38 protein-coding genes and 1 pseudogene are annotated in these 44,779 nt (G+C 58.8%); 25 read left to right on the forward strand and 14 right to left on the reverse strand.

Features of this window, described 5'->3' with window-relative positions:
* Nucleotides 1–167 precede the first annotated feature (167 nt).
* From CKW19_RS26210 to mfd, 3 genes are read right to left on the reverse strand one after another with little or no spacing between them, the layout of a single operon-like run.
* Complete coding sequence (locus CKW19_RS26210) at nucleotides 168–2,861, reverse strand: DEAD/DEAH box helicase (protein WP_095061155.1); 2,694 nt, start codon at nucleotides 2,859–2,861, stop codon at nucleotides 168–170.
* 11 nt (nucleotides 2,862–2,872) lie between these two features.
* A complete protein-coding gene (locus tag CKW19_RS26215) occupies nucleotides 2,873–3,439 on the reverse strand; it encodes a CsiV family protein (RefSeq protein WP_095061157.1) in 567 nt (188 codons plus the stop codon).
* A 10-nt stretch (nucleotides 3,440–3,449) separates the two neighbouring features.
* The gene (gene mfd / locus CKW19_RS26220) at nucleotides 3,450–6,899 is read right to left on the reverse strand and encodes a transcription-repair coupling factor (protein ID WP_095061159.1); all 3,450 of its coding nucleotides are present in this window, start codon (nucleotides 6,897–6,899) and stop codon (nucleotides 3,450–3,452) included.
* Between the two features lie 363 nt (nucleotides 6,900–7,262).
* On the opposite strand from mfd, the gene CKW19_RS26225 reads away from it, so the two are divergent.
* The 3 genes from CKW19_RS26225 (at nucleotide 7,263) to sthA (ending at nucleotide 11,535) form a co-directional block, all read left to right on the forward strand.
* Nucleotides 7,263–8,726 (forward strand): glyceraldehyde-3-phosphate dehydrogenase, encoded by a 1,464-nt coding sequence (locus tag CKW19_RS26225; RefSeq protein ID WP_095061161.1) that lies wholly within the window; start codon nucleotides 7,263–7,265, stop codon nucleotides 8,724–8,726.
* A gap of 262 nt (nucleotides 8,727–8,988) precedes the next feature.
* Nucleotides 8,989–9,933 carry an FAD:protein FMN transferase gene (locus tag CKW19_RS26230; protein WP_256580387.1) on the forward strand — a complete coding sequence of 315 codons (945 nt, stop codon included), beginning with the start codon at nucleotides 8,989–8,991 and terminating at the stop codon, nucleotides 9,931–9,933.
* Nucleotides 9,934–10,140: 207 nt separating this feature from the next.
* Nucleotides 10,141–11,535, forward strand: coding sequence for a Si-specific NAD(P)(+) transhydrogenase (gene sthA / locus CKW19_RS26235; protein ID WP_095061165.1), 1,395 nt, complete (start codon nucleotides 10,141–10,143; stop codon nucleotides 11,533–11,535).
* Between the two features lie 42 nt (nucleotides 11,536–11,577).
* On the opposite strand, the gene CKW19_RS26240 is transcribed toward sthA, so the two are convergent.
* Both CKW19_RS26240 and CKW19_RS26245 read right to left on the reverse strand, forming a co-directional pair.
* On the reverse strand, nucleotides 11,578–12,300 hold the full coding sequence (locus CKW19_RS26240) for a glycerophosphodiester phosphodiesterase (protein WP_095061167.1): 723 nt from the start codon (nucleotides 12,298–12,300) through the stop codon (nucleotides 11,578–11,580).
* Nucleotides 12,301–12,314: 14 nt separating this feature from the next.
* Nucleotides 12,315–12,896 (reverse strand): PilZ domain-containing protein, encoded by a 582-nt coding sequence (locus tag CKW19_RS26245; RefSeq protein ID WP_095061169.1) that lies wholly within the window; start codon nucleotides 12,894–12,896, stop codon nucleotides 12,315–12,317.
* 94 nt (nucleotides 12,897–12,990) lie between these two features.
* On the opposite strand from CKW19_RS26245, the gene CKW19_RS26250 reads away from it, so the two are divergent.
* From CKW19_RS26250 to CKW19_RS26260, 3 genes are all read left to right on the forward strand, one after another.
* Nucleotides 12,991–14,241 (forward strand): lipoprotein-releasing ABC transporter permease subunit, encoded by a 1,251-nt coding sequence (locus CKW19_RS26250; protein ID WP_095061171.1) that lies wholly within the window; start codon nucleotides 12,991–12,993, stop codon nucleotides 14,239–14,241.
* A gap of 7 nt (nucleotides 14,242–14,248) precedes the next feature.
* On the forward strand, nucleotides 14,249–14,932 hold the full coding sequence (lolD, locus tag CKW19_RS26255) for a lipoprotein-releasing ABC transporter ATP-binding protein LolD (RefSeq protein WP_177408854.1): 684 nt from the start codon (nucleotides 14,249–14,251) through the stop codon (nucleotides 14,930–14,932).
* Between the two features lie 66 nt (nucleotides 14,933–14,998).
* Complete coding sequence (locus CKW19_RS26260; protein WP_095061175.1) at nucleotides 14,999–16,243, forward strand: lipoprotein-releasing ABC transporter permease subunit; 1,245 nt, start codon at nucleotides 14,999–15,001, stop codon at nucleotides 16,241–16,243.
* Between the two features lie 93 nt (nucleotides 16,244–16,336).
* On the opposite strand, the pseudogene CKW19_RS26265 reads toward CKW19_RS26260, so the two are convergent.
* Together CKW19_RS26265 and CKW19_RS26270 are read right to left on the reverse strand one after the other, a co-directional pair.
* Nucleotides 16,337–17,687, reverse strand: a pseudogene (locus tag CKW19_RS26265) (heavy metal sensor histidine kinase).
* Nucleotides 17,687–18,367, reverse strand: a complete 681-nt coding sequence (locus tag CKW19_RS26270) for a heavy metal response regulator transcription factor (protein WP_095061177.1) — start codon at nucleotides 18,365–18,367, stop codon at nucleotides 17,687–17,689. The pseudogene CKW19_RS26265 and the gene CKW19_RS26270 overlap by 1 nt, the downstream one beginning before the upstream one ends.
* 155 nt (nucleotides 18,368–18,522) lie before the next feature.
* Between CKW19_RS26270 and CKW19_RS26275 the strand changes: the two genes are divergently transcribed.
* Nucleotides 18,523–19,059 carry a plastocyanin/azurin family copper-binding protein gene (locus CKW19_RS26275; protein ID WP_095061179.1) on the forward strand — a complete coding sequence of 179 codons (537 nt, stop codon included), beginning with the start codon at nucleotides 18,523–18,525 and terminating at the stop codon, nucleotides 19,057–19,059.
* Between the two features lie 61 nt (nucleotides 19,060–19,120).
* The gene (queF, locus tag CKW19_RS26280; RefSeq protein WP_095061181.1) at nucleotides 19,121–19,951 is read left to right on the forward strand and encodes an NADPH-dependent 7-cyano-7-deazaguanine reductase QueF; all 831 of its coding nucleotides are present in this window, start codon (nucleotides 19,121–19,123) and stop codon (nucleotides 19,949–19,951) included.
* 109 nt (nucleotides 19,952–20,060) lie between these two features.
* Here the strand turns inward: queF and CKW19_RS26285 are convergent, their stop codons facing one another.
* Together CKW19_RS26285 and CKW19_RS26290 are read right to left on the reverse strand one after the other, a co-directional pair.
* A complete protein-coding gene (locus tag CKW19_RS26285) occupies nucleotides 20,061–20,324 on the reverse strand; it encodes a DUF4404 family protein (RefSeq protein ID WP_008053327.1) in 264 nt (87 codons plus the stop codon).
* 109 nt (nucleotides 20,325–20,433) lie between these two features.
* Nucleotides 20,434–21,054, reverse strand: a complete 621-nt coding sequence (locus CKW19_RS26290) for a phosphatase (protein WP_095061183.1) — start codon at nucleotides 21,052–21,054, stop codon at nucleotides 20,434–20,436.
* 199 nt (nucleotides 21,055–21,253) lie between these two features.
* On the opposite strand from CKW19_RS26290, the gene CKW19_RS26295 reads away from it, so the two are divergent.
* Nucleotides 21,254–21,943, forward strand: coding sequence for a VacJ family lipoprotein (locus tag CKW19_RS26295; protein WP_095061185.1), 690 nt, complete (start codon nucleotides 21,254–21,256; stop codon nucleotides 21,941–21,943).
* A 61-nt stretch (nucleotides 21,944–22,004) separates the two neighbouring features.
* On the opposite strand, the gene CKW19_RS26300 is transcribed toward CKW19_RS26295, so the two are convergent.
* On the reverse strand, nucleotides 22,005–22,304 hold the full coding sequence (locus CKW19_RS26300) for a PilZ domain-containing protein (RefSeq protein WP_095061187.1): 300 nt from the start codon (nucleotides 22,302–22,304) through the stop codon (nucleotides 22,005–22,007).
* 276 nt (nucleotides 22,305–22,580) lie between these two features.
* On the opposite strand from CKW19_RS26300, the gene rssB reads away from it, so the two are divergent.
* Both rssB and rssC read left to right on the forward strand, forming a co-directional pair.
* Nucleotides 22,581–23,762, forward strand: coding sequence for a two-component system response regulator RssB (gene rssB / locus CKW19_RS26305; RefSeq protein WP_095061189.1), 1,182 nt, complete (start codon nucleotides 22,581–22,583; stop codon nucleotides 23,760–23,762).
* Complete coding sequence (rssC, locus tag CKW19_RS26310; protein WP_095061191.1) at nucleotides 23,762–24,244, forward strand: anti-sigma factor antagonist RssC; 483 nt, start codon at nucleotides 23,762–23,764, stop codon at nucleotides 24,242–24,244. Before rssB ends, rssC begins: the two co-directional genes overlap by 1 nt.
* A 209-nt stretch (nucleotides 24,245–24,453) precedes the next feature.
* Here rssC and tal read toward each other — a convergent pair whose 3' ends face one another.
* Together tal and CKW19_RS26320 are read right to left on the reverse strand one after the other, a co-directional pair.
* Complete coding sequence (gene tal, locus CKW19_RS26315; protein WP_095061193.1) at nucleotides 24,454–25,380, reverse strand: transaldolase; 927 nt, start codon at nucleotides 25,378–25,380, stop codon at nucleotides 24,454–24,456.
* Between the two features lie 186 nt (nucleotides 25,381–25,566).
* A complete protein-coding gene (locus CKW19_RS26320) occupies nucleotides 25,567–26,532 on the reverse strand; it encodes a glycosyl hydrolase family 5 (protein WP_095061195.1) in 966 nt (321 codons plus the stop codon).
* 288 nt (nucleotides 26,533–26,820) lie between these two features.
* On the opposite strand from CKW19_RS26320, the gene CKW19_RS26325 reads away from it, so the two are divergent.
* From CKW19_RS26325 to CKW19_RS26360, 8 genes are read left to right on the forward strand one after another with little or no spacing between them, the layout of a single operon-like run.
* Nucleotides 26,821–27,261 (forward strand): low molecular weight protein-tyrosine-phosphatase, encoded by a 441-nt coding sequence (locus tag CKW19_RS26325; protein ID WP_095061197.1) that lies wholly within the window; start codon nucleotides 26,821–26,823, stop codon nucleotides 27,259–27,261.
* Nucleotides 27,262–27,300: 39 nt separating this feature from the next.
* The gene (locus CKW19_RS26330; protein ID WP_095061199.1) at nucleotides 27,301–29,523 is read left to right on the forward strand and encodes a polysaccharide biosynthesis tyrosine autokinase; all 2,223 of its coding nucleotides are present in this window, start codon (nucleotides 27,301–27,303) and stop codon (nucleotides 29,521–29,523) included.
* A gap of 40 nt (nucleotides 29,524–29,563) precedes the next feature.
* Nucleotides 29,564–30,646 carry a glycosyltransferase family 4 protein gene (locus tag CKW19_RS26335; protein ID WP_095061201.1) on the forward strand — a complete coding sequence of 361 codons (1,083 nt, stop codon included), beginning with the start codon at nucleotides 29,564–29,566 and terminating at the stop codon, nucleotides 30,644–30,646.
* A 15-nt stretch (nucleotides 30,647–30,661) separates the two neighbouring features.
* Nucleotides 30,662–31,774 (forward strand): polysaccharide pyruvyl transferase family protein, encoded by a 1,113-nt coding sequence (locus tag CKW19_RS26340; protein WP_095061203.1) that lies wholly within the window; start codon nucleotides 30,662–30,664, stop codon nucleotides 31,772–31,774.
* Complete coding sequence (locus CKW19_RS26345; protein ID WP_095061205.1) at nucleotides 31,771–33,000, forward strand: polysaccharide biosynthesis C-terminal domain-containing protein; 1,230 nt, start codon at nucleotides 31,771–31,773, stop codon at nucleotides 32,998–33,000. Before CKW19_RS26340 ends, CKW19_RS26345 begins: the two co-directional genes overlap by 4 nt.
* Nucleotides 32,991–34,094 carry a hypothetical protein gene (locus tag CKW19_RS26350; protein ID WP_095061207.1) on the forward strand — a complete coding sequence of 368 codons (1,104 nt, stop codon included), beginning with the start codon at nucleotides 32,991–32,993 and terminating at the stop codon, nucleotides 34,092–34,094. Before CKW19_RS26345 ends, CKW19_RS26350 begins: the two co-directional genes overlap by 10 nt.
* Nucleotides 34,095–34,106: 12 nt before the next feature.
* Nucleotides 34,107–35,144 (forward strand): acyltransferase family protein, encoded by a 1,038-nt coding sequence (locus tag CKW19_RS26355; protein WP_095061209.1) that lies wholly within the window; start codon nucleotides 34,107–34,109, stop codon nucleotides 35,142–35,144.
* 27 nt (nucleotides 35,145–35,171) lie between these two features.
* Entirely contained in the window at nucleotides 35,172–36,338 is a 1,167-nt protein-coding gene (locus tag CKW19_RS26360) for an SGNH/GDSL hydrolase family protein (protein ID WP_095061212.1), read from the forward strand.
* Nucleotides 36,339–36,408: 70 nt separating this feature from the next.
* Here the strand turns inward: CKW19_RS26360 and CKW19_RS26365 are convergent, their stop codons facing one another.
* Both CKW19_RS26365 and galU read right to left on the reverse strand, forming a co-directional pair.
* Nucleotides 36,409–36,825 carry a mannose-1-phosphate guanylyltransferase gene (locus CKW19_RS26365; RefSeq protein ID WP_095061214.1) on the reverse strand — a complete coding sequence of 139 codons (417 nt, stop codon included), beginning with the start codon at nucleotides 36,823–36,825 and terminating at the stop codon, nucleotides 36,409–36,411.
* Nucleotides 36,826–36,872: 47 nt separating this feature from the next.
* Complete coding sequence (galU, locus tag CKW19_RS26370) at nucleotides 36,873–37,706, reverse strand: UTP--glucose-1-phosphate uridylyltransferase GalU (RefSeq protein WP_095061217.1); 834 nt, start codon at nucleotides 37,704–37,706, stop codon at nucleotides 36,873–36,875.
* Nucleotides 37,707–38,092: 386 nt separating this feature from the next.
* Here galU and galE point away from each other — a divergent pair, with 386 nt between their 5' ends.
* The 6 genes from galE to CKW19_RS26400 all read left to right on the forward strand — a co-directional run bounded on the left by galE (nucleotide 38,093) and on the right by CKW19_RS26400 (nucleotide 44,297).
* Nucleotides 38,093–39,109: a UDP-glucose 4-epimerase GalE gene (galE, locus tag CKW19_RS26375; RefSeq protein ID WP_095061219.1), complete on the forward strand. Its 1,017-nt coding sequence runs from the start codon at nucleotides 38,093–38,095 to the stop codon at nucleotides 39,107–39,109.
* A 232-nt stretch (nucleotides 39,110–39,341) separates the two neighbouring features.
* Complete coding sequence (locus CKW19_RS26380) at nucleotides 39,342–39,578, forward strand: hypothetical protein (RefSeq protein ID WP_095061221.1); 237 nt, start codon at nucleotides 39,342–39,344, stop codon at nucleotides 39,576–39,578.
* 144 nt (nucleotides 39,579–39,722) lie between these two features.
* On the forward strand, nucleotides 39,723–40,784 hold the full coding sequence (locus CKW19_RS26385) for a polysaccharide biosynthesis/export family protein (RefSeq protein ID WP_095061230.1): 1,062 nt from the start codon (nucleotides 39,723–39,725) through the stop codon (nucleotides 40,782–40,784).
* Nucleotides 40,785–40,798: 14 nt separating this feature from the next.
* On the forward strand, nucleotides 40,799–41,464 hold the full coding sequence (locus CKW19_RS26390) for a YjbF family lipoprotein (RefSeq protein WP_095061223.1): 666 nt from the start codon (nucleotides 40,799–40,801) through the stop codon (nucleotides 41,462–41,464).
* Nucleotides 41,461–42,222, forward strand: a complete 762-nt coding sequence (locus tag CKW19_RS26395) for a capsule biosynthesis GfcC family protein (RefSeq protein WP_095061225.1) — start codon at nucleotides 41,461–41,463, stop codon at nucleotides 42,220–42,222. Before CKW19_RS26390 ends, CKW19_RS26395 begins: the two co-directional genes overlap by 4 nt.
* Entirely contained in the window at nucleotides 42,219–44,297 is a 2,079-nt protein-coding gene (locus tag CKW19_RS26400) for a YjbH domain-containing protein (RefSeq protein ID WP_095061227.1), read from the forward strand. Before CKW19_RS26395 ends, CKW19_RS26400 begins: the two co-directional genes overlap by 4 nt.
* Nucleotides 44,298–44,779: the final 482 nt, after the last annotated feature.

Genomic DNA, 44,779 nt, shown 5'->3' on the forward strand with positions numbered 1-44,779 from the left:
GTGAGCTCAACCAATGTTGGCCAGAAGCCAAAGATGGCTTCCTCGAATAGGCCTTATACATAGATGCAACCGGGTAGCAGTGTTTAAAAAGCAGGTAGACAGTGGGGGCGAGTCCATACATAGGAGCAAGCTTGCTCGCGATGACGGACTAAACGTCGCCGAAATTCTCAGCGCTTTTCCAGCTTGTCCGGCAACGGCGCAAACAACGCCTCGATATCATCGTTCTGCAGTTTCCAGTCTCCGGCCTGACGTCCATCCAGCACGCCCGCCGCGAGGTCGGACTTTTCCTTCTGCAGATGCTGAATCTTCTCTTCCACCGTGCCGCGTGCAATCAGTTTGTACACAAACACCGGTTTCTCCTGGCCGATGCGATAGGCCCGGTCAGTGGCCTGGTTTTCGGTTGCCGGGTTCCACCACGGATCGTAATGAATCACCGTGTCTGCTTCGGTGAGGTTAAGACCGACACCGCCGGCCTTCAGGCTGATCAGAAAAATCTGACGCATGCCGCTCTGGAATTCCTTCACTGGCGTGCGCCGGTCGCGGGTCTGCCCGGTCAATAACGCATAGGCGACGCCGCGTTTGTTCAACTCATCCTCGATCAGCGACAGCATCGACGTGAACTGCGAGAACAGCAGGATCCGCCGGCCTTCCTCGAACAGCTCTTCGAGCATTTCCATCAGGCTATCAAGCTTGCCCGATGTGCTGCCGCGCGTTGGCAGTGTCGCATCGTTGACCAGGCGCAAATCGCAGCACACCTGACGCAGTTTCAACAGCGCTTCAAGAATGATGATCTGACTGCGGGCCACACCCTTGCGGGTGATCTCATCGCGGACTTTCTTGTCCATGGCCAGGCGCATGGTTTCGTAAACGTCACGCTGGGCTTCGTTGAGTTCGACCCAGTGGATGATTTCGGTTTTCGGCGGCAGCTCGGTGGCGACCTGTTCCTTGGTGCGGCGCAGGAGGAAAGGTTTGATCCGACCGTTGAGGTGCTGAAGTCGTACTTCGCTGGTGCGCTTTTCAATCGGCACGCGGTAATCGCGGTTGAAGCTTTTTACATCGCCGAGCCAGCCGGGCAACAGGAAGTGAAACAGCGACCACAACTCGCCCAGGTGGTTTTCCAAAGGCGTGCCACTCAGGCACAGGCGCTGGCGGGCGTTCAGCTCACGGGCGGCCTGCGCAGCCTTGCTGTTCGGGTTCTTGATGTATTGCGCTTCATCCAGCACCAGTATGTGCAACGGCTGCGCCGCGAGGCGTTCGACATCCTTGGGCAGCAACGCGTAGGTGGTGAGAATCAGATCGTAATCGGCCAGCTGATCGAAATGCTTTTTACGGCTGGCACCGTACAACGCCAGCACTTTCAACTGCGGTGTGAAATGCGCTGCTTCGTCGAGCCAGTTCGGAATCAGGCTGGTGGGCATGACAACCATGCACGGACGATCAAGACGACCGGCGATTTTCTCGGTCAGAACATGCGCCAGCGTTTGTAGGGTTTTGCCCAAACCCATGTCATCCGCGAGGATCCCGCCCACTTCCAATTGTCGCAGCGATTGCATCCAGCTCAGACCTTCGAGCTGATAGGGGCGCAGTGTTGCGTTCAGGCCTTCCGGCGCGGTGGCGGTGTGGTCCTTGATGTCGCGCAGGCGTTGGGCAAAGGTGCGAATCTGTTCGCCGCCTTCCCAAAGCAGTGGCAAGCCTTCCAGTGGATTGAGTCGTGTGGCATCGGCCTTGCTCAGGCGCAGCGTGGTTTCGCCGGGTTCTTGCAGGTAGAACTCGCCGAGGGTCGCCAGCACCGGTTTCAGGCGGCCGAAGGGCAGGGCGACTTGCAGCGGACCGTACTCGGAGTTTGGTCGATTGGGGATGTTCACCAGAATCAACTCGTCGTCGCGACGCCGGGCCAGGCGTTCCGGGTTGAGGATTTCGGTGTGGGAACGCATCAGGTTGAGCAGGATCGGCAATAGACTCAGGCGTTCGCCGTTGACGATGATCCCCAGCTCCAGATCGAACCAGTCGCGCTCCGGAACCTGTTCAACCGTGGCGTACCAGTCGTCTACGGCGGTCAGGTCGAAACCGAATTCTTCGTCGATCAGCAACTCCCAGCCCTGGGTGCGAAGCTTCGGCAGTTCATTGAGGGTGAAAGTCAGCCAGGCGCTGTCGTTCACCATCTCGAACAGTTCGCCGGCACTTTCCGGCAAGGCCTTGCTTTGCCGGGTGGCGATCTTGAATCCGAGGATTCGTAGCTGTTCGCGGTAGGACTGTTCCACTTCCGGATGACGTTTTATCCGCAGCGTCTGTGTCTCCTGACGAATCAGGATGTCGGTATTTTTCTGGCCGGAAACGTACTCGTCCAGATAACTGAATGACAGCGCCGCGCGGTGCTGGATATAGCGCTGCATCCGACCATTGCGTGGTTCGAAGGCGCTGAACTCGATACTGGCCAGCCACAGGCGCGGCACCGGCTGCACGTTGTCCACCAACACCTGCGGCGGGGCTTTCGGGCTTCGGTTTTCCAGCACCGCCTGAAGCTTTTCCAGCAGCTCGGCGTCTTTCGCGGCGGCGGGATAGTTGAGTGTTTCCTGCACTTGCAGCAGCACCGCTGCACAATGTTTGCAGTTGTTGTGGACCGGGCAGGAGCATGTCGCATCGATCATCAGCAAGGTGCCTTTGGCCGACTCGCGCAGGCGAATGGTCTGACGGTAAACGTTACCGCCAGAGCCTTCGCATGCGGCGATGATCGTAGCGTCGCCAGCCTCGACGATCCTGACGCGGTTTTCCAGTGCGTAGCGGCGGCCACGCTCCAGGCTCTGTTCCTTGAATCGACTGACCCAGGAAGGTGCCAGGGGTTTGCTCAGGGTCGCGGACATGGGGAGTTCAATCAGTCAGGGACGACTGCAGGGGCTTCCCGGGGAGCGGGCGCCGTCAATGACGTGATCTTGATCAGCAGGCCGAGGTGGCCGTTGTCGAGGAAGTTCAACTGGCCGTTCTTGGTGTGGCTTTCCTGTTTCAGGCGTTCGCTGGTGGTGACCAGGCCTTCATTGTTGAACTGGTTGACCCAGAAGTCTGCGTCTACATCGGTGAAGCGCCCGAGCGTCAGGTTCAGGGTGCCTTCGATCGGATACTGGCCGAACTGCTCCTTGCCGTCACTGATCGCCACCTTGACTGCGGTTTCGCCGAGCGTTTGCTGCCATGCTTTGTGCAGCAGGACGCTGTATTCGTTGCTGGCGGTGAGCTTTTCCACCTCAGAATTCAGGTTCGGCGTGCGTAGGCTGTTGAGACTGACGGGCTGGGCACCGGCGGCCCAGTCTTCCGGCGCTGCGCGAACGACAATCGCCGGCACGGCGTTCTGCCGCACCAGAATCATTTCTACCTGATACAGATCATCGGCAAATACCGATGGTGCGACCAACGTCATCAACAGGGTCAGTGAGCGAAACAGGCGCATACGGCGTCCTTCAAGCAGTTTTCGGGATGAGGCGCTCAAAAAGCGCCTCTACAGTATTAAAGCGCTCTTCCGGGCGCTCCATCGGAACCATGAACTTGAACATCGTGGCGCCTTCGAATTTGTAGCGTTTTGGCTGGCTCTGGATCAGCTTGATCAGCGTCAGCGGGTCGACCGGGGTCTGCGCCGCGAACTCGACGCGTCCACCTTGCGGGCCGCCATCGACTTTTTTAATGCCCAGCAACTCGGCCTGCAATTTCAGGGCAGTAATGCGTATCAGGTTCTTGGTCGGCTCCGGCAACAGGCCAAAGCGGTCGATCATTTCCACCTGCAGATCCTTGAGGCCATCCTCATCGGTGGCCGAGGCGATGCGTTTGTAGAGAATCAGGCGGGCGTGAACGTCCGGCAGATAGTCTTCGGGAATCAGTGCCGGCACGCGCAAGTTGACTTCCGGACCGCCGCCCAACGGTTGATCGAGGTTCGGTTGTTCGCCCTTGCGGATCGACTTCACGGCGCGCTCAAGCATTTCCATGTACAGCGTGAAACCGACGGCCTGGATCTGCCCGCTCTGACCGTCGCCCAGCAGTTCGCCGGCGCCACGGATTTCCAGGTCGTTGGTGGCAAGCACGAAGCCCGCCCCAAGGTCCTGGGTGTTGGCGATCGCTTCCAGACGCTTTTCCGCGTCCGGGGTGATTTGCTGGCGCGGCGGTGTCAGCAGGTAGGCATACGCCTGGTGGTGGCTGCGTCCGACGCGGCCGCGCAACTGGTGCAACTGCGCCAGACCGAATTTGTCGGCACGCTCGATGATGATGGTGTTGGCGCTCGGCACGTCGATGCCGGTCTCGATGATGGTCGAGGCGATCAGCACGTTGAAGCGCTTGTGGTAGAAGTCGCTCATCACTTGTTCGAGTTCGCGTTCGCGCATCTGCCCATGACCGATGCCGATCCGTGCTTCCGGCACCAGTTCGGCGAGGTCGGCAGCGCACTTCTCGATGGTCTTCACGTCGTTGTGCAGGTAGTAGACCTGACCACCACGCAGCAGCTCACGTAGCAAGGCCTCTTTGACCGTGCTTTTGTTCTGCTCCATGACGAAGGTGCGGACCGACAGGCGTCGGGCCGGTGGCGTGGCGATAATCGATAGGTCGCGCATGCCCGACACCGCCATGTTCAGCGTGCGCGGAATCGGCGTGGCGGTCAGGGTGAGGATGTCGACTTCGCTGCGCAGGGCTTTTAACTGTTCTTTCTGACGGACACCGAAGCGGTGTTCTTCGTCGATGATGACCAGTCCGAGGTTTTTGATTTTCACGTCGTCCTGCAGCAACTTGTGCGTGCCGATGACGATGTCGATCTTGCCTTCGGCGAGGTCCGCGACGGCGGCATTCACTTCCTTGGTCGACTTGAAGCGGCTCATCACTTCCACGGTTACCGGCCAGTCGGCGAAGCGGTCGCGGAAGCTGTTGTAGTGCTGCTGGGCGAGCAGGGTGGTGGGCACCAGAATCGCCACCTGACGACCGCCATGCACGGCGATAAATGCGGCGCGCATGGCCACTTCGGTCTTGCCGAAACCTACGTCGCCGCACACCAGACGATCCATCGGTTTTGGCGCAAGCATGTCTTCGCGCACGGCGTCGATGGTGGTTTGCTGATCGGGCGTTTCTTCGAACGGGAAGCCCGCGCTGAAGGTGGCGTAGTCGGCTTTGGGGTCGGCGAAGGCATAGCCTTCACGGGCTGCGCGGCGGGCATAGATGTCGAGCAGCTCGGCTGCCACGTCGCGCACTTGTTCGGCAGCCTTGCGCTTGGCTTTCTGCCAGGTCTCGGAGCCGAGGCGGTGCAGCGGGGCCAGGGCGTCGTCGCTGCCGGTGTAGCGGGCGATCAGATGCAGGTTGGCCACCGGCACGTAAAGCTTGGCGTTTTCTGCGTATTCCAGGGCGAGGAATTCAGCCGTCTGGTTGTCGATTTCCAGTGTCGCGAGGCCGAGGTAGCGGCCGACACCGTGGTCGATGTGCACCACCGGTGCGCCTTCGCGCAACTCGGTGAGGTTCTTGATGACGGCATCGTTGTTGGCGTCGGCACGTTTTTCGCGACGGCGACGCTGCATCACGCGCTGGCCGAACAACGGGCTTTCGGCAACCAGCGCCAGGGCTGGATCGTCCAGCAACAAACCTTCATCCAATGGCGCGATGGTGATCGCCAGGCGCTCCTTGCCTGCGACAAAGTCCGGCCAGCTGTCGACGGTTTTCGGTCGCAGCTTCAGGCGCTCCAGCAGCTCCAGCAACACTTCGCGTCGGCCCGCGGACTCGGCGGTAAACAGCACGCGTCCAGGGAACTCGTCGAGGAAGTTCGCCAGTGCTGCCAGCGGCTGGGTGGCTTTGGCTTCGATCGCCAGGTTCGGCAACTCTTGAGCGGGGAAGCGTTCGCGACCGCCGCCGCTTTCGATATCCTGCTGGCTGGCGACCACGCGCGGCCAGTTCTTCAGGCGCGCAAAGCAGTCTTCCACCGGCAGGAACAACTCGGCGGGTGGCAATAAAGGACGGGACGGGTCGACGCGGCGCTCTTCGTAACGATTGCGCACATCGTTCCAGAAGTTTTCCGCCGCCTGCTCGATGCCCGGCAGCGAGAACACCTGGGTGTCCTGGGGCAGGTAATCGAACAGTGTCGAGGTTTCGTCGAAAAACAGCGGCAGGTAGTACTCGATCCCGGCAGGGGTAATCCCGCTGCTCAGATCCTGAAAGATCGGGCAGCGGCGGAAATCGACGTCAAAGCGCTCACGGAACCGCGCCTTGAAGCGGGTGACCGCATCCTTTTGCAGTGGAAATTCCCTGGCCGGCAGCAGCTTGATCGAATCGACCTTGTCGATGGAGCGCTGGTTTTCCGGATCGAAGGTGCGCAGGGTTTCGATTTCGTCGTCGAACAGGTCAACGCGATAGGGCAGTTTGCTGCCCATCGGGAACAGATCGATCAGCGAGCCGCGTACGGTGAATTCGCCATGCTCGTAAACGGTGTCGACGTAGCGGTAGCCGGTGGCTTCGAGGCGCGTGCGCATTTGCTCGACGTCGAGCTTCTGGCCGACGTCCAGCACCAGGCTGCTGCCGAGCAGGAATTTGGTTGGCGCCAGACGATGCAGGGCCGTGGTGATCGGTACGACCAGCACGCCATGTTCCAGCTCCGGCAGCCTGTACAAACTGGCGATACGCTGGGAAATGATGTCCTGGTGCGGCGAAAACAGGTCGTAGGGCAGCGTTTCCCAGTCGGGGAAATGCAGCACAGGCAAATCCGGGGCGAAGAAGCCCAGCTCCTGTTCCAGCCGTTCGGCACTTTGGCTGTCGGCGGTCAGCAGCAGGGTAAAGCGCTTGGCAGCGCTTGCGGCCTCGGCGATGGCCAGGCTCAGGGCGGCACCGGGCAGGTTGCCCCAGTGCTGTTTACCTGCCGCGGCAGGGAGAAGCGGTAGACGCAGAACGGGCACGGAAGGTTGAGCTCCAAGCGTTGCGACAAAGTCGGTAATTGTAGCGGCCTAGGGTGCCGCCTGTCAGTTGCAGACTGTGTCTATTACGAAGGTTTGGCGAAATGTAGTGGTAAAGACAAAAAAGCCCGGTTTTTTACTGAAAAAACCCGGATATGTAGTGGTAAAACGAACGGGTGTTACGGAGGGTTACGGATACGGTGACGCCGCCTCCAAAAAATTGACTGTGCTGAAAGCCCCGGTTTTATTGGGCTTTAGCGCGGCGTAACTTTTTTGAACGGGGATTTGTTACGGATTGCACGACAGGCGCGCATTGCTACACGGGTCACAGGGCGGCATAATGTAGCCCCTTTTTTCTGCCCCTACATGTGGAAGGTTCCCGTGACTCAGAAGCCCGACCAGTGTCTTGGTGAATGGATCGACCGTGAAGCACTCGCAGAAGCGATGATTCCGCTTATCGGTCAGCTCTACCGCAATAACAACGTGGTGAGCTCGATCTATGGCCGCAGCCTGATCAATCGTTCAGTCATTGCGATTCTCAAAGCTCACCGCTTTGCTCGTCACCGTCAGTCCGACGAAAGCGAGCTGTCCGTCCACGAAACATTCCCGCTGATCAAAGCGATGAGCGAACTCAAGCTCGGCGCCGCTTCGGTGGACCTGGGCAAGCTGGCGGCCAAATTCAAGGCCGAAGGCAATGGCCGTACTGCCGAGCAGTTCGTCCGTGAAGAACTGGCTGACGTGGTTGGCCAGCAGAACGCTTCCGCCCGCAAAGGCACCGACGTTGTCCTCTACGGCTTCGGTCGTATCGGCCGTCTGCTGGCGCGCATCCTGATCGAGAAAACCGGTGGTGGCGACGGCCTGCGTCTGCGCGCCATCGTCGTCCGCAAGGGCGCCGACAACGACCTGGTCAAGCGCGCCAGCCTGTTGCGTCGTGACTCGGTTCATGGTCCGTTCGATGGCACCATCACCATTGATGAAGCCAACAACACCATCACCGCCAACGGCAACCTGATCCAGGTTATCTACGCCAAGAGCCCGGCCGAAGTTGACTACACCCAGTACGGCATCGAAAACGCGCTGATCGTCGACAACACCGGTGTATGGCGTGACGCCGACGGCCTGGGCCAGCACCTGGCCTGCCCGGGCGCTGCCCGCGTGATCCTCACCGCACCTGGCAAGGGCGCGCTGAAGAACATCGTGCACGGCATCAACCATGGCGACATCACGCCTGATGACAAGATCATCTCGGCGGCTTCCTGTACCACCAACGCCATTGTGCCGGTGCTCAAGGCAGTCAACGACAAGTTCGGCATCATCAACGGCCACGTCGAAACCGTTCACTCGTTCACCAACGACCAGAACCTGATCGACAACTTCCACAAGGGCAGCCGTCGTGGCCGCGCCGCGCCGCTGAACATGGTCATCACCGAGACCGGTGCCGCCACTGCCGCCGCCAAGGCACTGCCAGTGCTCAAGGGCAAGCTGACCGGCAACGCGATTCGCGTTCCTACGCCAAACGTGTCGATGGCCATCCTGAACCTGAACCTGGAAAAGGCCACCACTCGCGAAGAGATCAACGAGTACCTGCGCCAGATGGCCATGCACTCGGATCTGCACAAGCAGATCGACTACGTGAGCTCCCAGGAAGTGGTTTCCACCGACTTCGTTGGCTCGCGCCACGCAGGCGTTGTGGACGCAGAAGCGACCATCACCCAGGATAACCGCGTTGTACTGTACGTTTGGTACGACAACGAGTTCGGTTACAGCTGCCAGGTGGTTCGCGTGATGGAAGACATGGCCGGTGTAAACCCGCCAGCTTTCCCGCGCTAAGCCTTAGCACAAACAAAAACGCCCCGACTTTGGTCGGGGCGTTTTTGTTTGTGTGATGCTAAAACGATCAAGATCAAAAGATCGTCCGAACGCGGCCCGAACCTTCGGCAGCTCCTACAAAGGTATGCAATCCTGTAGGAGCTGCCGAAGGCTGCGATCTTTTATCAGGGCATCAGAAAAGGTGAGATTGTTTTTGAGCGGATGGAAGTTTTTATTTCTGGCGCTGATAGGAGGGGTGTCCGGCTGCGGCAACAGCGGCGCCATGGAAAGCTTCGGCGGCCCGACCATGGGCAGCACGTACTCGATCAAGTACGTCCGTCACGCCGATCTTCCCGCTCCGGTCGAAGTTCGGGAGGCAGTGGAGAAAATCCTCGCGGATGTCGACCGGCAAATGTCGACCTACCGCAGCGACTCGGACATCGAGCGCTTCAACGCCATGCCCGCCAACCAGTGTCAGATCATGCCCGCGTCAATCCTTGAATTGGTTCGCGTGGGCGAGCAGTTGTCTGTGCAAAGCGAAGGCTCTTTCGATTTGACGGTCGAGCCGCTGCTCAATCTCTGGGGCTTCGGTCCGCAGGCACGCGAGGAAAAAGTGCCGTCTGCCGAAGCGCTCACCGAGGCGCGCCAACGTGTCGGCTACACCCACCTGCGCATCCAGGGTGATCAGCTGTGCAAGGACGCCGCCGTCGAGGTCGACTTCAACAGCATTGCCGCCGGTTACACCGTTGATACGATTGCCGCACGGCTAGAGGAAAAGGGCATCCACGACTACCTCGTCGAAGTCACTGGAGAACTCAAGGCCGCGGGCAGCAAACCCGACGGCTCGTCGTGGCGCATTGCCCTGGAAGAACCTCGGGATGACCGCCAGGTGGCTGAGCGAATCATTGCGGTCGACGGCTACGGCGTTTCCACTTCGGGTGACTACCGCAATTATTTCGAGCAAGGAGGGCGGCGTTTTTCCCACACCTTCGATGCCCGGACCGGTTCACCGGTCTCACACACTCTGGCGTCGGTCACGGTGATTCATCCTTCAGCGCTGATGGCCGATGGCTTGTCGACGCTGTTGCTGATTCTCGGCCCGGAGCGCGGTTGGGACTACGCAGAGAAGCACGATGTCGGCGCGTTTTTTGTGATTCGTGCCGATACAGGTTTCGTCACACGCGGCAGTCACGCTTTCGAGCGCCTCAGTGGCGAAAAAACCGAATGAATTCGGCAATTTGAGCATTGAAAACTGGCGTTGTAGTGCAGGCAAAAGTAGCCTACGACGCGACCAAGGGTTAATGTGCGCGGCGTTGACGCTTCTATAGACTGTGTCCGGGTTCTGCACTGACCCCAAATTGTTCCTTCACGCCACAGATTGGTGTGATTTAGCCGCAGGTGCCGAGAGTGCCGCGGCCTGTTCTGAGGAGTACGCATGGCTGTCTACAACTACGACGTGGTGGTGTTGGGTTCCGGCCCGGCGGGGGAAGGCGCGGCAATGAACGCCGCCAAGGCAGGGCGCAAGGTGGCGATGGTCGATAGCCGTCGCCAGGTCGGCGGCAACTGCACTCACTTGGGCACCATCCCGTCCAAGGCACTGCGTCACTCGGTGCGGCAGATCATGCAGTTCAACACCAATCCGATGTTCCGGGCCATTGGTGAGCCGCGTTGGTTCTCGTTCCCGGACGTGTTGAAAAGCGCCGAGAAAGTCATCGCCAAACAAGTCGCTTCGCGTACCGGCTACTACGCCCGTAACCGCGTCGACGTGTTCTTCGGCACCGGCAGCTTCGCCGACGAGCAAACCATCGAAGTGGTCTGCGCCAACGGCGTGGTCGAAAAGCTTGTCGCCAAGCACATCATCATCGCCACCGGTTCGCGCCCGTATCGCCCGGCGGACATCGATTTCCACCACCCGCGTATCTACGATAGCGACACCATCCTCAGCCTAGGCCACACCCCGCGCAAACTCATCGTTTACGGCGCCGGCGTGATCGGTTGCGAATACGCTTCGATTTTCAGTGGTCTGGGCGTGCTGGTTGAACTGGTGGATAACCGCGGTCAGTTGCTGAGCTTCCTCGACTCGGAAATCTCCCAGGCGTTGAGCTACCACTTCAGCAACAACAACATCACCGTTCGCCACAACGAAGACTACGACCGCGTCGAAGGCGTAGACAACGGCGTGATCCTGCACCTCAAGTCCGGCAAGAAGATCAAGGCCGACGCCTTGCTCTGGTGCAACGGCCGTACCGGTAACACCGATCAACTGGGCCTGGAAAACATCGGCGTGAAGGTCAATGGTCGTGGCCAGATCGAAGTTGATGAAAACTACCGCACCGGCATCCAGAACATCTATGGCGCTGGCGACGTAATCGGCTGGCCAAGCCTGGCCAGTGCTGCTCACGACCAGGGTCGTTCGGCCGCTGGCAGCATCGTCGATAACGGCAGCTGGCGCTTCGTGAATGACGTGCCGACCGGCATCTACACCATTCCGGAGATCAGCTCGATCGGCAAGAACGAGCAGGAGCTGACCCAGGCCAAAGTGCCATACGAAGTGGGCAAGGCCTTCTTCAAGAGCATGGCGCGTGCGCAGATCGCCGGCGAGCCGCAAGGCATGCTGAAGATCCTGTTCCACCGTGAAACCCTGGAAGTGCTGGGCGTTCACTGCTTCGGTTATCAGGCGTCGGAGATCGTGCACATCGGTCAGGCGATCATGAACCAGCCGGGCGAACTGAACACGCTGAAGTACTTCGTCAACACCACGTTCAACTACCCGACCATGGCCGAAGCCTACCGGGTAGCGGCATACGACGGCCTCAACCGGCTTTTTTGAGTGGCTCCGGCCGGTGGCCTGAGCCGGCCGGGGAGACCGATTTCAGCAATTCTCGAGCGTGGCAGTGGCCAAACCGGGAAAGTCTGTAATCAGGCTGTCAACGCCGAAGTCGGCGAGCCTGCGCATCAGCGCAGGCTCGTTGACTGTCCACACCGACACATGCAGCCCCTGACGCTGCGCCTTCTGCAGGCGTTCCGGCGTGCACAGGGTCCAGTTCAGCGCCAGAATTTCACAGCCATAGCTTTGCGCGACTTTCAGCGGGTCGAGCCAGGCATATTCGGCCACCAGTCCGCGGGATACGTCCGGCACCAACTCCAGCGCAGCCTTCAGCACTTCACGGGAACTTGAGGTGATGGTCACCTTGTCCATCAGGCCATGACGCTGCGCCATTTCACGAATCGCCAGCACGGTGGTCGCGGCACGCATCCTTGATGCGCTTTTGACTTCCAGTTGCCAGTGATCGAAATCGCATTTCTCGAACAGTTCTTCCAGCGTCGGAATCGGGCATGGCTTGATCCAGCCAGGTCCCCCTTTGCGCGCATCGTAAGTCACAAGATCGGCCGCCGCGTGCTCGACGACCTTGCCGCGACGGTCGGTGGTGCGCTTGAGCGTCGGGTCATGGATGACCATCAGCTCGCCGTCCATGGACAGGTGCAGGTCCAGCTCGCAGCGGCGCACGCCGTGCTTCAGGCATTCCTGAAAACTGGTCAGGGTGTTTTCCGGTGCTTCGCCCTTGGCGCCGCGATGGCCGTAGATGAGGGTCACGGTTCTTCCTTAAATTAAATGCCTGAGTCGATTTGTTCGCGGGCCAGACGTCGTTCCTGTGCCTGCTTCTGCAAGATGTAGCGGGCCAACAGCTGCCGTTGCGCATCGGTTGGGTGTTCGAACTCGGTGCCGATGTCATAACCATCGCCCTTGCGGTCGCAATGGGTGACCCGTGCGCGCAGCAACAGGCCCAGGGCTTGCGGCATCAGCACCAGCTTGACCGATAGACGTGATTCGGCGGCAATGGGGGTGGGGTGCTGAAAGTCGAGACCGCCTTCGGAGATGATCACCGGTTGCGGTTGGCCAATCTGCCCGAGCGCGGTGATCGCGACCACCTGGCTCAACAAATCGATGCGTTTGTTCTGGGATTTCAGGAACGCCGCGAGGTTTCGGTCGCGTTCGCTGATCTGGCGCAACAGGTGCTGCGACTCGAATTCGCTCAGGTGCAGTTCGCTGAGCAAGTTGAAGAGCGGGGAAGCATCCTGCAACACTTCCTGGCCTGTGGCTTCGGTAGCGGACAGGGGCCGAATTTCCAGTGCGATCGTGTCCTCGATACGGTAGTATTCGCGGCGATCTTCTTCATCTAATGTCGACATGGCGAACCCATGGTAGCGGCGGTGGTCTGAGTGTAAAGCTGGTTATCGACCCCCGCCACAAGGACGTTCCTTTTCCCTCCGAACAAGCCCCGACATGTTCAGACCTCTCTTCGTATTTATCGGCACGCGTTACACCCGTGCAAAGCGTCGCAATCATTTTGTGTCATTCATTTCCCTGACTTCGATGATCGGGCTCGCCCTTGGCGTGGTCGTGATGATTGTCGTGCTGTCGGTGATGAACGGCTTCGATCATGAGATGCGTACCCGCGTGCTGGGCATGGTGCCCCACGCGACCATCGAGTCAAGCGAGGCCATCAGCGATTGGCAACGCCTGGCCACGAAGGTCAAGCAAAACCCGCAGGTGACGGCCGTTGCGCCGTTTACGCAAATGCAGGGTTTGCTGACCAACAACGGCAAAGTCTCGAAAGTCCTGCTCAATGCCATCGACCCGGCGCTCGAACGCCAGGTGTCGATCATTGATAACTTCATGACGCAGGGCAAACTCGACGACCTGGTGCCGGGTGAATTCGGCATCGTCATCGGCGACAAGGCCGCGGCGAAACTCGGTGCGGCGGTTGGCGACAAGCTGACTTTCGTGGCGCCGGAAGTCACCGTGACCCCGGCCGGGATGTTCCCGCGCATGAAGCGCTTTACTGTGGTCGGCATCTTCCACGTCGGCGCTGGCGAGCTGGATGGCTACCTGGGCATTACCAACCTGCAGGATCTGGCGCGTTTGCATCGCTGGAAGCCGGATCAGGTCCAGGGCCTGCGCCTGAAGTTCGACGACCTGTTCCAGGCGCCACGCACCGCGTGGACCATCGCCCGCGACCTCGGCGAAGACCGCTACTACGCTCGTGACTGGACCCGCACCCACGGCAACCTGTACCAGGCCATCCGCATGGAAAAAGCCATGATCGGCCTGTTGCTGCTGCTGATTGTTGCCGTCGCAGCGTTCAACATCATCTCCACGCTGGTGATGGTGGTGAACGACAAGAAGGGCGACATCGCGATCCTGCGCACACTGGGCGCGACGCCGGGCACGATCATGCGCACGTTCATGGTGCAGGGGACGGTCATTGGCGTGGTCGGCACGGCGATCGGTGCCGTGGTCGGGATCTTCGCCGCGTTGAACGTCAGCGCCGCGATCGCAGCGCTGGAAGGCCTGATCGGGCACAAATTCCTCAACGCCGACGTGTACTTTATCGATTACCTGCCGTCGCAGGTGCAGAGCCAGGATGTGGTGATGGTCTGCTGTGCGGCGTTGGTCCTGAGTTTCCTCGCCACCCTGTATCCAGCCTGGCGTGCTGCGCGCACCCAGCCTGCGGAGGCGCTACGTTATGAGTGAGTCGGGCATGAGTGATAAAGCAATCTTGAGCTGCCGCAGCCTGGGCAAATCCTACGAGGAAGGCCCTGAATCGGTGGAAGTGTTGGCCGGCCTGCAGTTGGAGCTGCATCCGGGTGAGCGGGTGGCGATTGTCGGCAAGTCCGGTTCTGGCAAAAGTACCTTGCTCAACCTGTTGGGCGGCCTCGATACGCCGACCACGGGCAGCGTCTGGCTCGACGGTGAAGAGCTGTCGGCACTGAGCGAGAAAAAGCGCGGTCTTCTGCGTAACCGTGCACTTGGCTTCGTGTACCAGTTTCACCATCTGCTCCCCGAGTTCACCGCGCTGGAAAACGTCTGCATGCCGCTGTTGATCGGCAAGACCGCAATCCCGGAAGCGCGTCAGCGTGCGACCGCATTGCTGGAACGGGTAGGGCTGGGCCATCGCCTGGAGCACAAACCGGCCGAGCTGTCCGGTGGTGAACGTCAGCGCGTGGCCATTGCCCGTGCGCTGGTGAACAACCCGGGCCTGGTGATGCTCGATGAGCCCACCGGCAACCTCGACTCCCACACCGCCCAAGGGATCCAGGACTTGATGCTGGAACTCAGCACCTCGATGCGCACGGCGTTCCTGGTGGTGACCCACGACATGAACCTGGCCCGCCAGATGGACCACGTCCTGCATTTGCAGGACGGTTGCCTCACGCCTATCTGATGGGTTGAAACCCGACGAAGCTGAAAAGCACGTCGGGTCTTTTATTTTTATACGGTGCCCCAGCGAATGTTCAGACCGTTATCGATCTTTATCGGCACGCGCTATACCCGCGCCAAGCGCCGCAATCGCTTTGTTTCCTTCATCTCGATGACCTCGATGATCGGCCTCGCCCTGGGCGTGCTGGCGATGATCGTGGTGCTGTCGGTGATGAACGGATTCCAGCGCGAAATGAGTTCGCGCATTCTCGGCATGGTGCCGCACGCCACCATCGTCGGCGTCAATCCGATTGACGACTGGAAGCCCGTAGCAGCGGCTGCGATGAAAAACCCGGAAGTGACGGCGGCGGTGCCGTTCACCGAGATGGAAGGCATGCTGTCCTACAAGGGCACGATGCAGCCGATTCAGGTCAGCGGTGTCGATCCGGCGCTGGAAGGCCAGGTGTCGATCGTCGCCAAGCACATTGTTCAGGGGAGCCTCGAAGCCCTGAAGCCGGGTGAATTCGGCGTGGTGGTCGGTGAGATCACGGCGCGGCGCTTTCGCTTGAATGTCGGCGACAAGATCACCCTGATCGTTCCGGAAATCAGCACCGCACCGGGCGGGATTACCCCGCGCATGCAGCGCTTGAACGTGGTCGGTGTGTTCAAGGTTGGCGCCGAGCTGGACGGTTCGATGGCGCTGATCCACGTCGCCGACGCCGCGCAGATGCAGCATTGGGAGCCGAATCAGGTGCAGAGCGTGCGCCTGGCGGTGAAGGATTTGTACGCGGCTCCGCAAGTGTCGAGCGACATCGCCACCGGCCTGGGCGCTGCGTACAAGGCTGACGACTGGACCCACACCCAGGGCAGTCTGTTCAGTGCGATGAAGATGGAAAAAACCATGATCGGCCTGCTGTTGCTGATGATCGTCGCCGTGGCGGCGTTCAATATCATCGCGACCCTGATCATGGTGGTGAACGACAAGGGCGCGGACATCGCGATCCTGCGCACCATCGGCGCCACACCGCGGCAGATCATGGCGATCTTCATGGTGCAGGGCACTGTGATCGGCATCGTCGGCACTTTGATTGGTGGTGTATTGGGCGTGATTGCCGCGCTGAATGTCAGTCAGATCGTCGGCTGGATCGAGCGGGTCAGCGGGCAGCACATCTTCAGTTCCGACGTGTACTTCGTCAGTAACCTACCGTCGGAGTTGCAGGGTGCGGATGTTGCGTTGATTTGCTCGGCGGGGTTTGTGTTGAGTTTCCTGGCCACTATTTACCCGGCTTGGCGGGCGGCGAAGATTGAGCCGGCTCACGCGTTGAGATATTCGTAAACCTCTTGAACGCAATCGCTAGCAGGCTAGCTCCCACAGGGGATTTGGGAACGACTAGCTAGCCTGCTAGCGATGAGGCCGGAACGGCAGGCCTCAATCCTTCTTGGGTAACTCGATCACAAACCTGGTCCATCCATTGTCCGATTCGCAATGAATTTGCCCGCCATGGGCGCGGATGATCGACTGGGTGATCGCCAACCCCAGCCCTGCATGTTCGCTACTGCCTTCCCGGCGAGCCGGGTCAGCCCGGTAAAACCGGTCAAACAGGCGTGGCAATAAATCTTCGGAAATCGGTTCGCCGGTATTTTCAACGGTCAGGCGCAACGCGTTTGGCTGTTCGATGATTCGCACCCGAACCTCGCCAGCGATCGGCGTAAAGCGCAAAGCATTGTCCAGCAGGTTCGACAGTGCGCGCCGCAACATGCTGCGGTCGCCCTCTATACGCGCGTCACCTTCACGGCTCAGTTTCACCTGCGCGTCTTCAGCCAGCGGCGCAAAAAACTCCAGCAGCAGGTCCGTTTCCACTGCCAGATCCAGCGTTTTACGCTTGGGCACCAACAGCCCGTGATCAGACTTCGCCAGGTACAACATGTCGTTGACCAGTTGCGCCATCCATTGCAGTTCTTCGAGGTTGCTGTGCAACGCTTCGCGGTAATCCTCGAGGGGGCGAGGGCGGGTGAGGGTGACCTGGGTGTGCATCAGCAGGTTCGACAGAGGCGTGCGCAGTTCATGGGCGATGTCGGCAGAGAAGGCGGACAGGCGCTGAAAAGAGTCGTCGAGGCGTCCGAGCATGGCGTTGAAGTGGTGGGCCATTTCCGCGAGTTCCGGCGGCATGTGTTCTTCCGGCAAGCGGGCGTTGAGCGATTGCGCCGACACGCCTCTGGCGACCGCGCTCATGCGCCGTAACGGCCGCAAACCGCTACGTGCGGCCCAGGCACCCAGCAGGGCGGTCGCCAGGGCCGACAAACCCACCGTCAGCCAGATCAGGTGCTGCATGCGCTGCAAAAAGTGCTGGTGATGGGTGATGTCCAGCAGCAGGGTCAGTTGTGGCGAGTCCGGCTTGTCGGGAAACAAAGGCGCATTCAGCACACGGTAATCGGTGCCGTTGTTATTGATCGTCGAGAGTCCCGACTGTTGCGGGAGTTTGTCTGGCACAGCTCGTTGAGCTGTCATACCAGCGTCGGCCATCGCTGCCGGTGATGCGCAGCGACAGATCGGCTTGCCGGCTCAGTTCTTCGGCCAGTTTGATTTCACTGTCGTTTGATTGAAGGTCCTGCAGGGCACGCCGCAAGCCAATCAACTTGCCGTCCAGTAATTGCTGATCAAGCTCGACGAAGTGCGCCTCGCTGGCGCGGCTGAACAGCACCCCGGCAAACAACGACACCACGGCGGTGCACGCCGCAAACAGCAGCGCCAGGCGGCAGCCCAAGGACATTCTGCGCATCAGGCTGAGCGCTCTTCGAGGACGTAACCCATGCCGCGCACGGTGTGGATCAGTTTGTTGGGGAATTCGTCGTCGATCTTCAGGCGCAGGCGCCGGATCGCGACTTCGATGACATTGGTGTCGCTGTCGAAATTCATGTCCCAGACCTGGGAGGCAATCAGCGATTTCGGCAGGACTTCACCCTGGCGCCGCAGGAGCATTTCCAGCAGGGCGAATTCCTTGGCGGTGAGGTCGATGCGCTGGCCGCCGCGTTCGACCCGGCGACGGATCAGGTCCAGACGCAAGTCGGCCAGTTGCAAACTGGTTTCCTGGGGGGTCGTGCTGCCACGGCGCAACAGGCTGCGAACCCGGGCCAACAGTTCAGAAAAAGCGAAGGGTTTGACCAGATAGTCGTCGGCGCCCAGTTCGAGGCCGTGAACCCTGTCCTCCACGGCGTCTCGGGCTGTCAGAAAAAGTACCGGTGTATCCAGGCCCGCACTGCGCACCGCTTGCAGAATCTGCCAGCCATCACGACCTGGCAGCATCACATCGAGAATCAGCAGGGCATATTCACCGCTGAGGGCCAATTGCTGGCCGGTGTTGCCATCAGCCACCAGTTCCGTGTTGAACCCGGCCTCGGCCAGGCCCTGGCGCAGGTAATGGCCGGTTTTCGGTTGGTCTTCGACGATCAGCAGTTTCATGGGCGACTCATGGCAAGTGGAACGAACGCTTTATACCGTGGACGGCGTTCATACAGGCCAACCTGACAAAGTTGTAATCTGGCTGTCAGGTTGCGGGCAGTGGCAGCAGTTTAGAGTTTTTCACACACTGAGCCCTATCTTGTTGGAGCATGACCATGTTTTTACGCAAATCCCTGGTACAAGTCGCTTGTTTGCTGGCGCTGAGTTCGACGGCGTGGGCGAGTCCGGCGCATACCTACGAATTCGGTCAACCTGCATCGGCAGCCAAGGCGACCCGCAGCGTGGAAGTGGTCTTGGGCGACATGTCTTTTAACCCGAAGACGATCGACGTCAAGGCTGGGGAAACCGTGCGCTTTGTACTGGTGAATAAAGGCCAGTTGCTGCACGAATTCAACCTGGGCGATGCGGCGATGCATGCCCGGCATCAGCAGGAAATGTTGCAGATGCAGCAAAGTGGCATGCTCACGCCTACTGCCGTCAAGGAAATGGACCACGGCAACATGGCCGGTATGGATCACGGTTCGATGGGGCACGGCATGAAGCATGACGATCCGAACAGCGTGCTGGTGCCGCCGGGCAAGACGGCCGAGTTGACCTGGACCTTCAGCAAGGCCACCAACCTGGAATTTGCCTGCAACTTCCCCGGTCATTACCAGGCCGGCATGGTCGGCAAACTGACTGTCAGTCAGTAAGCACTCAAAGGCGGGAGCAAAGGCTGATAGAATCCGCTGATTCTTCAGTCAGGTTTCCGCCATGCATCCCGCAGCCGAACACTCGCCGCTGGGCAAATCCAGCGAATACATCGCCACTTATACGCCGTCCCTGCTGTTCCCGATTCCGCGCACCGCGAAGTGGGCAGAACTGGGCCTGACGGCTGAAACCCTGCCGTACAAGGGTGTGGATTTCTGGAACTGCTTCGAGTTGTCGTGGCTGTTGCCGTCGGGCAAGCCCGTGGTAGCGATCGGTGAATTCACCATCCCGGCGGATTCGCCGAACATCATCGAATCGAAGTCGTTCAAGCTGTACCTCAACTCGCTGAACCAGACGCCGTTCGACGATACGGCGAGCCTTGAGGCGACGCTGGCCAAAGACCTGTCGGCCGCTGCCGGCAAGCCGGTCGGCGTGCGCATTCGCAGTTTGAAGGATGTCGAGGCCGAAGGCGTCGTGGCATTGCCTGGCGTGTGCATCGATGATCTGGATATCAGAGTCAGCAACTACGAGCACCCGCGTCCGGAGCTGTTGCGTTGCGACGACTCGCGCATTGTCGAGGAGAGCGTGCACAGCCATTTGCTCAAATCCAATTGCCCGGTCACCAGTCAGCCGGACTGGGGCAGCGTGGCGGTGGAGTACCGTGGTGCGGCGCTGGATCATGCGAGTTTGCTGGAGTACATCGTCAGCTTCCGCCAGCACTCGGACTTCCATGAGCAGTGTGTTGAGCGGATCTTCCTGGACCTTCAGCGGTTGTTGAAACCGGAGAAGTTGACGGTGTATGCGCGCTATGTGCGTCGTGGCGGGCTGGATATCAATCCGTATCGCAGCACTGAAGAGGTGCAACTGCCGAACCATCGTCTGGTCCGTCAATAAAGATCCATTTTTGTAGGAGCGAGCTTGCTCGCGATTGAGTGTCAGCTACCTTGGCGTCGACTGACACACCATCGCGAGCAAGCTTGCTCCTACAAAGGCTTTTGCGGGCTCAGATCCCCATGTTGGCCAAGGCCTGCCCGATGTTGCGCAGTGTCCCGGCCAGGGTCGGGTGTTCGAGCTCGAAGCGTTCGACGGCCAGGTTGACGCCATCGGCGAGGCTGGAATCCTGGGTTTTGGTTTCGAGCTCAAGCTTCAACTCGATCTGTTGCATCAGTTCGTGCAGTTCGGCGCGTTCAGCTTCGGACAGTGGAGGATTCTGTTCCAATTGCTCGCGCAGGGCATTGAGCTGTTCTTGCAGTTCGCGGGCAGGCATGGCGTTCTTCCTTCTCTCGATTGGCACTGGCATAGACCGCAGCGGTTCGCCAAAGGTCTATGGCTGACCTTTAGATTAATCCACTCCTGCCTAACCTGCATGATCTCGATCAGGGCTTTTCGCCTTTGAAGCGACGCAACTGGATGTCAGCCAGACAGGTGTCGAGCTCTCCGAGGTGGTCGATCACCGAATGCACGCCCAGGCCAAACAGCTGCATCGTCGCCTTGCCTCGTTTGATATCGCGCTCCTGTGGGGCCAACGCCTGCCAGGCCTCAGGTGCCAGTCCGCACAACGAGCCGCAGGACGCCAGGCCGATGGTCCACAACCCGGCATTGAGGCCCGATTGCAGCAGTCGCGGTTCGCCACTGACCAGTACACAGCCGTCCAATCGCTCAATGCCTAAATTCATCAATGCCTGCCAGCACGCGTCGGGCGCGGGCCAAGGGTTGATTGTTGCGGGATGTTGCGCATCTTTGATCCATTCTGGCAGGGCAGTGGCCATGGAATGGCAGAGCGCCGGAGGCAGTTCATCAAGCCAGGCGCAAGGGATTTTCTGCCGCTGCAAACTCTGCAGGGCGTCCAGTGCTCCGGGCGTGGTCTCGGCAGGTTCGGCCAGAGGGCTGTCGTGCCGGTGCGTGCGCGCGCCGAAGTCCACCAGACAGCCACTGAGGCCGAACAACACGGCGGTCAGATTCAGAGCGGTTTGGGGCAATGTTTCGGCGTGCGACATGTGAACGTCCCTGAAATAGCCTGAGGCTAAAGGTCAACAGTGACAGTTGAGTGACATTGCTGTGAAACGCTCACAGTCAGGCTGAATCCTTACCATGCACATATCGTAATGTGTCTAAAGGACTATTTACGCCTTATACTCGCCATCTTATTGCCCGGGCCAAGCGCTCGAGCCGGTACCGTCCAAGGAGTTTTTTTCTATGCGCTGGAGCAATCATCTAGCCCAGATTTGTGTGTGTGCCAGCCTGTTGCTGGTTCCGTTCGTTGCCCAGGCAGCTACGGAAGATGATCCTTGGGAAAGCGTCAATCGCCCGATTTTCAAATTCAACGATGTCCTCGACACCTATGCCCTGAAGCCTTTGGCCCAGGGCTATCAGTTTGTGACGCCGCAATTTCTTGAAGACGGCATTCACAACATGTTCCGCAACGTCGGTGATGTCACCAACCTTGCCAACGATATTCTGCAGGCCAAACCGGCTGCCGCGGGCGTCGACACAGCACGCCTGATTTTCAACACCACTTTCGGTCTGCTGGGCTTCTTTGATGTCGGCACGCAAATGGGCCTTAATCGCAATGACGAAGATTTCGGCCAGACGCTCGGTTACTGGGGCGTTGGCAGTGGCCCGTACGTGATGCTGCCGCTCCTTGGTCCAAGCACCTTGCGTGATGCACCCTCGAAATACGTCGATGGCTACACCGGTGCGTACCACTACATCGATGATGTGCCAGTGCGTAATTCGGTGTTCGGTCTGAACATCGTCGACACCCGTGCCAGCCTGCTGTCGAGCGAAAAACTGATCAGTGGCGACAAGTACACCTTCATCCGGAACGCGTACCTGCAAAACCGCGAATTCAAGGTGAAAGATGGCCAGGTAGAAGACGATTTTTAAATCCTGACCGATAAAACAGAAAAAGCGGCCTTCGGGTCGCTTTTTTTCGTCTGGCGCCGGGTTAATGCATCTTGAGGATTGTAAGGCCGAGTTTCTGCTTGCCATCGTCCTGTTCTCTCACCCAAACCACCTCGGTGTCGGCCTCAAGGCCTTTCAACGCCGTATGGTCGGAATCGAGCCGTACTTGGAGTCGGTCGCCAACCTTGAATAATCGCGGCGCCTGGACCTGCATACCGCTGCTGGAAAGGTCGATGCAGATGGCGGGCACCTGATCGCCTTGATGAATCAGCGACACATCGGCATCGACCCGCATGCGGATGAAATCGCGCTTTTCGCTGTAGTCCCGACGGGTTTGACTCATGGGCTTGATCCTTCGATTGGGTTACGGTTTTGATTGTTCTTATAACTCCCGGTGATTTGCAGAGTGTAGACGTCAAGCGACCATCGGCATGAGCTTGAAACACCTCGCGGATGGGAGTACCGTCTGCGCCTTAGAAGGGCACCTCTGGTGTACATGCGTGTAGGGCAAATGCTCGAAAGTGGTGCGACAGAGAGGCTAGAAAGCGAATCCAGTAGTGTGAGCCGGGACCCGTTCCCCGCCAGCTACGCCAACCTAATTCTGGCGCCGTTTGCCCACATGCCAAAAACCAGTGCCACGCTGCTGATAATCGATGATGACGAAGTAGTGCGCGCGAGCCTCGCCGCCTATTTGGAAGACAGTGGTTTCAGCGTCTTGCAGGCCAGCAATGGTCAGCAAGGTCTTCAGGTATTCGAGCAAGACAAGCCCGACTTGGTCATCTGCGATCTGCGCATGCCGCAGATGGGCGGACTCGAACTCATTCGCCAGGTCACCGAGCGGTCGCCGCAGACGCCAGTGATCGTGGTGTCGGGCGCCGGCGTGATGAACGACGCGGTCGAGGCCCTGCGCCTGGGTGCGGCGGATTACCTGATCAAGCCTCTCGAAGATCTGGCAGTGCTTGAGCACTCTGTGCGTCGGGCCCTGGATCGTGCGCGTCTGCTGGTGGAAAACCAGCGCTACCGCGAGAAGCTGGAGAAGGCCAACCGCGAGCTCGCCGCCAGCCTGAACCTGCTCCAGGAAGACCAGAACGCCGGTCGTCAGGTGCAGATGAACATGCTGCCGGTCAGCCCTTGGGCCATCGACGAGTTCAAGTTTGCTCACCAGATCATCCCGTCGCTGTACCTGTCGGGTGATTTTGTCGACTACTTCCGGGTCGACGAGCGTCGGGTAGCGTTCTACCTGGCCGACGTATCCGGTCATGGCGCCTCTTCAGCCTTCGTCACGGTGCTGTTGAAGTTCATGACCACGCGCTTGCTGTTCGAATCCAAGCGCAGCGGCACATTGCCGGAGTTCAAGCCTTCAGAAGTCCTTGGTCATATCAACCGGGGCCTGATCAGTTGTAAGCTGGGTAAACACGTCACAATGGTCGGTGGAGTCATCGACGAGGAGACAGGTTTGTTGACCTATAGCATCGGCGGTCATCTGCCGTTGCCGGTGTTGTACACACCCGACAGTGTCAGTTATCTGGAAGGGCGCGGTCTGCCCGTAGGCCTCTTCAACGAAGCGACCTACGAAGATCACGTACTGGAGCTGCCGCCGACGTTCAGCCTGACGCTGATGTCTGATGGCATTCTGGACCTTTTGCCAGAACCCACACTCAAAGAAAAAGAGGCGGCGTTGCCCCAACGGGTCAAGGCTGCGGGCGGCACCCTGGATGGGCTGCGGCAGGTTTTTGGATTGGCCACGCTAGGGGAGATGCCGGATGATATCGCCCTGTTGGTGTTGAGCAGGAATCTTTGATGAGTACCGGTAGAATCCAGTTCGCCGAGCAGGATGGCACCTTCGTCCTGAAGTTCGTCGGTGAAGTTCGCCTGACCCTGTGTTCGGCGTTGGATGCGACTATTGATCGGATCTTCACCGCGTTGAATTTCAACACGATCGTGATCGACCTGACTGAAACCCGCAGCATCGATAGCACCACCCTTGGCCTGCTGGCCAAGTTGTCGATCCTGTCGCGGCAGAAGGTCGGCCTGTTGCCGACTGTCGTCACCACCCACGAAGACATCACCCGTCTTCTGCAGTCCATGGGCTTCGAGCAGGTGTTCAACATCGTTGACAAGCCTGTGCCGTGCCCGGAATGCCTGGACGACCTGCCAGATCAGGATCAGTCCGAAGAGGTGGTGCGGATCAAGGTGCTCGAAGCGCACAAGATCCTCATGGGCCTGAACGACTCCAATCGTGAAGCGTTCCATGACCTGGTGAATGCGCTCGAACGCCACTGATTTCCTGAGCCCGTGGTGCTTGTCCAGGCACCATCGCCAGCAAGCCGGCTCCTACAATTGAACACATCGATTACCCTGTAGGCGCTGGCTTGCCAGCGATGGCGCCCGTTTAACCACTGCAAAAACCGCGCGCAGCCAACCTAGTCAAACAGCCACAAAAAAGGGCGAACCCACCAGGGTTCGCCCTTTTTGCATTACGCTGAATCAGATCACAGCTTGGCCTGCAACAACGCCTCAAGTTTCTCCTGATCGCGAGCGAACTGACGAATGCCTTCGGCCAGTTTCTCGGTCGCCATCGCGTCTTCGTTGGACAACCAGCGGAATTGCGATTCGTTGAGGCCCAGACGTGCTTCACCGGCATGCCCTGGGGCGAGTTTGCGCTCCAGCTTGCCGGTGTCCGCCGCCAGCTTGTCGATCAGGTCAGGGCTGATGGTCAGGCGATCGCAGCCGGCCAGGTGCTCGATCTGGCCCAGATTGCGGAAGCTCGCGCCCATGACCACGGTCTTGTAGTCATTGGCCTTGTAGTAGTTGTAGATGCGCGTCACCGACTGCACGCCCGGATCGTCCGCGCCGGTGTAGTCGTTGCCGTTGGCTTTCTTGTACCAGTCGTAGATACGGCCCACGAACGGCGAAATCAGGAACACCCCGGCGTCGGCACAGGCGGCTGCCTGGGCAAAGGAGAACAGCAGGGTCAGGTTAGTCTGGATGCCTTCTTTTTCAAGGATCTCGGCAGCGCGGATGCCTTCCCAGGTGGAGGCGATCTTGATCAGCACGCGGTCACGGCCGATGCCGGCTTTTTCGTACAGCTCGATCAGACGATGCGCACGCTTGAGCATGGCGTCGGTATCGAATGACAGGCGCGCATCCACTTCGGTGGAAATGCGGCCCGGGATCAATTTGAGGATCTCCTGGCCCACGGCAACGCCAAAACGGTCGCTGGCCAGGCCTATGTCGCCCTTGCAGTCGCTGACGCTCGCGTTCAGCAGTTCGGCGTACGCGGGAATCGCTGCGGCCTTGAGCAGCAGGGAAGGGTTAGTCGTGGCGTCCACGGGTTTAACGCGAGCGATCGCTTCGAAGTCGCCGGTGTCGGCAACCACGGTTGTCATTTGTTTGAGTTGTTCCAGCTTGGAAGTCATGGGCGTGCTCTGTCCTATGGATCTGATGACATTACCCGAGCGCTGACAGCCACTCAAGGGCGGGTACGTGTATCGACGGTCCCTGCGGCAACAACCGGAGTACGGCTGTTTGAAAGGCGGGGCGTGCTATCGGTAAATACGATGCCAAAACGCGGCACAGGTTCAAAGCAACTGACCGTCAGCGACCTACTCTGGATTCAACCGGGTCGAGGCCGCCATGCTCGCCGGTTTCGGTTGACCATCAGCGGTCAGCAAACCGAAATTTCTCTCCCGGTCATTGCTGCCCGTTTCACTGTTTTTCCACTCGTAGATTGAGGTCAGCGGGATGTCGAGCTGTTTGACGTCCGCAATGAACGCGCTGATTTTGCTGGCCTGCGCTTCAATCCCGCCGTTGGATCTGAGCGAGGGAACGCCCCATTCACTGATGACGCCCGGTAGATGGAAGTTCTGTTGAATGAACGCCTGGGCCTTGCTGATCTGCGCGCCGGACATGCCATAAGGGTGATAGGAGATTGCGCTGAGGCACTTGGGGTATTCGCGGACGATGCTGTCCAGCGCCACGGTCGATGCGCTGCCGGCACTTGGCGGGCGGGCGAAACCAAAGCCGATCAACGGCGTCGATGGCGCTGTGTCCTGCAGCGACTTGCACATGGCACTCATGAACGGCACAAACGTCGTGTCGAAATGTCGGGTTGGCCAATACTTCGCCAGGTCCGGCTCGTTCCATATCTCAATGGCGACCAGTTGCGGGCCGTAGGATTTCTCCAGGCTCATCACCGCGTTGGCGAACGACTCGCCGGCAGCAGCGAGTTCTCCGGTGTCGTCAGGCGTAGTGGTCAGCGCCTTGGTCGAGCGTACGGTCATCAATACCGGCAGCCCGGCGGACTTGGCGGCAGCGAACGCATCGCGTATCTGCTTTTGATAGGCCGTGCCGCCGAGGCTATTGGTCCACACGCCAAAGCGCACGAAGCCGAATCCAGCGGTTTTGATCTGTTTGGCATCAGCGGGGGAGAAGGTCTGGATCTTCACCTGGACACCGATGGTCTTGTCGGCAGTCAGCGCCGGGAATAAATCGCTGGCGTGAACCTGGCTGGCCGCACCGAGCATCAACAGGGTGACGGTCGCGAACCTTTTGAAAGGCGCTGAGTTCATGTGTGCTCTCCCGATTAAATGAAATTGGCCAATCGTTAACTGGTTATTTTCATTTCGATAGTTGCGAGGGTGCTAAGTGCACGAATGTTATTTTTTGTCAGAAAACCAATACCGGAAAATCACAGTTATTTTTGGTCCGGTAATTCTGGTTGGGTGACTTTTGAGGGCTGTGGTACTTAATGCACTTGTATTAACAGGGCGAATCTATTTCTGCGTGCCGCAAGGTCTTGTGGGTTCACTAAAGCCCACGCGCATATTGGCCTATTGATATTACACAGGAAAGTAACCTTGTTCAGAAAGATCCTTGTCGTCTGCGTGGGCAATATTTGCCGAAGTCCGACAGCAGAAACGTTGCTGCGTAACGCGCTGGCCCCTTCAACGATCACGGTCACCTCGGCGGGCCTTGCCGCACGGGTTGGCGAGGCCATGGAACCGTCGGCCCTCCAGGTACTGGAAGATCACGGGCACGACGCCCAAGGGTTTAAGGCGCGGCAACTCACACCCGACATCGTTAATGAATCAGACCTGATTCTGGTCATGGAAAAAGAGCATGTAAAACAAGTCTTGAATATTGCCTCTCATGCGAGGGGCAAAGTATTTCTGCTCGGCAAGTGGCAGAGCGAGCGAGAAATACAGGATCCGTATCGTCAAGGAAAGGCCGCGTTTATTCATGCCCACGCATTGATTGAAGATGCTGTTTGCTCATGGGCACAGCGCCTCGGACATTGATGAATATCCTTCAGATCAGTGAATGGTAAGAACAGACTTATGCAGTTACCGTCAGTAATCGGCACCCGGGACAATGATCAAGACAGTATTGATCTTCTCGGCATTTTTGGCTCTTTGGTTGACCAGAAATGGTTAATAGGCGCGCTCACCGGTGCGTTCATGATGACCGGCGTTGCCTACGCGGTGTTGTCGACGCCGGTGTACATGGCGAATGCGCTGGTGCAGGTCGAGCCGAAAAAGAACGACATGCTCGGTTTTTCCGACCTCAACAGCATGCTCGGCGGGCAATCGCCGTCGGTGACCGAAATCGGCATCATCAAGTCCCGCGCGATAATCGGCAAAACGGTCGATGATCTTCGCCTTGATATCGACATCACCCCCAAAACCTTCCCGGTCATAGGCGGCTTTCTCGCCCGACGTTATCGCGGCGAGACCGAGTTCAGTGTCGCGGCGCCGCGTTTCGGCCTGAACAGCTACGCCTGGGGCGGTGAGCGCCTGGAGTTCGCCCGGCTCAATCTGCCGAAGGAATTGTTGGGCAAGAAACTCACGCTGATCGCCGGCGAGCAGCATCGATTCCAGCTCTTTGATGACAACGATAATCTGCTGGTGGAAGGCGTTGCCGGCAGTGCCTTTGCGCAAGGCGGCGTGGAAGGGATGATCGCTCATCTGGAGGCGAACCCCGGCACCCGTTTCGAAGTGGTGCGTAATCCACGGATTGTGACCATCCAGAAATACCAGGATGCGCTGGAGATCACCGAGCAAGGCAAGGAGTCGGGCATCATCCGTCTCGCCCTGGCCAGCACCGATGCGGCCGAGGCGGTGAAAATCCTCAATAAAATCGCTTCGTTGTATGTGCAGCAGAACGTGCAGCGCACATCCGCCGAAGCGGCGCAGAGCCTGGAGTTTTTGCAAGGCCAACTGCCGCAGGTCAAACGTGATCTGGCGAAGGCCAGCGATGCGCTCAATGGTTATCAAACCCGCGGCAAGACGGTCAACATTTCCCTCGAAACCCAATCGGTGCTGGAACAGGTTGTCAGCCTGGACACCCGTATCTCCGAGCTGAAAATGCAGCAGGCGGAGCTGGATCGCAAGTTCACCAAACAGCATCCGGCCTATCGCGCATTGATGATGCAGATCGGCGAACTGACCCAGCAACAAAAGACACTGGAGAGCAAGGCCCAGGACCTGCCTGCGACGCAACAGGAACTGCTGAACCTGACCCGCGACGTGGAAGTGGCATCGCAGATCTACACGCAACTGCTGAACAAATCCCAGGAGCTGGACATCGTCCGGGCAGGGGCGGTGGGCAACGTGCGGTTGATCGACACCGCCGATGTCGACCTCACCAGCCCGGTCAAACCGCGCAAGCCCCTGATCGTGCTGATTGCCACCTTCCTCGGCGCCTTTTTCGGTGTTGCCCTGGTGTTGTTGCGCAAATCCATGAGCCGTGGACTGGAAGGGCCGGAGGCCATCGAGCAACTCGGTTTGCCGGTGTATGCATCGATCCCGTACAGCGCACTGCAGCAGGAAGAAGACAGTAAAAAAGTGCGCAAGGATGCGACGGAGAAACCGGCGTATCTGCTGGCGTTGCGTAACCCGACGGACTTGTCCATCGAGTCGATTCGCAGTTTGCGCACGTGCCTGCATTTTGCCGGGCTGGATTCGACTAACAACCGGATCATGATTTCCGGCCCGAGCCCGCAAGTCGGCAAGACCTTCGTTTCTTCCAACCTCGCGGCAGTCATGGCGCAGAGCGGACAGCGGGTGGTGCTGATCGACGCCGATATGCGCAAAGGTCACCTGCACAAGACGTTGAATACGCCGATTACCAATGGCTTGTCGGACCTGTTGGTCAAGCGCTGCAGCATCGAGCAGGCGATCAATACAGTCGAAGTCGACAACCTGCATTTCATCAGTCGCGGCCAGGTTCCACCCAATCCTTCAGAACTGCTGATGCACGCCAATTTTCGTGAACTGTTGGCGCAACTCAGCGAGCGGTATGACGTGGTGATCATCGACACGCCACCGTTGCTGGCGGTGACGGATGCGGCAATTGTCGGTCGAGAAGCAGGCATCAGCCTGATTGTCACGCGCTTCGGGGTGAACCCGGCCAAGGAGATCGAACTGACGATTCGTCGGTTCGCGCAAAACGGCATCGAGTTGAAGGGCGCTGTGTTCAACGGCGTCGAGAAGCGTGCGGCCAGCTCCTACGGCAATGGCTACGGCTATTACAACTACGAATACGCGTCCGACAAATCCTGAGTGTCAGCGATTGTCCTTTCCTGTTTGAAGTGGGTGAGTTGTGAAAAAAATACTGCACGTGGCAGAGACGATCAAAGGTGGCGTCGCGACGGTGATCCGTACGATTTCGGCTTCGCCCGAAGGCGACGCGGCAAACTATGAGCGGGTCTATCTGGTTCCGCAGGATCAGGAAAAAGAACTGCACGGGATTGCCGGGCATCAGATCCGCACCTTCGCCCGGACCGGCCGCAATGTGCCGTCGTTGCTGCGCTTCGCCTGGCGACTGACCCAGGTGATGCTCAAGGAAAAACCCGATGTCGTGCATTTGCACAGCACCTTTTCCGGCGTCATCGGGCGTTGCGTCTGCGTGCTGTTGCGACCTTGGCGCAAGCCGAAAATCGTTTACTGCCCGCATGCTTTTTCGTTCCTGATGGAAAGCTCGCCAACCAAGCAGAAAGCCTATGCGTGGATCGAGCGGGTATTGCAGAAGGTCACCGATGTGATCATCTGCGTCAGCCAGTACGAGCTCGACAAAGCCGCGCAGTTCGGCATCGAACGCCAGCGCATGACGCTGATCTACAACGGCATCCACCACAAGGATGACGCGCCGAAAACCACCAGTCCCGAGCCCATTCATCTGCTCTTCGTCGGCCGTCTCGATTATCAGAAAGGCTTCGACGTGTTGCTCAAGGCGTTCGCCAACGTCCAGCGCAGTGACTTGAAGCTGACGGTGGTGGGCAGTGCGGTGAATGAGGATTCGGTCGAGTGTCCGCCAATGGAAGGGGTTGAATACCTGCCGTGGGTGACGCCGAGCGAAGTCCAGGCGCTGTACCGGAAAGCCGATGCGCTGATCGTCCCGAGTCGCTGGGAAGGCTTTGCCATGGTGCCGCTCGAAGGCATGGCCATGGGCTTGCCGGTGATTGCCAGCGACTGTACGTCGCTGCCCGAGTTGGTCACTAACGAGGTGTCCGGCTACGTCTTCCCCAGCGGCGACCACCAGGCGCTGGCCGATGTGCTGAAGAAAATCCAGAAGCCGCGATTGCTCGACCTCGGCAGCGAAGGGCGCAGCATCGTCCGCGAACGCTTCAGCGCGGCGTTAATGATCCGCCAGACCTATGACCTGTATCGCGCCCCCACTTTTTAAGTAGAATTCAAGCTTATGAACGTAACGATTTTGCATGGCTACAGTGCGTCCAACTCCGGTGACGGCCTGCTCGTGGATCTGGCCATTGCCCTGGTGCAACGCAACTTTGGGGAAGATACGTCGATCAGTGTCGTGGCTTCCGATCCGGAGTCCTTCAACTACTTGCCGTACCCGCGTTTTGACGCACCGGTGATGGCAGCCAAGGGCTTGGGTCGGGTCAAGCAAGCGGTGTTTCTCAATCAGTCCTACGCGGGGCTGGCTGATCTGCTGAAGAAAACCGATTTGATCGTCGGCGTCGGTGGCGGCTACATGCGTTCCAAAAGCGCCTTCGAACACATCAAGTTGAATCTGGGCCACGCCAAGCAACTGGAAACCGCGATTCTCAGCAAAGTCCCGTCGGTGTACCTGCCGCAAAGCATCGGCCCGTTTCATGGCGAGAGCCGCAAGATCGTCGAGCATTACGCCAGTGCCGACGCCGTGTTTGTGCGCGACAACCGCTCCTCGGCGATTTTCGATGCCTGTGAAAATGTCTACCGCGCGCCGGATCTGGCGGTCCAGTCATTGGCCAGCAAAATCCTCATGCAACCCAAGTTCACCCGTTGTGCGTCTTCGCCGGCCACGGTGTGTGTGGTGCTGCGCAAACCGCCGGAGTGGAGCAAGGACAAGAAGGTCGCTTACGTGGCCAACCTGAAGTTGCTGCTGCAGCGCTTGAAGAACAAAAGCAAAGTGGTTTGCGCCGTCCAGAGCGCCGTTCGCGGCAACGATGACGGTGCATTCTATCGGGAGTTGGGGATTACCGAAGACTTGCTGCCGTTGAAGGCGACGATCGCCAAGTATCAGCCGGACCTGGTGATTTCCGTGCGCCTGCACGGCGCCATCGAATCGCTGCTGTCCGGCGTTCCGGCGTACCACATCAGCTATGAGCGCAAGGGCTTTGGCGCCTATCAGGACATGGGCGTGGAAGACTGGGTGATCAACGGCGGCGATATCGATGTCGACACCATCATCAACACGGTTTACGCGCCGAACGCACTGTCGGATTTCGGCAAGCGCCTGACCGACACCTGCCGCGAGATTGAAGCCAAAACGGTGGCCATGGACGAGATCATCAAAGGCATCGTTCGATGATATTCCGGTTGTTGCTCCGGGGCGGGGCGTTAGGCGCGAAGTTTTTGCTGGTGCTCGCCATCACCCATTACCTGGGGTATGACGCGCTGGGCTTTTACGGCGTGGTGATGGCGGCTTCGTTGATCGCCTCGAAGTTTTACAGCGTCGGCTTCAGTTCCGAAATCAATCGGCTGATCAGTGTCGAAGCCAGTTCGCGGCGAGTCGTCGACAAGGTGCTGCTGTTGTACCTGGCCGTGGGGCTGCTGTTGTCGGTGGCGACGGTGCTGATCTATTCACTGTTCCAACAGGTTGAGGCGCCGACCGCGCTGATCCTCTGCGTGACGCTGGTACTGCTCACCGAGCACCTGTCGTTCGAGATCAACTCCTTCGTGTTTTCCGCGCAGAAAGCCACGGCGGGTGCGCTGCTGTTTTTCATCAAGACCGGCCTTTGGGCGATGTTGGCGGTGGGTGGGATGATGCTCGGCTGGGTATCCGGGATCGCCAGTGTGCTGTGGTTGTGGGTTGCGGCCAACGTGCTGGTGATCGTGGCCGGTTACCTGATTGTGGTGAACGTGCACAAGGGGCGAGTGAGCGGGACGCTGGCCACGGCAACCGTGTGGAAAGCCGGGTTGCCGTTCTATCTCGGCACAGGGTTGATCGCGCTGAGTCAGTACGCCGAGCGCTTTCTGATTATCGACATCGAACCCTACGCCAGCCTCGGCAAGTACGTGTACGCCTGGTCGGCGGCCAATACCTTGCAAGCGCTGTCCTACGCGGTGGTGGCGGTGGTGGGTATTCCAGTGCTCGCCAAGCGTTTTCAGGCGGATCAACAGTCGTTCACGGTCCGGCACTTGTTCGTGAATAAATGGGTCATGCGTTCGCTGATGGTTTCCGCAATGGTGGCGGTGCTGATTTATCTGTTCTTCAACGTTGTGCTCGATTACGTCGCCACGAGCGTTCCGCGTCCGGACAACGCGATTCTCGGTGTGCTGATTTTTTCCTTTGCCCTGCGTGCGGTGGGCGACATCGTTTGGGGCGGTTTGATTGCCTCGAAAAACAGTCGTGTATCACTCGCCAGCGCGGCGATCTGCTTGTTGGTTTCGGTGCCGGTCAGTTACCTGCTGATCAAGCACTATTCGATTTACGGCGCCGCGTGGGGCAACGTTTTTGCGATCATCGTGCAGCTGGGCGTGATTGCCGTGTTGACCCGTGTAACCCGGCCGAAAGGGGCACTGGCATGGGGTTGAAACTGCCGTGCATCGAGTTTCGCGGCAAGAAACTCGATTCCTCGATTTCGTTCCTGATCCTCTTTACCGGGTTGTTTCTGTCGGTGGCCATGCCGCTGTTGATCCCCCGCGATCCGGGGCCGGATGCCATGACCTTGTGGTCGTCCTACGCCCGTGCCGACAACTGCAATTTCTGGAACCCGTTCTCGCCGGATCGTTCTTCCTACGAGTGTTCGGCGTTTCTGCTGCGGCCCACCGGGATCAATCTGACCAATGCCTGGGCCTACGGCATGTTCTGCAATTTTTTCCTCACGGCGATTCCGGTGGTGGTCTTCCGGCGCATGCCGCTGACGATTTTCGGCACGCTGTGTCTGTGGGGCGTTGTTCGCTCGTTTTTCCTTGAAAACCTGACCAAGGAAATCATTGTGTCGGTGGCGGTGTTGAGCATTTTGCTCAGCGCTTTGACGCGCAAATATCGCGGCGGCTTTTTCTTCTCGGCGGTGATCTACGGCGTGCTGATCCGGCCCTACTGGATTCTGTTTTCACTGTCCTGGGTCGGCGTCTGCGTGATGAAGAAGTACGTCTCGCGCCTGACTTTTTTCCTGATGCTGTTCCTGTTCTACCTGGCGGTCGCCACGGCGATCCAGGTGGCGCTCGGGTTTCCGGTGTCGTCGATTCGCGCCAGTAACAACGAACTGCGCACGGCGGGCGAGGAAGGTTCCAAGTCGTTGATCGTCTCGTGGCTCAGCGGCAGCGACTTCGTTTCCCAGGCGCTGGACTCGATGATCATCTTCTTCCGGTTGTCGTTCCCGGTGGAGCTGATTTTGCTGTCGGGGCCGGGGCAGGTGATCTTCGTGGCGTTGATGATCATGACCGCGTTGCTGCTGTTCAAAGTCATCACCTCGACCGATTACAAAGGCGCGACGATCCAGACCAAACCCAAGGAACTGATCGCGATTCCGTTGGCGTTTCTGCTGGTTCAAGGCCTGTTCGAGCCGGACTTTGGCTCCTTCGCCCGGCACTTCTCGATGGTGGTGCCGGTGTTGTTCGTGGGCCTGGGCTTGATGCTGCGGGCGAACAAGCCGGTGCAGGTTGAATCAAGAATTTTGAATTGAGGCAGGTGCTTTATGTCGAGCAAGAAAAAGTCCCTGGAGATCGAAACCCTGCGTGGCCTGGCGTGCCTGTTGCTGGTGCTTTATCACGTCATCGGCCCCTTGGGCGGCGGCTTGAAAATAGACCTGGGCTCGCCGTTCCGGGTGATCGCCGACTCGATGGTGTATGTGCGCATGCCGCTGTTCACCTTCATTTCGGGCTACATCTATTCCATCTACAAAATCCGCGGCAATGACTTTTCGGCGTTCTTCTCCGGCAAGGTGCGGCGGTTGATCGTGCCACTGTTTTGCGTCGGGATTCCGTTCTCCGTGTTGCAGGCGGTTGGCCCGGGCGTGAACAAAGACGTCGGTGTGATCGACGCATTGCTGTCGTTCTGGGTGCCGATCAACCACTTCTGGTTCTTGCAGGCGGTGTTCATCATTTTCATGTTCGTCGGCCTGCTGGAATGGCGTGGGCTGTTGCGCACGGCGACCCGGTTGTACCTGCTGTTTGCGTTTGCAGCGGTGGTGTTTTTGCTGCCACCGTTCAAGGTCGATGCGTTTGGCATCAACGGGGCGATTTACCTGCTACCGTTTTTCGTGGCGGGGATGATTGGCCAGGAAAAGGTTGGCGCGTTGAAGCAATCGCTCAAGGTGGTTGGCCCGCTGGTGTTCGTGGTGATATCGCTGACGCTGCTGTATGTGGCAGCAGTGGATCGTGAGTTGATCGTCGATCGCCGCAGCCTGATCGGTTTGACGGTGGGTTGCGTGTCCTGCATGGCGTTGCTGTCGAGTGACATGCGCTCGAAGTGGCTGACCTGGCTCGGCGGGTATTCCTATGCCATTTTCCTGTTCCACGTGTTGTTCGCCGCGACTTCGCGGTTTGTGCTGGGGCGCCTGGGCGTGAAAGACGAAAGCCTTCTGGTGCTCGGTGGCGTGACGTGTGGCTTGTTGGGGCCGGTGGTTCTGTCGATTGTGTTCAGTCGATTCAACTTCACCTCCGTGCTGTTTCTGGGTGAGCGTGCGGCGGCAAAAAAAACGCCGGTCAACGTCGCCCCGGTGCCCCAGACTTGATGTTTGTCCGAGGGAAGGAAGCGATGCATGTTGGCAGTTGATGACGTCCAGCCTGTTGCGGCGTCAGTGGTCGAGATTGGTGACGCTCGCGAACGGTTTGGTCAGTGGCGCGAAGGGAAGGCGGGGAAGGTTCTGTCCATCTCGGTGATTGGTGACAGCTACAGCGCCGGGCAGGATTTCTATCTGAACAAACTGGTGCAGCGGCTGGCTGGGGAAGCGGGTTTTGCAGGCCCCGGTTATGTCGGCTTCAACCACGGCGCGGCACTGGGCGGCACCCATTTCAAATACACCCGCAGCAGCGAAAAATACTTCGGCGGTGATTGGCAGGTCTCCGCGCTTGGACAGGCCAGCCCCGACAGTCGCACCCTTACCGGCCGGACTGGCGCCTGGCTGCAGATCGATGCCAATCCGACACCGGCCATCAACACGGCTGTCACCCAAGCAAAACTGCTCTACCTCGGCAATGGCGAATCCAACGAGGTGCGCTACCGCTGGAACCCTTCGCAAAACTGGCAGCCATTGACGCTGGCGGGCGAGGGTGTGCAGGAAGTGCCACTGCCAGGCACATCGGCGGCGACAGACTGGGCGTTCCGGTTGGAGGTGGTAAAAGGCGCGCCAACGTTGTTTGGCCTGTGGATGAGCAACGATCAGGGCGGCGTGCGGGTATCCAAACTCGCTGCATCTGGCGCGACGTCCGCTGACTTCTACCACAGCGATAGCCGTTGGCAGGCGCAGTGGAAGTCGGTGGCGTCGAAGATTCCCGCAGACGTCTACCTGATCATGCTGGGCGGTAACGATCAGGGTTTCGGCGTGAAACCCGAGCAATACCTGAAGAACATTCAGGGTTTGGTGGGGATGGTCCGCGAGATTCAACCGACGGCGAGCATCAATCTGATCCTGCGTCAGGACACGACGCGTTCCAGCGCTTACCCGATGTCGGCCTATGCGCAAGTGCTGGAGCCCTGGGCACGCGAGCAGCATCTGGGTTACGCCAACCTGCAATGTGCATTCGGCACCGACATCAAACGCTACACCGCCACCATGATCGGCCCGGACAAGATTCATCCGGTTCCGGCCACGGGTGGGCGGGTGATCGCTGATTTCTTTTATCGTCTGATCGTCGGTGACAACACCGGGCTATCAGCACAGGACACCTGTAGGAGCAAGCTTGCTCGCGATGGTCGTCAACGATAACGCGCGAATCCTGAAGAATTGCGGTGTCATTGAGTTTTTCGTCGGAACGCCGCCCGGAGCAAGCTGGCTCCTACAGGGTCGCCGATTCGAAGTGCTCCAGATGGGTGAGCAGCTCTGCGGTTTTAAGCGGCATCAGTTGCGTAGCGCAGCGGGTTTCCACGTTGATGATGATGGCCGGGTCGTTACAGCAAATGCGCACCCGGAATCGCCAATCGCTGAAAATCACTTTCAGTCCGTCGCGGTCATCCATCTCCAGCGCCTGCCCGCGGTAGAGCTTTTTCAGGTGAGCGAGGAGGGGATAGGGGTCGAGCATCGGCCGGCGGATGTCTCCGGAAGACGGAAACATGCCGATTCGCTCCACCAGCAGCGTGGGGCCGAGCCAGGATTCGTTGGCGCTCGGCAACCGCTGATGTCGCGATACGGAGGACATCACCCCGAGGTTGCCCACCTCCATTTCAATGAATGCCGAGAGTTTTCCAATGTTCATGGTTGGCCTGCCTGAATGAAGAGTGGGCGTCGGGTGCTGGAGCCGCCTCAGCGGCCCTTGAGGTACACGTTGTCGTAGCAGAAGTTGGTCGCCTGCAAGTAACCCTCGGCATCGCCGCAATCGAAGCGCAAACCCTTGAACTTGTAGGCCAGCACACAACCGTTCTGCGCCTGTTTCATCAGCGCGTCGGTGATCTGGATCTCGCCACCTTTACCCGGTTGGGTGTCGGCGATCAGGTCGAAGATATCGGGCGTCAGAATGTAGCGGCCGATGATCGCCAGGTTCGACGGGGCGTCTTGCGGGGCCGGTTTTTCCACCATGTTGTTGACCCGGTAGAGGCCGTCGGAGATCAGCTCGCCGGCAATCACGCCGTACTTGTGGGTCTGGTCGCGCGGTACTTCCTGGATGGCCACGATCGAGCAGCGGAATTTTTTGTAGAGCTGGATCATTTGCGTAAGGACGCCGTCACCTTCCAGGTTCAGGCACAGGTCATCGGCCAGCACCACGGCGAAGGCTTCGTCACCGATCAACGGGCGACCGCTGAGGATCGCGTGACCCAAGCCTTTCATTTCGATCTGGCGGGTGTAGGAGAAGGTGCAGGTGTCGATGAGCTCGCGGGTACCGGCCAGGAACTTCTCTTTCTCGGTGCCGCGAATCTGGTGCTCGAGCTCGTAGCTGATATCGAAGTGGTCTTCCAGCGCGCGTTTGCCCCGGCCGGTCACGATCGCCATGTGTTGCAGGCCGGCGTCCCGCGCTTCTTCAACGGCGTACTCGATCAATGGCTTGTTGACGATCGGCAGCATTTCCTTGGGCATGGCTTTGGTTGCCGGCAAGAAACGCGTGCCATAGCCGGCAGCGGGGAACAAGCATTTACGAATCATAAAAATATCCTGGACAGTCATGGAACACAGCGGGTGCGCGCAATAACGGGTGATTGCAAGTTTCAATGATTATTGAAGGCTTACTTTAATACATGAGTTGTGCCATTAGTGGCAAATAGCAATGTGCGGATAACGCAACAATGTTATGAGATGTCGGGTTGATAGTTATTGGTTATTTTTAGTCGGCATCTGTTGATAGTGGTGAGTGCAGCGGAGTGCTAATAAGTATCCCGCAATACAGTTTGGCCTGAAAAAATATTTATTGCCAGTCGTTGAACTAATTTTGTTTTGGGTTGTTGTCGCTCTTATTTGTGTGGATTGGCACGCATCTTTAATAAGAGGAGCTTGACACGCCACTTTGCACTTTTCCCACTATGGACCGCGCTATGAAAATTCTGGTAACGGGTGGAGCTGGATATATCGGTTCGCACACCACGCTCGCGCTGCTTGAAGCAGGCTATGAAGTTGTTGTGCTGGATAATCTTTGCAACAGCAGCGACGCGGCACTGAACGCGGTGGAAGCCATTTGCGGCAAAAGTGCGCTGATGATTCGCGGTGATGTGTGCGACCGGGCTTTGCTGGACCGGATTTTCCAGCAGCACGCCATTGATGCCGTCCTGCATTTTGCCGGGCTCAAGGCTGTGGGCGAAAGCGTGCAAAAACCGCTTGAGTACTACCAGACCAACGTCAGCGGCAGTATCACGCTGTGTCAGGCGATGGCCGCTGCCGGGGTGTTCCGCCTGGTATTCAGTTCATCGGCCACGGTATACGGCGCGCCGGAGCAGATGCCGATCCGCGAGGACTTCCCCACGGGCAATCCCACCAATCCCTATGGCCAATCCAAGTTGATCGTGGAAAACGTGCTGCGCGACCTGAGCCTGGCCGAACCGCGCTGGAGTATCGCGCTGTTGCGTTACTTCAACCCGATCGGTGCCCACGACAGCGGTCATATGGGCGAAGACCCCAATGGCATTCCGAATAACCTGGTGCCCTACATCAGCCAGGTGGCGGTCGGCAGTCTGCAAGAGTTGTCGATCTTCGGTAACGATTACCCCACGGTCGACGGCACCGGCGTGCGTGACTACATCCACGTCGTGGACCTGGCGGACGGCCATCTCAAGGCTTTGCAGTCCATCGCCGGGCGCTCCGGCGTTCATACCTGGAATCTGGGCACGGGCGATGGTTACAGCGTGATGCAAGTGCTGCGAGCGTTCGAGCAGGCGTGCGGTCAGCCGGTGCCTTATCGGATGAAACCGCGTCGCTCAGGGGATGTCGCCGAGAGCTGGGCCGACCCCTCCAAAGCGGCGAAAGAGCTGGGCTGGAAAGCCACACGCAACCTTCAGGAAATGATGACCGACACCTGGCGCTGGCAATCCAGTCATCCCAAGGGTTACCTCGGATGATGTCGTTTTGACCTAATGTTATTTCCAGTCAGGTTGTTAGATATCGTCGGGAAAATACACTGGCTATGCGTTTTGCAAGCCCGTAGATATAAACCTGCCGTTCGACTTTTATCAGTTGGGTAAGACTGTGAAAGAACAACGGATCTTGTTCGCACTTTTCGCGGACTTGAACTCTACCACCTCTAACGTAATGCCTGATGTCTATCAGGTTGAATGTTAGAAAGGAGTTGATATGAAGAAAGTGATGGCAATCGCCCTGTTGACGATGTTGAGCAACTGGGCGTCCGCGGTAGAAGCGCCGCTTACTGCAGCGACCAATGTATTGGGGAATGTGGCGGCGACTCAAGCCACTGCTGCCAGTACTGCAATGGTCGCCAGTGCTGTAGCGGCGTCCAACAGTGGTGGAAGTGCAAACGGCGGTACCACCGGTACGACGGGTACCACCGGTACAACCGGTACGCACAACTAACTGAAATACCTGTTGGTGCAGTACAAGGTCGCCCGACGAAAGTCGGGTGACTTTGTTTTTAGATTCGCCCTTGAATAGCGTAGTGCCATTATGACTCGTAGTTTTTCTCTTTTAATGTTGGCAAGCATCGCTTTACAAGGTTGCATGTTTTCCCCCGGCCAATACCTGAGCACCAGTGATATCACGCGCGAGGGCGCCAGCGAGAGCAGTCGGGTCGAGCTCATTCCGATCACGCCCAAGCTCATCTCCATGAACCGGGCCACGTACAAGCGCGAGTCCGTGCCGAGCGAGTTGTTGACGACCCCGGCCGAGTACCGCATCGGCAATAACGATGTGTTGTACATCACGGTCTGGGACCACCCGGAGCTGACGGCCCCCTCCGGCGCGCAACAGCAGATCGATGCCAACGGCCGTCTGGTGCGTGCCGATGGCACGCTCTATTACCCGTTCATCAAAGAAGTTCAGGCGGCCGGCAAAACGATCCAGCAACTGCGAGCAGACATCGAACAACGACTGTCGGCTTTCATCGCCGAGCCGCAAGTGGATGTCGCCGTGTTGCGTTTTTCCAGTCAGAAAGTCGTGGTGACGGGCGCCGTTTCGAAGGCCGGTCCGCAAGCGATTTCCACCAATCCGCTGAGTGTGGTCGAGGCCCTCGGTACGGCCGGTATCGATACGGCGAGTGCTGACTTGTCCGGCCTGATGCTGACGCGAAACGGGCGGGTGTACACGCTCAATCTCGACACGCTCAATCAGCAGGATTCCGAGTTGCAGAATGTCTACCTCAAGGGTGGCGATCAGCTGTATCTGCCGTACAACGACAAGAAGCGCATCTACGTGATGGGCGAGGTCAATCAGCCTCGTGCACTGAGTTTCAAGACCGCGACCATGAACCTGTCCGATGTGCTGGGTTCGGTGGGTGGATTGAGTCAGACCACCTCCAACGGCAACGCCGTGTACGTCATCAGAGGGGTTGAAAACCTCGATGTGGAACCGGCAAAGGTCTATCAACTGCAAGCCGAATCACCGACCGCCATGGCACTCGCCACGCACTTTGAAGTGCGTCCCCAGGACGTCGTTTATGTCGGTCCTGCCAACGTGACTCGCTGGAACCGCTTCATCAGCCAATTGGTGCCGTCGGCATCCATTGTCGGTACGGGCGCGTCCGCGGCGAAGAACATGAGCGAAGTCAGCAGCAACAGCAATTAAGGCCGGGTCCGATCGTGAGAACGTTGAATGTTGGCGTCTGCTTGATAGCGGCCTTGATGTTGTGTGGCTGTAACCCGCTGATGGTCGCCTCGTTGACCAACCTCAAGTCAGCGGTGGTGGGACCGGATGAACTGGACGTGACAGCGGCCCAGGTGGCGGATGTCCGCTATCCGCAACTCAAACTGACCACGCCGTCCGGCTCGGGTGTGCTGGCGCTGGTGCGCGAGCGCGACGACCTGCAGTTCTGGGTCGCGTCCGGCAAGCAGGTGCTGCTGATGCGCGATGGTCTCGCGGTGCGCAGCGTCGGTCTGGGCCTGGAGGGCGATCTGGACGGGACGCGTCTTACTGACGCTTCGCCGTTCAAAAAAGGCCTTCATCAAGTGCCGGATGGTTACACCAGCCAGCGCTGGATCGATCTGTATCAAGGCCAGGAAGTCGGTGTGACGTTGAACAGTCGCTTCTCCCGCAGATCCATGGAAACCCTCGAAATCCTCAACAAGGAATACACCGTGCTACGTGTCGATGAGCAGATTGACGCCCCGGCCATCGGCCTGCGTGCGACCAATCGTTATTGGGTCGATCCCGTTGACGGTTTCATTGTGCAGAGTGAGCAGCAATTGACCTCGCAGTTGCGGGTCAAGATTGTGCAACTGACCCCTGACCGCAGGCATGTCCCTTGAAGCGGGTCAGGGCGCTATCGGCGTGCCTGCTGTTGATCACCGGCATCAGCCAGGCAGCGGTCACCGTCAGCGGTGACGTTGCCCACCCGGGCGCGGTCGACCTGCCAGCGGGCGGGCGCTTGCTCGACGTGATCAGCGTGGCGCAACCCAATGCCGAGAGTTACTGGTTGGCGGGCGTCTTGCTGCGGCAGTCCCTGGTTGAAGAACAGACCCGACTCAAGGCCGGCGTGCTGTTTGATCTGGACGTGTTGCAGCGCATGGCGATGCTCTTCGACAGACCGAGCCGGGCTGCCCTGGCGTTGCGTTTGGCCGAGGACGTCAGGCGCATGCCGGTCACCGGGCGCCAGGTGGCCGTTCTGGACCCGGTCGCCGTGGAAGTCGGGTTCGCCCGCAACATTCGCCTGGACGACGGTGACCGTCTGATCTATCCGCTGCGGGTCGATGAGGTCGAGGTGCTTGGCGCTGTCGCCGAACCTTGCCGGTTGCCCTATCAAGCGCTGCAAGAGGCCCGCGAGTACCTGCAAGGCTGTGCGCCGCTCGAGGACGCTGACGCGGATTACCTGTGGTTGATCCAGCCCAACGGCGTCTCCCGGCGCGTCGGCATTGCCCACTGGAATCGCGAGAGCGGGCAGATACCGGCCGCCGGCAGCAAAATCCTGGTCCCGGTCAAAAACGATGACCTTGATCCGCCTATCCCTGAACTGAATCAGCAGTTGGCCGAATTTATTGCCACGCAGCTGGCTGAGGTGGTTCGTTGAATTTACGTTTTGCAGCCGTATTGTTGTTTCCGTGTGGTTTGGCCTATGCAGAACCGCGTATTACCCAGAATGATTTCGGTGGCGCTGGCCTGTTGCAAACGCCGACGGCGCGGATGGCGCCGGCGGGTGAGTTGAGCCTGAACGCCAACCGCACCGATCCCTACAGCCGTTACAGCGTTTCACTTCAACCACTTGAGTGGCTGGAAGGCTCGTTTCGCTATACCGCGATCACCAACCGCCCTTACGGCCCCGAATCGCTGAGCGGCAGCCAGAGCTATAAGGACAAGGCGGTCGACCTCAAGGCCCGCCTCTGGGAAGAAACCCATTGGGCGCCCGAAGTGGCCGTAGGCTTCCGGGACATCGGCGGTACAGGCCTGTTCTCGAGTGAGTTCGTGGTGGCCAACAAGCGCTACGACAACCTTGATTTCAGTGCCGGTATTGCCTGGGGTTACCTGGGTAATCGCGGCGACTTCGAAAACCCGCTGGGCTCTATCGATGAGCGCTTCAAGACCCGACCGGACAGTGAAGGGACCGGTGACGTTAACACCGGGGCGTACTTTCGCGGCAGCCCTTCCTTTTTCGGCGGCGTGAGCTATCAGACGCCTTGGGATCGGCTCAGCTTGAAACTCGAATACGAGGGCAATGATTACAAGAACGAACCGAAGGACAACGAGATCAATCAGGACTCGCCGATCAACCTCGGCGCGGTGTTCAAAGTGACTGACTCGATCGATGTCAGCGCGGCGTGGGAACGTGGCAACACGGCGATGTTCGGCGTCACCTTTCACACCAATTTCGTCAGCCGCAAGGCACCGGCGAAGACGTTCGATCCACCGGCCGAACCCTTGCCTGCGAAGGCGCCGAGCACCGAGATGGATCAGGTCAACTGGGCCGATGTATCCCGGCGCCTGCAGCAAAATGCCGGGTACAAGATTGAGCGCATCAGCCAGCGCGATTCCGAGTTGATCGTGTATGGCGAGCAGCAGCGTTACTTCCATTCCGCCAAAGCCGTAGGCCGCGCGAGTCGGATTCTGGACAACAGCGTCAACGACGAGATCGACTGGTTCACCGTGGTGAACAAGCGCTACGACCTGCCGCTTGAAGAAACCAGCGTGCCTCGGCAAACCTTCCGCGAAGTGATCAACAACGAGGAGCCGCTGCAAACGCTGCACCGCACGACTGAGATCAATCCGGCGATGCCACACAACGAGAAAACCCTCTACACCGAAGCGATGCAGCCATTCGCTTATGGCGTCGGGTTGGGCTTCAAGCAGAACGTGGGTGGCCCTGATGGCTTGCTCTATCAATTCAGCGCCGACGCGGACGCCGAGTACCGGTTCAACCGCAACACCTGGTGGAGTGGCTTGCTCAGTGCCAACCTGATCAACAACTTTGACAAGTTCACCTATGACGCACCCAGCGGCTTGCCGCGTGTGCGCACGGACTTGCGCCAGTACATGACCACCTCCGATGTCACCATGCCGCTGTTCCAGGTCAGCCATGCCGAACAGTTGGACAAAGACCTGTATGGCATGGTGTACGGCGGCTATCTGGAGTCGATGTTTGCCGGTGTCGGGGGCGAGGTGCTGTTTCGTCCGACCGGTGAGCGCTGGTCGTTGGGGGCGGACCTGAACTACGTCCGTCAGCGTGAGTTCGACCAAGGGTTTGGTTTGCGTGATTACTCGGTGGTGACCGGTCACATCACCGGCTACACCGACTTGCCCCACGATACGCTGGCAGCCATCAGCGTCGGGCGTTACCTGGCCGGCGACTGGGGCGGCACGCTGGACATCTCGCGGGAGTTTTCCAACGGCGTACGGTTTGGTGCCTGGGCAACCATCACCACCGCAACCGGCGCGGAATACGGCGAAGGTAGTTTCGACAAAGGCATCTACCTGTCCATTCCGTTCGACGAACTGATGAGCATGTCGACCATGCGCCGCGCCAACCTCGTCTGGTCACCGCTGACCCGGGACGGCGGCGCACGGCTCAATCGCAGCTACCAACTGCACTCCATGACCGACAGCCGCGACGACGACATGTTCTACCGCAACTTCGGCAAGATCACCGAGTAACCTGTAGGAGCGAGCCTGCTCGCGATGGCGCCAACACATTCAGCATTGATGTCGACTGACCCAACGCCATCGCGGGCAAGCCACGCTCCTACAGTGTTTTTTTGGAAAACCGAAGATCCAGGCAATCCCCCAATCCCCTGTAGGAGCGAGCTTGCTCGCGATGGCGCCAGTACATCAGCATTGATGTCGACTGACCCAACGCCATCGCGGGCAAGCCACGCTCCTACAGTGTTTTTTTGGCAAACCGAAGATCCAGGCAATCCCCCAATCCCCTGTAGGAGCGAGCCTGCTCGCGATGGCGTGGGTAAATCCAGCATTGATATCGACTGACCCGACGCCATCGCGGGCAAGCCGCGCTTGTATGTTTAGACTTGAAGGGGTGGGTGGGACTAAAGCCTCGCTTCTGACTCTGACCAGTACAGACCGTGGGAGACATCGTCCCACCCCTTCACCTAATGCGCCGATAAGGAATGCATCGGCTC

This window comes from Pseudomonas sp. Irchel s3f7, from assembly GCF_900187615.1.
Classification (GTDB): domain Bacteria; phylum Pseudomonadota; class Gammaproteobacteria; order Pseudomonadales; family Pseudomonadaceae; genus Aquipseudomonas.

What these genes read in the sequence shown, in the direction of transcription:
- CKW19_RS26210 (WP_095061155.1), bottom strand. Translation starts at nt 2,861, where the DNA reads ATGTCCGCGACCCTGAGCAAACCCCTGGCACCTTCCTGGGTCAGTCGA.
- CKW19_RS26215 (WP_095061157.1), bottom strand. Translation starts at nt 3,439, where the DNA reads ATGCGCCTGTTTCGCTCACTGACCCTGTTGATGACGTTGGTCGCACCA.
- CKW19_RS26225 (WP_095061161.1), top strand. Translation starts at nt 7,263, where the DNA reads ATGTGGAAGGTTCCCGTGACTCAGAAGCCCGACCAGTGTCTTGGTGAA.
- CKW19_RS26230 (WP_256580387.1), top strand. Translation starts at nt 8,989, where the DNA reads ATGGAAAGCTTCGGCGGCCCGACCATGGGCAGCACGTACTCGATCAAG.
- sthA (WP_095061165.1), top strand. Translation starts at nt 10,141, where the DNA reads ATGGCTGTCTACAACTACGACGTGGTGGTGTTGGGTTCCGGCCCGGCG.
- CKW19_RS26245 (WP_095061169.1), bottom strand. Translation starts at nt 12,896, where the DNA reads ATGTCGACATTAGATGAAGAAGATCGCCGCGAATACTACCGTATCGAG.
- CKW19_RS26250 (WP_095061171.1), top strand. Translation starts at nt 12,991, where the DNA reads ATGTTCAGACCTCTCTTCGTATTTATCGGCACGCGTTACACCCGTGCA.
- lolD (WP_177408854.1), top strand. Translation starts at nt 14,249, where the DNA reads ATGAGTGATAAAGCAATCTTGAGCTGCCGCAGCCTGGGCAAATCCTAC.
- CKW19_RS26260 (WP_095061175.1), top strand. Translation starts at nt 14,999, where the DNA reads ATGTTCAGACCGTTATCGATCTTTATCGGCACGCGCTATACCCGCGCC.
- CKW19_RS26270 (WP_095061177.1), bottom strand. Translation starts at nt 18,367, where the DNA reads ATGAAACTGCTGATCGTCGAAGACCAACCGAAAACCGGCCATTACCTG.
- CKW19_RS26275 (WP_095061179.1), top strand. Translation starts at nt 18,523, where the DNA reads ATGTTTTTACGCAAATCCCTGGTACAAGTCGCTTGTTTGCTGGCGCTG.
- queF (WP_095061181.1), top strand. Translation starts at nt 19,121, where the DNA reads ATGCATCCCGCAGCCGAACACTCGCCGCTGGGCAAATCCAGCGAATAC.
- CKW19_RS26285 (WP_008053327.1), bottom strand. Translation starts at nt 20,324, where the DNA reads ATGCCTGCCCGCGAACTGCAAGAACAGCTCAATGCCCTGCGCGAGCAA.
- CKW19_RS26290 (WP_095061183.1), bottom strand. Translation starts at nt 21,054, where the DNA reads ATGTCGCACGCCGAAACATTGCCCCAAACCGCTCTGAATCTGACCGCC.
- CKW19_RS26295 (WP_095061185.1), top strand. Translation starts at nt 21,254, where the DNA reads ATGCGCTGGAGCAATCATCTAGCCCAGATTTGTGTGTGTGCCAGCCTG.
- CKW19_RS26300 (WP_095061187.1), bottom strand. Translation starts at nt 22,304, where the DNA reads ATGAGTCAAACCCGTCGGGACTACAGCGAAAAGCGCGATTTCATCCGC.
- rssB (WP_095061189.1), top strand. Translation starts at nt 22,581, where the DNA reads ATGCCAAAAACCAGTGCCACGCTGCTGATAATCGATGATGACGAAGTA.
- rssC (WP_095061191.1), top strand. Translation starts at nt 23,762, where the DNA reads ATGAGTACCGGTAGAATCCAGTTCGCCGAGCAGGATGGCACCTTCGTC.
- tal (WP_095061193.1), bottom strand. Translation starts at nt 25,380, where the DNA reads ATGACTTCCAAGCTGGAACAACTCAAACAAATGACAACCGTGGTTGCC.
- CKW19_RS26320 (WP_095061195.1), bottom strand. Translation starts at nt 26,532, where the DNA reads ATGAACTCAGCGCCTTTCAAAAGGTTCGCGACCGTCACCCTGTTGATG.
- CKW19_RS26330 (WP_095061199.1), top strand. Translation starts at nt 27,301, where the DNA reads ATGCAGTTACCGTCAGTAATCGGCACCCGGGACAATGATCAAGACAGT.
- CKW19_RS26340 (WP_095061203.1), top strand. Translation starts at nt 30,662, where the DNA reads ATGAACGTAACGATTTTGCATGGCTACAGTGCGTCCAACTCCGGTGAC.
- CKW19_RS26345 (WP_095061205.1), top strand. Translation starts at nt 31,771, where the DNA reads ATGATATTCCGGTTGTTGCTCCGGGGCGGGGCGTTAGGCGCGAAGTTT.
- CKW19_RS26350 (WP_095061207.1), top strand. Translation starts at nt 32,991, where the DNA reads ATGGGGTTGAAACTGCCGTGCATCGAGTTTCGCGGCAAGAAACTCGAT.
- CKW19_RS26355 (WP_095061209.1), top strand. Translation starts at nt 34,107, where the DNA reads ATGTCGAGCAAGAAAAAGTCCCTGGAGATCGAAACCCTGCGTGGCCTG.
- CKW19_RS26360 (WP_095061212.1), top strand. Translation starts at nt 35,172, where the DNA reads ATGTTGGCAGTTGATGACGTCCAGCCTGTTGCGGCGTCAGTGGTCGAG.
- CKW19_RS26365 (WP_095061214.1), bottom strand. Translation starts at nt 36,825, where the DNA reads ATGAACATTGGAAAACTCTCGGCATTCATTGAAATGGAGGTGGGCAAC.
- galU (WP_095061217.1), bottom strand. Translation starts at nt 37,706, where the DNA reads ATGATTCGTAAATGCTTGTTCCCCGCTGCCGGCTATGGCACGCGTTTC.
- galE (WP_095061219.1), top strand. Translation starts at nt 38,093, where the DNA reads ATGAAAATTCTGGTAACGGGTGGAGCTGGATATATCGGTTCGCACACC.
- CKW19_RS26380 (WP_095061221.1), top strand. Translation starts at nt 39,342, where the DNA reads ATGAAGAAAGTGATGGCAATCGCCCTGTTGACGATGTTGAGCAACTGG.
- CKW19_RS26385 (WP_095061230.1), top strand. Translation starts at nt 39,723, where the DNA reads ATGTTTTCCCCCGGCCAATACCTGAGCACCAGTGATATCACGCGCGAG.